General features: G+C 62.7%; 55 protein-coding genes, 1 tRNA gene and 1 pseudogene (2 of these 57 cut by a window edge). 39 read left to right on the forward strand and 18 right to left on the reverse strand.

All coding sequences use genetic code 11. The annotated features are described in order from the left end of the window. The 3 genes in view from HDG39_RS27030 to HDG39_RS27040 are tightly spaced (at most 16 nt apart) and all read right to left on the reverse strand, a layout consistent with a single transcriptional unit that may run on beyond the window. A protein-coding gene (locus tag HDG39_RS27030; protein WP_184010164.1) for a DUF3106 domain-containing protein crosses the window boundary here: on the reverse strand, nt 1-553 show its 5' portion. It extends 215 nt beyond the left edge of the window; the window shows 553 of its 768 coding nt (coding positions 1-553); it begins with the start codon at nt 551-553; the stop codon falls past the left edge of the window. Between the two features lie 16 nt (nt 554-569). Next, nucleotides 570-1,001 (reverse strand): DUF3619 family protein, encoded by a 432-nt coding sequence (locus HDG39_RS27035; protein ID WP_184010166.1) that lies wholly within the window; start codon nt 999-1,001, stop codon nt 570-572. Then, nucleotides 998-1,561 carry an RNA polymerase sigma factor gene (locus HDG39_RS27040; RefSeq protein ID WP_184010168.1) on the reverse strand — a complete coding sequence of 188 codons (564 nt, stop codon included), beginning with the start codon at nt 1,559-1,561 and terminating at the stop codon, nt 998-1,000. Before HDG39_RS27040 ends, HDG39_RS27035 begins: the two co-directional genes overlap by 4 nt. Nucleotides 1,562-1,916: 355 nt before the next feature. Here HDG39_RS27040 and HDG39_RS27045 point away from each other — a divergent pair, with 355 nt between their 5' ends. From HDG39_RS27045 to HDG39_RS27070, 6 genes are all read left to right on the forward strand, one after another. Further along, on the forward strand, nt 1,917-3,680 hold the full coding sequence (locus HDG39_RS27045; RefSeq protein WP_184010170.1) for an acetolactate synthase 3 catalytic subunit: 1,764 nt from the start codon (nt 1,917-1,919) through the stop codon (nt 3,678-3,680). Between the two features lie 126 nt (nt 3,681-3,806). Further along, the gene (gene ilvN / locus HDG39_RS27050) at nt 3,807-4,298 is read left to right on the forward strand and encodes an acetolactate synthase small subunit (protein WP_018420000.1); all 492 of its coding nucleotides are present in this window, start codon (nt 3,807-3,809) and stop codon (nt 4,296-4,298) included. 106 nt (nt 4,299-4,404) lie between these two features. After that, on the forward strand, nt 4,405-5,421 hold the full coding sequence (gene ilvC, locus HDG39_RS27055) for a ketol-acid reductoisomerase (RefSeq protein ID WP_008920617.1): 1,017 nt from the start codon (nt 4,405-4,407) through the stop codon (nt 5,419-5,421). A 132-nt stretch (nt 5,422-5,553) separates the two neighbouring features. Beyond that, on the forward strand, nt 5,554-6,192 hold the full coding sequence (locus HDG39_RS27060; RefSeq protein ID WP_018420001.1) for a phosphatidylserine decarboxylase: 639 nt from the start codon (nt 5,554-5,556) through the stop codon (nt 6,190-6,192). Nucleotides 6,193-6,216: 24 nt separating this feature from the next. Next, nucleotides 6,217-7,089 (forward strand): CDP-diacylglycerol--serine O-phosphatidyltransferase, encoded by an 873-nt coding sequence (pssA, locus tag HDG39_RS27065; protein WP_018420002.1) that lies wholly within the window; start codon nt 6,217-6,219, stop codon nt 7,087-7,089. Between the two features lie 367 nt (nt 7,090-7,456). Continuing rightward, nucleotides 7,457-9,004 (forward strand): 2-isopropylmalate synthase, encoded by a 1,548-nt coding sequence (locus HDG39_RS27070; protein ID WP_184010172.1) that lies wholly within the window; start codon nt 7,457-7,459, stop codon nt 9,002-9,004. A gap of 124 nt (nt 9,005-9,128) precedes the next feature. On the opposite strand, the gene HDG39_RS27075 is transcribed toward HDG39_RS27070, so the two are convergent. The 3 genes from HDG39_RS27075 to HDG39_RS27085 all read right to left on the reverse strand — a co-directional run bounded on the left by HDG39_RS27075 (nt 9,129) and on the right by HDG39_RS27085 (nt 12,148). Then, nucleotides 9,129-10,691 carry a SulP family inorganic anion transporter gene (locus HDG39_RS27075; protein ID WP_184010174.1) on the reverse strand — a complete coding sequence of 521 codons (1,563 nt, stop codon included), beginning with the start codon at nt 10,689-10,691 and terminating at the stop codon, nt 9,129-9,131. A 43-nt stretch (nt 10,692-10,734) separates the two neighbouring features. Next, complete coding sequence (locus HDG39_RS27080) at nt 10,735-11,370, reverse strand: carbonic anhydrase (RefSeq protein WP_184010176.1); 636 nt, start codon at nt 11,368-11,370, stop codon at nt 10,735-10,737. A gap of 226 nt (nt 11,371-11,596) precedes the next feature. Next, nucleotides 11,597-12,148, reverse strand: a complete 552-nt coding sequence (locus HDG39_RS27085; protein ID WP_184010178.1) for a hypothetical protein — start codon at nt 12,146-12,148, stop codon at nt 11,597-11,599. 187 nt (nt 12,149-12,335) lie between these two features. Here HDG39_RS27085 and HDG39_RS27090 point away from each other — a divergent pair, with 187 nt between their 5' ends. From HDG39_RS27090 to HDG39_RS27230, 30 genes and pseudogenes are all read left to right on the forward strand, one after another. Then, nucleotides 12,336-13,760 carry a branched-chain amino acid ABC transporter substrate-binding protein gene (locus tag HDG39_RS27090; RefSeq protein ID WP_184010180.1) on the forward strand — a complete coding sequence of 475 codons (1,425 nt, stop codon included), beginning with the start codon at nt 12,336-12,338 and terminating at the stop codon, nt 13,758-13,760. A gap of 205 nt (nt 13,761-13,965) precedes the next feature. Beyond that, complete coding sequence (gene rpsO, locus HDG39_RS27095; RefSeq protein ID WP_008920609.1) at nt 13,966-14,238, forward strand: 30S ribosomal protein S15; 273 nt, start codon at nt 13,966-13,968, stop codon at nt 14,236-14,238. 345 nt (nt 14,239-14,583) lie between these two features. Then, a complete protein-coding gene (gene pnp / locus HDG39_RS27100) occupies nt 14,584-16,719 on the forward strand; it encodes a polyribonucleotide nucleotidyltransferase (protein WP_184010182.1) in 2,136 nt (711 codons plus the stop codon). 150 nt (nt 16,720-16,869) lie between these two features. Then, nucleotides 16,870-17,886: an NAD(P)H-quinone oxidoreductase gene (locus HDG39_RS27105; protein WP_184010184.1), complete on the forward strand. Its 1,017-nt coding sequence runs from the start codon at nt 16,870-16,872 to the stop codon at nt 17,884-17,886. Nucleotides 17,887-18,053: 167 nt separating this feature from the next. Further along, a complete protein-coding gene (tpiA, locus tag HDG39_RS27110; RefSeq protein ID WP_184010186.1) occupies nt 18,054-18,830 on the forward strand; it encodes a triose-phosphate isomerase in 777 nt (258 codons plus the stop codon). Nucleotides 18,831-18,912: 82 nt separating this feature from the next. Then, nucleotides 18,913-19,299, forward strand: coding sequence for a preprotein translocase subunit SecG (gene secG, locus HDG39_RS27115; protein ID WP_184010188.1), 387 nt, complete (start codon nt 18,913-18,915; stop codon nt 19,297-19,299). A gap of 113 nt (nt 19,300-19,412) precedes the next feature. Continuing rightward, nucleotides 19,413-19,497, forward strand: a tRNA-Leu gene (locus HDG39_RS27120). 158 nt (nt 19,498-19,655) lie between these two features. Further along, complete coding sequence (locus HDG39_RS27125) at nt 19,656-20,015, forward strand: NADH-quinone oxidoreductase subunit A (RefSeq protein ID WP_018420012.1); 360 nt, start codon at nt 19,656-19,658, stop codon at nt 20,013-20,015. A gap of 62 nt (nt 20,016-20,077) precedes the next feature. Further along, nucleotides 20,078-20,557, forward strand: a complete 480-nt coding sequence (locus HDG39_RS27130) for a NuoB/complex I 20 kDa subunit family protein (protein WP_006052903.1) — start codon at nt 20,078-20,080, stop codon at nt 20,555-20,557. 20 nt (nt 20,558-20,577) lie between these two features. Beyond that, a complete protein-coding gene (locus tag HDG39_RS27135; protein WP_184010190.1) occupies nt 20,578-21,180 on the forward strand; it encodes an NADH-quinone oxidoreductase subunit C in 603 nt (200 codons plus the stop codon). Between the two features lie 9 nt (nt 21,181-21,189). Continuing rightward, nucleotides 21,190-22,443, forward strand: a complete 1,254-nt coding sequence (locus tag HDG39_RS27140) for an NADH-quinone oxidoreductase subunit D (RefSeq protein WP_184010193.1) — start codon at nt 21,190-21,192, stop codon at nt 22,441-22,443. Between the two features lie 132 nt (nt 22,444-22,575). Next, complete coding sequence (nuoE, locus tag HDG39_RS27145; protein ID WP_013088938.1) at nt 22,576-23,061, forward strand: NADH-quinone oxidoreductase subunit NuoE; 486 nt, start codon at nt 22,576-22,578, stop codon at nt 23,059-23,061. Next, nucleotides 23,058-24,383: an NADH-quinone oxidoreductase subunit NuoF gene (nuoF, locus tag HDG39_RS27150; RefSeq protein ID WP_184010196.1), complete on the forward strand. Its 1,326-nt coding sequence runs from the start codon at nt 23,058-23,060 to the stop codon at nt 24,381-24,383. Before nuoE ends, nuoF begins: the two co-directional genes overlap by 4 nt. 142 nt (nt 24,384-24,525) lie before the next feature. Further along, nucleotides 24,526-26,859: an NADH-quinone oxidoreductase subunit NuoG gene (gene nuoG, locus HDG39_RS27155; RefSeq protein ID WP_184010199.1), complete on the forward strand. Its 2,334-nt coding sequence runs from the start codon at nt 24,526-24,528 to the stop codon at nt 26,857-26,859. Continuing rightward, the gene (gene nuoH / locus HDG39_RS27160; protein ID WP_018420018.1) at nt 26,860-27,924 is read left to right on the forward strand and encodes an NADH-quinone oxidoreductase subunit NuoH; all 1,065 of its coding nucleotides are present in this window, start codon (nt 26,860-26,862) and stop codon (nt 27,922-27,924) included. Between the two features lie 15 nt (nt 27,925-27,939). Continuing rightward, entirely contained in the window at nt 27,940-28,428 is a 489-nt protein-coding gene (gene nuoI, locus HDG39_RS27165; protein ID WP_184010202.1) for an NADH-quinone oxidoreductase subunit NuoI, read from the forward strand. Nucleotides 28,429-28,618: 190 nt separating this feature from the next. Further along, entirely contained in the window at nt 28,619-29,311 is a 693-nt protein-coding gene (locus tag HDG39_RS27170; protein WP_184010205.1) for an NADH-quinone oxidoreductase subunit J, read from the forward strand. A 20-nt stretch (nt 29,312-29,331) separates the two neighbouring features. After that, complete coding sequence (nuoK, locus tag HDG39_RS27175; protein WP_006052894.1) at nt 29,332-29,637, forward strand: NADH-quinone oxidoreductase subunit NuoK; 306 nt, start codon at nt 29,332-29,334, stop codon at nt 29,635-29,637. A gap of 17 nt (nt 29,638-29,654) precedes the next feature. Beyond that, nucleotides 29,655-31,721 carry an NADH-quinone oxidoreductase subunit L gene (gene nuoL, locus HDG39_RS27180; protein WP_184010208.1) on the forward strand — a complete coding sequence of 689 codons (2,067 nt, stop codon included), beginning with the start codon at nt 29,655-29,657 and terminating at the stop codon, nt 31,719-31,721. Nucleotides 31,722-31,735: 14 nt separating this feature from the next. Beyond that, complete coding sequence (locus tag HDG39_RS27185; RefSeq protein WP_184010211.1) at nt 31,736-33,226, forward strand: NADH-quinone oxidoreductase subunit M; 1,491 nt, start codon at nt 31,736-31,738, stop codon at nt 33,224-33,226. Nucleotides 33,227-33,250: 24 nt separating this feature from the next. Then, nucleotides 33,251-34,723, forward strand: coding sequence for an NADH-quinone oxidoreductase subunit NuoN (gene nuoN, locus HDG39_RS27190; protein WP_184010214.1), 1,473 nt, complete (start codon nt 33,251-33,253; stop codon nt 34,721-34,723). After that, complete coding sequence (locus tag HDG39_RS27195) at nt 34,723-35,019, forward strand: DUF2818 family protein (protein WP_018420024.1); 297 nt, start codon at nt 34,723-34,725, stop codon at nt 35,017-35,019. The genes nuoN and HDG39_RS27195 overlap by 1 nt, the downstream gene beginning before the upstream one ends. Before the next feature lie 45 nt (nt 35,020-35,064). Further along, entirely contained in the window at nt 35,065-35,655 is a 591-nt protein-coding gene (locus HDG39_RS27200) for an NUDIX domain-containing protein (RefSeq protein WP_184010217.1), read from the forward strand. Between the two features lie 306 nt (nt 35,656-35,961). Then, a pseudogene (locus tag HDG39_RS35260) lies at nt 35,962-36,206 on the forward strand (hypothetical protein). Nucleotides 36,207-36,280: 74 nt separating this feature from the next. Next, the gene (locus HDG39_RS27205; protein ID WP_184010220.1) at nt 36,281-36,805 is read left to right on the forward strand and encodes a helix-turn-helix transcriptional regulator; all 525 of its coding nucleotides are present in this window, start codon (nt 36,281-36,283) and stop codon (nt 36,803-36,805) included. A 216-nt stretch (nt 36,806-37,021) separates the two neighbouring features. Further along, entirely contained in the window at nt 37,022-37,447 is a 426-nt protein-coding gene (locus tag HDG39_RS27210) for a DUF1178 family protein (RefSeq protein ID WP_184010223.1), read from the forward strand. 48 nt (nt 37,448-37,495) lie between these two features. After that, a complete protein-coding gene (locus HDG39_RS27215) occupies nt 37,496-38,692 on the forward strand; it encodes an acyl-CoA dehydrogenase family protein (protein ID WP_184010226.1) in 1,197 nt (398 codons plus the stop codon). A 10-nt stretch (nt 38,693-38,702) separates the two neighbouring features. Next, the gene (locus HDG39_RS27220) at nt 38,703-39,830 is read left to right on the forward strand and encodes an acyl-CoA dehydrogenase family protein (RefSeq protein ID WP_184010229.1); all 1,128 of its coding nucleotides are present in this window, start codon (nt 38,703-38,705) and stop codon (nt 39,828-39,830) included. A gap of 33 nt (nt 39,831-39,863) precedes the next feature. Then, complete coding sequence (locus tag HDG39_RS27225; RefSeq protein WP_184010232.1) at nt 39,864-40,322, forward strand: MaoC family dehydratase; 459 nt, start codon at nt 39,864-39,866, stop codon at nt 40,320-40,322. Beyond that, entirely contained in the window at nt 40,319-40,795 is a 477-nt protein-coding gene (locus HDG39_RS27230; RefSeq protein WP_184010235.1) for a MaoC family dehydratase, read from the forward strand. The genes HDG39_RS27225 and HDG39_RS27230 overlap by 4 nt, the downstream gene beginning before the upstream one ends. Nucleotides 40,796-40,893: 98 nt before the next feature. Here HDG39_RS27230 and HDG39_RS27235 read toward each other — a convergent pair whose 3' ends face one another. The 6 genes from HDG39_RS27235 to HDG39_RS27260 all read right to left on the reverse strand — a co-directional run bounded on the left by HDG39_RS27235 (nt 40,894) and on the right by HDG39_RS27260 (nt 47,248). Continuing rightward, nucleotides 40,894-41,595 carry a glutathione binding-like protein gene (locus HDG39_RS27235; RefSeq protein WP_184010238.1) on the reverse strand — a complete coding sequence of 234 codons (702 nt, stop codon included), beginning with the start codon at nt 41,593-41,595 and terminating at the stop codon, nt 40,894-40,896. 129 nt (nt 41,596-41,724) lie between these two features. Continuing rightward, nucleotides 41,725-42,984 carry an acyl-CoA dehydrogenase family protein gene (locus HDG39_RS27240; protein ID WP_184010241.1) on the reverse strand — a complete coding sequence of 420 codons (1,260 nt, stop codon included), beginning with the start codon at nt 42,982-42,984 and terminating at the stop codon, nt 41,725-41,727. Between the two features lie 57 nt (nt 42,985-43,041). Next, nucleotides 43,042-44,148: a phosphotransferase gene (locus tag HDG39_RS27245; RefSeq protein ID WP_184010244.1), complete on the reverse strand. Its 1,107-nt coding sequence runs from the start codon at nt 44,146-44,148 to the stop codon at nt 43,042-43,044. Between the two features lie 20 nt (nt 44,149-44,168). Further along, nucleotides 44,169-44,885, reverse strand: coding sequence for a histidine phosphatase family protein (locus HDG39_RS27250; protein WP_184010247.1), 717 nt, complete (start codon nt 44,883-44,885; stop codon nt 44,169-44,171). 21 nt (nt 44,886-44,906) lie between these two features. Next, complete coding sequence (locus HDG39_RS27255; protein ID WP_184010250.1) at nt 44,907-45,695, reverse strand: oxepin-CoA hydrolase, alternative type; 789 nt, start codon at nt 45,693-45,695, stop codon at nt 44,907-44,909. After that, complete coding sequence (locus tag HDG39_RS27260; protein ID WP_184010254.1) at nt 45,692-47,248, reverse strand: 3-hydroxyacyl-CoA dehydrogenase; 1,557 nt, start codon at nt 47,246-47,248, stop codon at nt 45,692-45,694. The genes HDG39_RS27255 and HDG39_RS27260 overlap by 4 nt, the downstream gene beginning before the upstream one ends. 127 nt (nt 47,249-47,375) lie before the next feature. Between HDG39_RS27260 and HDG39_RS27265 the strand changes: the two genes are divergently transcribed. Next, nucleotides 47,376-48,023: a glutathione S-transferase family protein gene (locus HDG39_RS27265; protein WP_184010257.1), complete on the forward strand. Its 648-nt coding sequence runs from the start codon at nt 47,376-47,378 to the stop codon at nt 48,021-48,023. Nucleotides 48,024-48,132: 109 nt separating this feature from the next. Here the strand turns inward: HDG39_RS27265 and HDG39_RS27270 are convergent, their stop codons facing one another. After that, a complete protein-coding gene (locus HDG39_RS27270; RefSeq protein ID WP_184010260.1) occupies nt 48,133-49,305 on the reverse strand; it encodes a pyridoxal phosphate-dependent aminotransferase in 1,173 nt (390 codons plus the stop codon). 186 nt (nt 49,306-49,491) lie between these two features. After that, entirely contained in the window at nt 49,492-49,998 is a 507-nt protein-coding gene (locus HDG39_RS27275) for a putative toxin-antitoxin system toxin component, PIN family (RefSeq protein WP_184010263.1), read from the reverse strand. Between the two features lie 57 nt (nt 49,999-50,055). On the opposite strand from HDG39_RS27275, the gene yaaA reads away from it, so the two are divergent. Further along, nucleotides 50,056-50,838 carry a peroxide stress protein YaaA gene (gene yaaA, locus HDG39_RS27280; RefSeq protein ID WP_184010266.1) on the forward strand — a complete coding sequence of 261 codons (783 nt, stop codon included), beginning with the start codon at nt 50,056-50,058 and terminating at the stop codon, nt 50,836-50,838. A 51-nt stretch (nt 50,839-50,889) separates the two neighbouring features. Beyond that, nucleotides 50,890-52,053 carry a M14 family metallopeptidase gene (locus HDG39_RS27285; RefSeq protein ID WP_184010269.1) on the forward strand — a complete coding sequence of 388 codons (1,164 nt, stop codon included), beginning with the start codon at nt 50,890-50,892 and terminating at the stop codon, nt 52,051-52,053. A 111-nt stretch (nt 52,054-52,164) separates the two neighbouring features. On the opposite strand, the gene HDG39_RS27290 is transcribed toward HDG39_RS27285, so the two are convergent. The 4 genes from HDG39_RS27290 to HDG39_RS27305 all read right to left on the reverse strand — a co-directional run. Next, nucleotides 52,165-52,782 (reverse strand): BspC domain-containing protein, encoded by a 618-nt coding sequence (locus HDG39_RS27290; RefSeq protein ID WP_184010272.1) that lies wholly within the window; start codon nt 52,780-52,782, stop codon nt 52,165-52,167. A 174-nt stretch (nt 52,783-52,956) separates the two neighbouring features. Then, nucleotides 52,957-53,631 carry an energy-coupling factor ABC transporter permease gene (locus HDG39_RS27295; protein ID WP_018420044.1) on the reverse strand — a complete coding sequence of 225 codons (675 nt, stop codon included), beginning with the start codon at nt 53,629-53,631 and terminating at the stop codon, nt 52,957-52,959. A 121-nt stretch (nt 53,632-53,752) separates the two neighbouring features. Next, nucleotides 53,753-54,634 carry a response regulator transcription factor gene (locus HDG39_RS27300; RefSeq protein ID WP_184010275.1) on the reverse strand — a complete coding sequence of 294 codons (882 nt, stop codon included), beginning with the start codon at nt 54,632-54,634 and terminating at the stop codon, nt 53,753-53,755. 213 nt (nt 54,635-54,847) lie between these two features. Further along, nucleotides 54,848-55,957: the 3' portion of a DUF2863 family protein gene (locus HDG39_RS27305; RefSeq protein WP_184010278.1), read on the reverse strand. Its footprint extends 105 nt past the window's final position; 1,110 of the gene's 1,215 nt are visible here — the last part of the coding sequence; the start codon falls outside the window, past its right edge — the gene reads right to left on this strand; it ends in the stop codon at nt 54,848-54,850.

Genomic DNA, 55,957 nt, shown 5'->3' on the forward strand with positions numbered 1-55,957 from the left:
CCGATGGCGGAGCGCTGACGACGCTGGGGCGACGCTTGCGTTCGCTCGCGGCGAGCCGCTCCTTCGTTTCTTCGGGCAGTTGTTGGTACGCTTTCCACGCGTTCTGGCGCGCTTCACGCGGCAACTCCTTCGAAACCTGGTAGTTTTCGCGCGCGACGCGGCGCTGATCGGGCGTCATGCGCGCCCATTCACTCATGCGCTCATGCAGACGCTTTTGCGCATCCGGCGACATCTTTGCGTATCGCGACGCAATCTTGATCCACTTTCGCTTGCGTTCGTCGCTAAACGAATCCCACTGCGATGCGAATGGGGCCAGCGCGGCGTGGTCGGCGGCGCTCAGGCGCGACCACGCGAGGGGGCTGTTGCTGCCCGGCAGGCCGGGCAATTCGACGGAAAGTGCGGGGGCGGGCGCGGGCGCGGCGACGTTGACGCCGGGCGACGGATTGCCCGCCGACGATGGGCTCGGGTGAAAGCGCGGATAGGTCGCGACAAACGACACCAGGGCCGCGATCGTGCATCCGAAAACAACGGCCAGGCCGCGCTTGTAACTCACCCGAGGAATCTCCCGCTCAGTGGGCGCGTGAAAGATACGCGTTGAAGCCGTGGTCGAGATAGGCATTGAGCGGCAGGTCGTCGCTTAGCATGGCGGCATCGATATCGGCAAGTTCGGCGGTGCGCTGGTGATCTTCCCAGTACGCGATGCCGATCAGGCTCACGACCAGCGCGGCCAGCGGCCACGCGAGCGCGAAGCGGCGCAGCGGCCAGCGGCGGCGCGGCTCGAAGCCTCCGTGCGGTAGCTCCGCCATCCCGGCCGGCATGCCGGCGAACGCAGGCACGAACACCGGCGCGCTGACGGCTTCGGGCTTTTTGCGCGCCAACGCGGCACGACGCGCGGCAGCGAGCCGGTCGACGGTGGCGGGAGGGAGGCTGGCGGTGCTTTCGTCGAGCGCGCGGCGCAGTTGACGCGCAAACTCGAGTTCTGTGTTTTCAAGGGAGCTCATAGCGTGATTCCTTTCGCCTTGAGCGCTTGCGCCAGCGTGTGAGTGGCCCGGGAGCAGTGCGTTTTCACGCTGCCTTCGGAGCAGCCCATTGCGGCGGCAGTCTCGGCGACATCCATATCCTCCCAATAACGCATGAGAAACGCCTCCCGTTGACGTGCCGGTAATTTCTGGATCTCGTCGTCGATCGACTGAAGGACCTGCTCTCGTTCGAGCTTCTGTTCGTTGCTCTCGGCGCCAGCCGAACCCGCCGCGGCCTCCAAGGTTTCCAGCGGATCGAACTCGTCGTCGTCGGCATTGCCGAGCGACGAGAATAGACTAACCCAGGTGTTGCGTACTTTGGCACGGCGGAAATAGTCGTGCGTCGCATTCTGCAGAATACGCTGAAACAGCAGTGGTAGCTCGGCCGCCGGGCGGTCGCCGTATTTCTCGGCGAGTTTGATCATCGCGTCTTGCACGATGTCGAGGGACGCATCGTCGTCCCGCACGGCGTAGACCGTCTGCTTGAATGCGCGCCTTTCGACGCCCGCCAGAAAATCGGCGAGTTCCTTGTCTGATGCCATCCGGTTGGGGTCGGCGCAGCAAGCGTGCGCGTAATCGTCGAAAAATGTCGTAAAACTCGCGGATGCTAACAAACTTTTGCTTCGATAGGGGTGAAACCTGCTCGAGCTTGCATTTGCATGACAACCGACATTCCGTCCGATCGCGCGCTCCTACGCGCGAGCCAATGGCAATATTTTCTTGACCGCGAGCGCGTCAGAAGCTATCTTCGCTGGTTCGCAACATAAGTGAGTTGTCTCAATTGAGGTGCGGCCCAAGAAGCCCGCCTGTCAACTGGACGTGCCGCTTGAACCCGAGCCACAAGCCCGGCAGAGAGCACCCGATCAATTTTTTGCCGAAAATTCGAAAGGTGAATCAATGAATATGCCCAGCGCGGAATTCTCCACGTCGGATACGACCCCCCATCACGAAGCAGACTCTATCGGCGCCACCGTGCTCATGAAGGCACTGGCCGACGAAGACGTCGAGTTCATCTGGGGCTATCCCGGCGGCTCGGTACTTTACATTTACGACGAGCTGTACAAACAGGACAAGTTCCAGCATGTGCTCGTGCGCCACGAGCAGGCCGCCGTGCATGCCGCGGACGCCTACGCGCGCTCCACCGGCAAGGTCGGCGTGTGTCTCGTGACCTCCGGCCCCGGCGTCACCAACGCGGTGACCGGCATCGCGACCGCCTATATGGATTCGATCCCGTTGGTCGTGATCAGCGGCCAGGTGCCGACTGCCGCGATCGGTCAGGATGCATTCCAGGAATGCGACACGGTCGGCATCACGCGTCCCTGCGTGAAACACAACTTCCTCGTGAAGGACGTGCGCGATCTCGCGGCCACGGTCAAGAAAGCTTTCTACATCGCCCGTACCGGCCGTCCCGGCCCGGTGCTGATCGACATTCCGAAAGACGTGTCGAAGACCCCGTGCCAATACGAGCCGATCAAGAGCGTTTCGCTGCGCTCATACAACCCGGTCACGAAGGGCCACTCCGGTCAGATCCGCAAGGCGGTGTCGCTGCTGCTGTCGGCGAAGCGTCCGTATATCTACACCGGCGGCGGCATCGTGCTCGCGGATGCGTCGCGTGAATTGAACCAGTTCGCCGATCTGCTCGGCTACCCGGTCACCAATACGCTAATGGGTCTGGGCGGCTACCGCTCGAGCGACAAGAAATTCCTCGGCATGCTCGGCATGCACGGCACGTACGAAGCCAATATGGCGATGCAGCACTGCGACGTGCTGATCGCAATCGGCGCGCGCTTCGACGACCGCGTGATCGGCGATCCGAACCACTTCGCGTCGCGGCCGCGCAAGATCATCCACATCGACATCGATCCCTCTTCCATTTCCAAGCGCGTCAAGGTCGACATTCCGATCGTCGGCGACGTGAAGGAAGTGCTGAAGGAACTGATCGAGCAGTTGCAGACGGCCGAGCATGGCCCCGACGCCGCGGCGCTCGCCGACTGGTGGAAGGACATCGAAGGCTGGCGCGCGAAAGATTGCCTGAAGTTCGACCGCAAGAGCGACATCATCAAGCCGCAGTACGTGGTCGAAAAGGCGTGGGAGCTGACCGACGGCAACGCGTTCGTGTGCTCCGACGTGGGCCAGCACCAGATGTGGGCCGCGCAGTTCTACAAGTTCAACAAGCCGCGTCGCTGGATCAACTCCGGCGGCCTCGGCACGATGGGCTTCGGCTTACCGGCCGCGATGGGCGTGAAGATGGCCCATCCGGACGACGACGTGCTGTGCATCACGGGCGAAGGCTCGATCCAGATGTGCATCCAGGAGCTGTCGACCTGCAAGCAGTACGACCTGCCGATCAAGATTATTTCGCTGAATAACCGCTATCTGGGCATGGTGCGCCAGTGGCAGCAGATCGAATACAGCAAACGCTATTCGCATTCGTACATGGATGCGCTGCCGGACTTCGTGAAGCTCGCCGAAGCGTACGGACACGTGGGCATGCGCATCGAGCGCACGGCCGATGTGGAACCGGCGCTGAAGGAAGCGCTGCGCCTGAAGGATCGCACGGTGTTTCTCGACTTCCAGACCGATCCGACCGAAAACGTCTGGCCGATGGTTCAGGCCGGCAAGGGCATCACCGAGATGCTCATGGGTTCGGAAGATCTTTAACGACGGGGCGTCTGGATAAATCCAGCGCCGGCTTCGTTATGCGCGCGCCTTCACAAAAGGCGAGGGCAGACGAAGCGGCGCCGCTCCGCTCGCAGACATCGACACAACATCTGGAAGAAGCGAAACATGAGACACATCATTTCCGTCCTGCTGGAAAACGAACCGGGCGCGCTGTCGCGCGTGGTGGGGCTGTTCTCAGCACGCGGCTACAACATTGAAACCTTGACGGTGGCTCCGACCGAAGACCGTTCGCTGTCGCGCATGACCATCGTCTCCGTTGGCTCGGACGACGTGATCGAACAGATCACGAAGCATCTGAACCGCCTGATCGAGGTGGTGAAAGTGGTCGACCTTACCGAGGGCGCCCACATCGAACGCGAGCTGATGCTGATCAAGGTGAGGGCGGTCGGCAAGGAACGTGAGGAGATGAAGCGGATGGCGGACATTTTCCGCGGCCGCATCATCGACGTCACCGAAAAGACCTACACGATCGAACTGACGGGGGCGAGCGACAAGCTCGACGCCTTCATCGAGGGGCTCGATTCCACGGCGATTCTCGAGACGGTCCGCACGGGCAGTTCGGGCATCGGTCGCGGCGAGCGCATTCTGAAGGTCTGACGTCGCGTTTCGCAAGGCCGGGCAACGCGGTATCGCCCAGCTGCCAACACCAACATTCGCAGTACCTGAATTTCTCTGAATCATCGAATCTAGCCAAGGAACCGACATGAAAGTTTTCTACGACAAGGACGCCGATCTCTCCCTCATCAAGGGCAAGCAGGTCACCATCATCGGCTATGGCTCGCAAGGCCATGCGCACGCGCTGAACCTGAAGGAAAGCGGCGTGAACATCACGGTCGGTCTGCGCAAGGGCGGCGCATCGTGGAGCAAGGCTGAAAACGCCGGCCTGCAAGTCAAGGAAGTCGCGGAAGCGGTGAAGGGCGCGGACGTCGTCATGATGCTGCTGCCGGACGAGCAGATCGCCGACGTGTACGCGAAGGAAGTCCACGCGAACATCAAGCAGGGCGCAGCGCTCGCGTTCGCGCACGGCTTCAACGTTCACTACGGCCAGGTGATCCCGCGTGCCGACCTCGACGTCATCATGATCGCGCCGAAGGCGCCGGGCCACACGGTTCGCGGCACCTACTCGCAAGGTGGCGGCGTGCCGCATCTGATCGCGGTTGCGCAGGACAAGTCGGGTGCGGCGCGCGACATCGCGCTGTCGTACGCAGCGGCTAACGGCGGCGGCCGTGCCGGCATCATCGAAACGAACTTCCGTGAAGAAACCGAAACCGACCTGTTCGGCGAGCAGGCTGTGCTGTGCGGCGGTACCGTCGACCTGATCAAGGCCGGCTTCGAAACGCTGGTCGAGGCGGGTTACGCGCCGGAAATGGCGTACTTCGAGTGCCTGCACGAACTGAAGCTGATCGTCGACCTGATCTACGAAGGCGGCATCGCGAACATGAACTACTCGATCTCGAACAACGCCGAGTACGGCGAGTACGTGACGGGTCCGCGCATCGTGACCGCTGAAACGAAGAAGGCGATGAAGGCCGTGCTGACCGACATCCAGACCGGCGAATACGCGAAGAGCTTCATCATCGAGAACAAGGCTGGCGCACCGACGCTGCAATCGCGTCGCCGTCTGACGGCCGAGCACCAGATCGAGCAGGTTGGCTCGAAGCTGCGCGCGATGATGCCGTGGATCGCGAAGAACAAGCTCGTCGACCAGTCGAAGAACTAGGCGTCTCGACGTAACGAGGTCCGGCGCGGCGCTTCGGCGCGGCGGCCGGACCAGTCAAAAAGCCGTCCAAGGGTGCTGAACCCTGGGCGGCTTTTGCTATCCTACGGTTTTACAAAAACACAGAAGCCATCCATGAATTACCCTCATCCGATCATCGCGCGAGAAGGCTGGCCGTTCATCGCCATCGCGGCCGTCGTTGCATTACTGGTTCACGCCTTCGCGGGGTTCGGCTTTGCGTGGCTCTTCTGGCTGATCCTGATCTTCATCGTGCAGTTCTTCCGCGACCCGGCGCGTCCGATTCCGACGCAGGCCAACGCGGTGCTGTGTCCTGCCGACGGTCGTATCGTCGCGGTAGAAACCGCGCATGATCCTTATGCGAATCGCGAAGCGCTGAAGATCAGCGTGTTCATGAACGTATTCAACGTGCACTCGCAGCGCTCGCCGGTCGACGGCGCAATCTCGAAGGTCGAGTACTTTCCAGGCGCGTATCTGAACGCGGCGGTCGATAAAGCCTCGCTCGAAAACGAGCGCAACGCGGTCGTGATCGAAATGGCCGGCGGCCAGACGGTCACGTCGGTGCAGATTGCCGGGCTGATCGCGCGGCGGATTCTTTGCTACGTCCGTGCAGGCGAGCCGCTGACTCGCGGCCAGCGTTACGGATTCATCCGCTTCGGTTCGCGCGTCGACGTGTATTTGCCGGTGGGCAGCCGTCCGCGCGTGTCGATCGGCGAGAAGGTGTCGGCGTCGTCCACGATCCTCGCCGAGCTGTAAAGCGGCATACAGGAGGTTGTCCGAATGGCCGCATTCAAACCGCGTCGACCCCGCAGCAGTGGACCGCTGCCGCGACCGTTTCGTCGCAACAAGCCGCCGGTGGTCACGGAGTCGCCGGTCGCCGACAGCCGGCGCGCGCAGCGTCAACAGTTCCTCAGAAAACGCGGCATCTACCTGCTGCCGAACGCGTTCACCACGGCCGCGCTGTTCTGCGGCTTCTTCGCCGTCGTGCAGGCGATGAACGTGCGCTTCGAGATCGCGGCGATCGCGATCTTCGTCGCGATGGTGCTCGATGGCATGGACGGCCGCGTCGCGCGCATGACGCATACGCAAAGCGCGTTCGGCGAGCAGTTCGATAGCCTGTCGGACATGGTGTCGTTCGGTGTTGCGCCCGCGCTCGTGATGTACGAGTGGATCCTGAAGGATCTCGGTCGTTGGGGCTGGCTCGCGGCGTTCGTCTATTGTTCCGGCGCGGCGCTACGGCTCGCGCGTTTCAACACGAATATCGGCGTGGTCGACAAGCGTTTCTTCCAGGGCATGCCGAGCCCGGCCGCGGCGGCACTGATCGCCGGTTTCGTGTGGCTCGCCACCGACAACCGCGTGCCGCTGAAGCTCGTCTGGCTGCCGTGGGTCGCCTTCGTGCTGACCATCTACGCGGGGGTAACGATGGTGTCGAACGCGCCGTTCTATAGCGGCAAGGCGCTCGACGTACGGCATCGCGTGCCGTTCGGCGTGATCCTGCTGGTGGTGGTCGCCTTCGTGCTCGTGTCGTCCGATCCGCCGCTGATGCTGTTCGGTCTGTTCGTGCTGTACGGTCTGTCCGGCTACGTGTTCTGGGCATATCAGGCGGTGCGCGGCCGGGCCAATCCGGCGCGTTCGATGTCGCACGACCGCTGAGGATTTGACGCGCGCTGCGTCGCAGCGATGTACGAAAAACGGCAGCCCACAGGCTGCCGTTTTTCGTAGGTTGGTGCCGTTACGAGGTCGCTTCGGCCTGCGCCGCAGGCCGCCCCGTGTGCATTGCGCGGTGGCTGGAATGTCGCTATAGTCGTCGGATCAGTGCGTGGGCGTGGCCGATTTTGCCGGGTCGGCGAGGCCGTTCGCTGCGCCGCGCCATCATCCTTCGTTCACGCCCTTATGCGTTTTTGCGTTCCGTCCGCACCGGCCGCGATCATCGTGATCGCCCTACCTTGCCAGCGGCGGCGCCCATCGTCCCATTCCAAAACCAAGTCCCACATCTGAACGACTCCCGAGGAGGCCCGACATGTCCGACAAACTGATCATTTTCGACACCACGCTGCGTGACGGCGAGCAATCGCCCGGCGCGTCGATGACGAAGGAAGAGAAGATCCGCATCGCCAGGCAACTCGAACGGATGAAAGTCGACGTGATCGAAGCGGGCTTCGCGGCCAGCTCGAACGGCGACTTCGACGCGATCCATACGATCGCCGGCCTCGTGAAGGACAGCACGATCTGCTCGCTTGCGCGTGCGAACGACAAGGACATACAGAAGGCCGCCGACGCACTGAAGCCGGCCGATCATTTCCGCATCCACACGTTCATCGCAACCTCGCCACTGCACATGGAGAAGAAGCTGCGGATGACGCCCGAACAGGTATTCGAGCAAGCCAAGCTTGCGGTGCGTTTTGCGCGCAAGTTCACCGATGACGTCGAATTCTCGCCGGAAGACGGCAGCCGCTCGGATTTGGACTTCCTGTGCCGCGTGCTGGAAGCGGTGATCGCCGAGGGCGCGACCACGATCAACATCGCGGACACCGTCGGCTATGGCGTGCCGGAACTCTATGGCCAACTCGTGAAGACGCTGCGCGAGCGCATTCCCAACTCGCACAAGGCGGTGTTCTCCGTGCATTGCCATAATGACCTCGGCATGGCGGTCGCGAATTCGCTCGCCGGCGTGCAGATTGGCGGCGCGCGCCAGGTCGAATGCACGATCAACGGTCTCGGCGAGCGCGCGGGCAATACGTCGCTCGAAGAAATCGTGATGGCGGTGAAGACCCGCAAGGATTACTTCGGACTCGACGTCGGCCTCGACACGACTCAGATCGTGCCGGCCTCGAAGCTCGTGTCGCAGATTACTGGCTTCGTCGTGCAGCCGAACAAGGCCGTGGTCGGCGCGAACGCTTTCGCGCACGCGTCGGGCATCCATCAGGATGGCGTGCTGAAGGCGCGCGATACCTACGAAATCATGCGCGCGGAAGACGTGGGTTGGGCCGCGAACAAGATCGTGCTCGGCAAGCTGTCGGGCCGCAATGCGTTCAAACAGCGTCTGCAGGAGCTTGGCATCGCGCTCGACAGCGAAGCCGAACTGAACACCGCATTCGCGCGCTTCAAGGAACTCGCCGATCGCAAGGCGGAGATCTTCGACGAAGACATCATCGCCATCGTCAACGAGGAATCGGCGGAAGCGCACGAGAAGGAGCACTACAAGTTTCTGTCGATGTCGCAGCATTCCGAAACCGGCGAGCAGCCGCACGCGAAGGTCGTGTTCTCGGTAGAGGGTAAAGAGATCACCGGCGAAGCGCGCGGCAACGGACCGGTCGACGCCACCCTCAACGCGATCGAAACGGAAGTGGGCAGCGGCTCCGAACTGCTGCTGTACTCGGTTAACGCGATCACGACCGGCACGCAGGCGCAGGGCGAAGTGACCGTGCGGTTGTCGAAGAGCGGGCGCATCGTCAACGGCACGGGCACTGATCCGGATATCGTCGCGGCATCCGCGAAGGCATATTTTTCGGCGCTCAACAAGCTGTATTCGAATGCGGACAAGGTGAATCCGCAGCGCTCGGAGTAACGCGAGCATGGCGCGCCGGTAGCGCGCAATCGCTTGTGGATCGGAGGAGAAGCCCCGTGGTGCTCGGCACACGGGGCTTTTTTCTGCCGTCATCGCGCAGTTGCGGCGGCGCGATATGACGAAACTACTCCGCCGTCGTGCGCCGCAGCGACCAGCCGCGCGTTGCGCGGGCCTGCTCGCGGACCTGAAATCTGACGTCGACGGTAATCCCGCGGCGAGGCGCATCGGCGACGAACGCGTCCAGCAGTTCGCGCACGTCGTGATCGACGAAATCGGCGCGTGTCGCATCGACGATGACGGTGGCGCCATCCGGAATCTGCTGCAGATAGTGCTTGAGCGGCACCTTGCCGAGAAACGACACGTCCTTGCGAAACGACAGCAGGTAGTGATCGCCATGCTGCGCGAGCACGATCGGGCCGCGCAGGTTTGCGTACAGCGCGAACAGCATGCTGCACAGGATGCCGAGCACGATACCGATCAGCAGATCGGTGACGAGCACACCGACGACTGTCACGATAAATGGTGCGAACGGCGCGAATCCCTGCCGCGCGAGCCCGGCGAACAACGACGGCTTGGCGAGTTTGAACCCGGTGAAGATCAGGATCGCGGCAAGGCAGGCGAGCGGGATCAGGTTGATCACGCTCGTGAGTGCGAACACGCTAACGAGAAGCAACACGCCGTGAACGATCGCCGAGAGTCGGCTTTTTGCGCCGGCATGGACGTTCGCGGAGCTACGCACGATCACCGCGGTGATCGGCAGGCCGCCGATCGCACCCGCGATCAGATTACCCACGCCCTGCGCCTTCAGCTCGCGATCGGGAGGCGCGCGGCGGCGCTCCGGATCGATTTGTTCGACCGCTTCGAGGCTCAGTAGCGTTTCGAGACTTGCGAGGATGGCGATCGTGATCGCAACGCGCCATATGTCGGGATTGATGAGCTGAGCGAACCGTGGGCCGAAGTCGGCCGACGCGAGCACGGCCTGCAGTGCCGCGAACGATTCCAGCGACGGCAACGCGACCCGCCGTTCGGCGGACGGTGCCAATGATGGCGCGACGAGATTGAGGGCGAGCGTCGCGCCGATGCCGAGCAGCACCACCGCGAGCGGCGCGGGCATGATGCGCACGACAGCGAAGCGGCGCAGCGCGCGCGTTTCCCAGCCGGCGAGGATCGCGAGCGACAGCAGTGTGATCAGCACGGCGGTCAGTGAGATTGGGCCGAGCGGCGTTGCGACCGCCGCCGCCGACTGGATGGAGTCGGCGGTGCCGGATAGCCCCAGCGCAACGGGCAACTGCTTGAGGATCAACAGCACGCCGATGGCGGCGAGCATCCCCTTGATCACCGGCGACGGCACGTAGGCGGCGAACCGGCCGGCCTTGAGCATGCCGAAGGCGAACTGGATGACGCCCGACAGCAGTACGGCCAGGAGGAAAGCGGAAAAGCCGCCAAGCCGTGCGATGCCGTCGACGACGATCACGACGAGGCCCGCGGCCGGCCCGCTCACGCTCAGACGCGAGCCGCTCAGCGCGGCAACCACGAGCCCGCCAATGATGCCGGACACCAGTCCGGCAAACGGGTCGACGCCCGATGCGTGAGCAATGCCGAGGCATAGCGGCAGGGCCACCAGAAAAACGGCCGTTCCGGCGAGCACGTCGCTCTGGAGCGCGGAAAAAGAGGTTTGATTATCCATGGTGTCGAAGAGCGAGAGGTGGGACGACGGGCGACGTGCTTCGCTAGGCCGCGCTGTGCGCGGCGGTCGTACAGGTCATCGCGTCGTCGGCGGTATAGCCGGAGGTGAGAACCTTGATGCGCCCGTCGTCGAGCGCAAAGATCCAGCCGTGCACGAGCGGAGCCGGCTCAGCCTCGTGCACGATCGGGCTCGCCCGAAGCTGCCGCACCTGTTCGAGCACGTTCAGCTCGGCGAGGCGATTGACGCGATCCGGCACAGTCGCCGCGCCGTCCAGCTCCGAGTGATGCGTTTTGGCGAGTGCGCAGAGCGGCGCGATACGGCGGTTCACATGGGGAAGCGCGGGGTCCGGCGGCAGCAGCGCGGCGCGCACGCCGCCGCAGCCATAGTGGCCGCAGACGATCACATGGCCGACCTTGAGCACCCGCACTGCGTATTCAAGGACGCTCGCGACGTTGTCGTCGCCGGGATGAAACAGGTTGGCGATGTTGCGATGGACGAAGAGATCGCCGGGCTCGCAATGCGTGATCGTTTCGGCGGGCACGCGGCTGTCCGCGCAGCCGATCCACAGAATGTGCGGATTCTGTCCGCGCATCAGGTCGCGAAAAAATGCCGGATTACGCGTCGCGGTTTCATGGGCCCACGCGACGTTGGCGACCAGCAGGTGTTTGGGTCGGTTCATCGTAGCAACTCCGTATGAGAGGCAATTGAGCTGGCACCGAACCGAAACCGCGTCTGCACGTGATTGCGAGCCGGTGCCCGAACGGCGTTTACAATAACCTTTCCTTCGCAAAATTATTGACGTAAACAGGATAAAATTCTGCTTTATGCTTAAGCAATAAAAAAGCCGCCTATCGAAGGCGGCTTTTTTGAGATTTGGTGCTTCTTCCGAAGAGGGCGCTCAGTGCTTAGAACAGATTGCGGCGGTCGGGGTCGTGCAGCGGGTCGGGGGTCTTCTGCGTGAGGCGCAAGATGCCCTGGTCATCGAAGTAGAAGTTGTACAACATGTACCAGACGTTGTCTTCGAGATAGCGATAGGTCCAGACTTCGCGCCTCATCATCGGGAAGTACGACGTTTCGACCGGGCGGCCGAAGTTCACCAGCACGTCGCCACGCGTCCATTTGCCGATCTCGGCGCGGTAGAACTCGTTGGGCTGCAGCACCTGGCGCATGTTGATGATCTTGCCGGCCGCGTCGATGTCGGCGGCGGTGGTGGTTTCGCCCATTGGTTGGGTCGGCCACATCAGACGCTTGCCGCCGTCGGGCAGATCATAGGTTTCGCGCGGCGGGCCGAGGCGCGCGATGACCGTCGATGCGTCCGCTCCCGGTTGATACTGCTGCCACGGCTGGGCGCAGCCGGCGAGCGCGAGCACGCTCAGGCACACGAGCGCGGCGCGGCGCAGACTGGCGCCGGCCGGGGCTGTGATAGCAGCCGCCGTGGGGTGGTGGCGGTTCGGCATGTATTCCTCCGATGGCGTTTGAATAGCGGTTCTTATCATCGAAACGCACTATTTTGACACGCGCTGTGGCGAAAGAACGGCATTGCCTGAACGTGCGTCGCCACCAAACGGTAACGGATGCGCCGGCTTGCCTATTCCGTGCGCGTCATCCTATGATCCGCGCTTCGAAGATTCAGGCGGGACAACCATGACGGCGATGTGGCGAGGGGCGGCGGCGGTTGCGCTGACGGCGATTTCGATGGCGGCGGCGGGAGTTGGCGTGGCTGAGGCGGCGAATCCGGCGTCGACGGGCGCGAGTCAGGCGTCCGCGCAGGGGACCGTTCCGGCCACCGGCAAGCCGGGGAGCCGCGCGGCCACGCTGGCGGCAAGCCCGGCCGGTAATCACGCAAGCAAGTCCGCGAGCCTGCCGGCCGGCAAACTCACCGGCAAGCCAATCCAGCTCGCGCTGATCGAAGGCATGTCCGGCCCGTTCGCGAACGCGGGCGCGGCGGTCGAGCGCAATCTGCGTTTCGGTATCGAGCAGGTCAACGCGCACGGCGGCGTGGAGCTCGCGGACGGCGCGCATCCGTTCGAACTCGTCGTGCTCGACAGCAAGGGCAGCACGGAGGAAGCGCTGACGCAATTGCGCGCGGCCGCGGATCGCCATATCGGCTACATCCTGCAGGGCAATAGCTCGGCGGTCGCCGCGGCGCTGATCGGCGCGATCGAGAAGCAGAACAGCCGCGAGCCGGACAACCGCGAACTGTTCCTCAACTACTCCGCCGACGACCCCGCGCTCACCAACGCGGACTGCAGCTTCTGGCACTTCCGCTTCGACGCGCACGCCGGCATGCGGATGGCCGCGCTCGCCGAGGTGATCGAGCGCGACAAGGCGATGAAAAAGGTGTACCTGCTGAACCAGGATTACAGCTTCGGACACGACGTGAGCAGCCTCGCGCGTTCGACGCTCGCGGCGAAGCGTCCCGACATCGCGGTGGTCGGCGACGAATTTCACCCGATCGGCCGCGTGAAGGATTTCGCGCCGTACATCGCGAAGATCCGCGCGAGCGGCGCGGACGCCGTGATCACCGGCAACTGGGGCAACGACCTGACGCTGCTCGTGAAGGCGGCGCGCGAGCAGGGCCTCGACACGAAGTTCTACACGTTCTACGGCAACAGCCTCGGCGCGCCGGCCGCGCTTGGCGAAGCAGGCGTGGGTCGCGTGATCGCGGTGGCCGAGTGGCATCCGAATGTCGGTGGCGCGGCCTCCGACGCGTGGTACGCGGCGTTCCGCGCGCGCTTTCCGGCCGCCCAGGACGACTATCCGGTGCTGCGCATGCCACTGATGATCGAAACGCTCGCCGCCGCGATGAGCCGCGCCGGCGGCGCCGATCCGACGGCGGTCGCGAAAGCGCTCGAGGGCATCCGCTTCGACAACGGTATTCACGCATCGTGGATGCGCGCCGATGACCATCAGCTGATCCAGCCCCTCTACGTGATGCAGATGGACAAAGCCGGCACACCCGGCGTGCATTTCGATAACGAAGGGTCGGGCTATGGCTTTCGCACGGTGCTGGCGCTACCAGCCGAGCGCACACTATTGCCGACGGTCTGCCGGATGCGGCGCCCCTGAGCGCCCGCGAGCGACACTCGATCCAGCCTTGCTGGCCCGGGGTTCGCGGCCGGAATCGGCTGTGCTACAATACGCGTCCCGTTGTTGGGCTGGGTTCTGATTCAGTTAATTCAGCCACGAACGGGACTCAGTAAATTGTGAAACGGGTATCCCACGGCACGGCCTTTCTTCCGTGACCGCCTGTCCAGTTATCAAGGAAATTGACATGTCCGCAGTTGAAGCAAGCAAGAAGTCCGAAGTCGTCGCGCAATTCGCACGCGCAGCCAACGACACCGGCTCCCCCGAAGTTCAGGTCGCGCTGCTCACGACCCGTATCAACGAACTGACCTCCCACTTCAAGGAGCACACGAAGGATCACCACAGCCGCCGCGGTCTGCTGCGCATGGTGAGCCGCCGTCGCAAGCTGCTCGACTACCTGAAGGGTAAGGACGCGGATCGTTACCGCAGCCTGATCGAGAAGCTGGGTCTGCGTAAGTAATCGGCCAGTCGTTCAGCAAGATGCCTGTGTCAGTTTCGCTGATACAGGCATTTTGTTTTTGCGCGGCGCGCTTCGTGTAACGCGCACCGCCTGTGATCCTCGGCGTATGCCGGTTCGCGCGGCGTCTACGGGCAAGCGCAGTAGGAGTAGCAGAACAGCAGTAGAAGAAGCAGTAACAGGAAACAAGGCCGGGCTTCAGGGCGGAGTTTTGTGTCATTCCAGCGGTTCGCGCGCAGTCGCAGCACGTGACTCTCTGGAATGGCATAGCACGACTCTTCCCATGCGGCGCCGGCTTGGCGTTGCCGCGCCGCTCCGGTCCGCGCGGCATTACGATGAGGAAAAGCAATGACTATGTTCAATAAGATCGTCAAAGAGTTTAAGTGGGGGCAGCACAACGTTCGCCTCGAAACCGGTGAAATCGCTCGCCAGGCGGGCGGCGCGGTGATCGTCGACGTCGAAGATACCGTGGTGCTCGCCACCGTGGTCGGCGCGAAGACCGCGAAGCCGGGCCAGGACTTCTTCCCGCTCACCGTCGATTACATCGAAAAGACCTACGCCGCCGGCAAGATCCCGGGCGGCTTCTTCCGCCGCGAAGGCCGTCCGTCGGAAGGCGAGACGCTGATCTCGCGCCTGATCGACCGTCCGCTGCGTCCGCTCTTCCCGGAAGGCTTCTACAACGAAGTGCAGGTCGTGATTCACGTGCTGTCGCTGAATCCGGAAATCCCCGCCGACATCCCTGCGCTGATCGGCGCCTCGGCGGCGCTCGCGGTGTCCGGTCTGCCGTTCAACGGCCCGGTCGGCGCGGCGCGCGTGGCCTACATCAACAACGAATACGTGCTGAACCCGACGCGTCCGCAGATGAAGGAATCGGCGCTCGACCTCGTCGTCGCCGGCACGGAACGCGCGGTGCTGATGGTCGAATCGGAAGCGCAGCAATTGAGCGAAGAAGTGATGCTCGGTGCCGTCGTGTTCGGTCATGAACAGATGCAGACCGCGATCGACGCGATCCACGAACTAGTCCGCGAAGGCGGCAAGCCCGAGTGGGACTGGCAGCCGGCCGCGAAGAACGAAGCGCTGATTGCGCGCGTGACCGAATTTGCGCAAGCCGAACTGCTCGCCGCGTACCAGATCCGCGACAAGCAGGCTCGCTCGACCAAGCTGAAGGAAGTCTACGCGGCGACCTCGGCAAAGCTCGAGGAAGAAGCGGCGGCAGCGGGCACCGTGGCGGCCGACAAGGCATCGGTCGGCAACGTGCTGTTCGACATCGAAGCGAAGATCGTCCGTACGCAGATCCTGAACGGCGAGCCGCGTATCGACGGGCGCGACACGCGCACCGTGCGTCCGATCGAAATCCGCACCGGCGTGCTGCCGCGTACCCACGGCTCGGCGCTGTTCACGCGCGGCGAGACGCAGGCGATGGTGGTCGCGACGCTCGGCACGAAGGGCGACGAGCAAAACATCGACGCGCTCGAAGGCGAGTATCGCGAACGCTTCATGCTCCACTACAACATGCCTCCGTTCGCGACCGGCGAAACAGGTCGCGTCGGTTCGCCGAAGCGCCGTGAAATCGGTCACGGCCGTCTCGCCAAGCGCGCGCTCGTCGCGTGCCTGCCGAGCGCCGACGAATTCGGCTACTCGATCCGCGTCGTGTCGGAAATCACCGAGTCGAACGGTTCGTCGTCGATGGCTTCGGTGTGCGGCGGCTGCCTCGCGCTGATGGACGCCGGCGTGCCGATGAAGGCGCACGTCGCCGGTATCGCGATGGGCCTGATCCTCGAAGGTAATCGCTTCGCGGTGTTGACCGACATCCTCGGCGACGAAGATCACCTGGGCGACATGGACTTCAAGGTCGCGGGTACGGAACAAGGCGTGACCGCGCTGCAGATGGACATCAAGATTCAGGGCATCACGAAGGAAATCATGCAGGTCGCGCTCGCGCAGGCGAAGGAAGGCCGCATGCACATCCTCGGCAAGATGACCTCGGCCGTGGCCGGCGCGAACACCCAACTGTCGGAGTTCGCACCGCGCATGATCACGATCAAGATCAACCCGGAAAAGATTCGCGACGTGATCGGCAAGGGCGGCTCGGTGATCCGCGCGCTCACCGAAGAAACCGGCACGACGATCGACATTTCTGATGACGGCGTCGTCACGATCGCGAGCACGAACAGCGAAGGCATGGCCGAAGCGAAGCGTCGTATCGAAGCGATCACGATGGAAGTCGAAGTGGGCCAGGTGTACGAAGGCACCGTGCTCAAGCTGCTCGACTTCGGCGCGATCGTGAACATCCTGCCGGGTAAGGATGGTCTGCTGCATATCTCCGAGATCGCGAACGAGCGCATCAAGGACATCAACGACTATCTGAAGGATGGCCAGCAGGTGAAGGTCAAGGTCATCCAGACGGACGAGAAGGGTCGTGTGCGTCTGTCGGCGAAGGCATTGCTGAACGACGCGGAGCAAGGCGAGCCGACGCCGCAGTAAGGCGGTAGCGGACAAACGGCCGGCCGTGTCATGCGCGCCGGCCGTTTTTCATGCAGGATGGATTGCGTTGCGCATTCGAATCGCAGCGCGGCGCTACGGCAGACGGCAGCAACGGGTAGGTAACGCAATCCAATCTTGGAGTTGACGCAGATGAAAGCGATCGAAATCACTGAATTCGGTGCGCCGGAAGTCCTCAAGCTGGCGGAGCGTCCGACGCCGCAGCTCAAGGCTGGCGAGGTGCTGATCAAGGTGGCGGCATCCGGCATCAATCGTCCGGACGTGTTTCAGCGCAAGGGCAGCTATGCGCCGCCGCCGGGAGCGTCGGATCTGCCGGGGCTGGAGGTGGCGGGCGAGATCGTCGGCGGCACGATCGACGCGAAGAACAACCCGTTCGGTCTGAAGATCGGCGATCGCGTGTGTGCGCTGCTCGCGGGCGGCGGCTACGCGGAATTTGCGGCCGCGCCACTGCTGCAATGCCTGCCGGTGCCGGCGGGGTTGTCGGATATCGAAGCGGCTTCGCTGCCTGAGACTTTTTTCACGGTGTGGAGCAACGTCTTCAATCGCGCGCAGCTCGGCCAGGGCGAGGGCGGTGCGAATGAAACGCTGCTCGTGCAAGGTGGTTCGAGCGGCATCGGCGTGACGGCGATCCAGATTGCGCACGCGCTCGGCTTCCGTGTGTTCGCGACCGCGGGCTCGGACGAAAAGTGCCGCGCGTGCGAAGCGCTCGGCGCCGAACGCGCGATCAACTACAAGACTGAAGATTTCGTCGAAGTCATCAAGTCGCTGACCAACGATCGCGGCATGGACGTGATCCTCGACATGGTGGCAGGCAGCTACGTGCCGCGCGAATTGTCGGCTCTCGCCGACGGTGGCCGTATCGTACTAATTGCGCTGCTCGGCGGCGCGAAGGCGGAGCTGAACCTGAACGAAGTGTTGCGGCGCCGTCTGACGGTTACCGGTTCGACACTGCGACCACGGCCGATCGAGTTCAAGGCGCAGATCGCCGCGCAACTGAAGGAGCGCGTGTGGCCGCATCTCGAAGCTGGGCGCATCAAGCCGGTCGTACATCGCGTGTTTCCGGCCGCCCAGGCTGCTGACGCGCATGCGCTGATGGAAAGCGGCACGCACGTCGGCAAGATCGTGTTGACGTGGGGTCAGGAGGCTTGACATCATCGGTTTGACCCGATCCACCCCACGCAGTAAAATTGCGCGTTTTGCGCGCGCCGGATCAATCCGACGGGCGGGCCGCGAGCGCAGGAACAAACTGCAGCGAGGCGCGAGCGAAGTCCGCCGGCAGAGTAGGCCGGACTGGCAAGACAGGACAATACGAGACGATGTCGAATCAACAACGAGCCAAACTGGTAGTCGGTAACTGGAAGATGCATGGGCGGCTCGCCGCGAACGCCGCGTTGTTGCAGGCAGTGGCACAGGGCGCCAGTGAACTGCCGGCCGACGTGCGCGTCGGTGTATGCGTGCCGAGCCTCTATCTCGGGCAGACTCAGTCGCTGCTCGAAGGCAGCCCGGTCGTGTGGGGCGTGCAGGACGTGTCCGCGTTCACGCATGGCGCCTATACCGGCGAAGTGGCTGCGCCGATGGTGACGGACTTCGGCGCCACGTTTGCGATCGTCGGGCACTCGGAGCGCCGCGCGTATCACCGCGAAAGCGCCGAACTGGTCGCGGTGAAAACGCAGCGTGTGCTCGAGGCGGGTTTGACGCCGATCGTGTGCGTCGGCGAAACGCTCGAAGAACGCGAAGCTGGTTGGACCGAGCAGGTCGTCGGCGGTCAGCTCGACGAGGTGCTCGCGAAGCTGTCGGCTCAGGAACCGGCTCGCCTCGTCGTCGCGTATGAGCCGGTGTGGGCAATTGGCACCGGCAAGAGCGCATCGGCGGCACAGGCGCAGGCCGTGCATGGATTCCTGCGCGCACGTCTCACGGCCAAGGGTGCGGCGGATGTGCCGTTGCTATACGGTGGCAGCGTTAAGCCGGACAACGCGGAAGAACTGTTCCGTCAGCTCGATATCGACGGCGGCCTGATCGGCGGCGCGTCGTTGAAAGATCAGGATTTCCTTGCGATCTGCAAGGCGGCCGCCGCGACCAGTGTGGCTGGTTAGGCTGGGCGTCGCGGCGAGGATGGCTCCATTTCGCGCAACACACAGTGTGCGGCGCGGTTAAATAAAGACTCAGGTGAGTGTGATGCTGTATTTGAAAACATTGATTATCGTCGTTCAGTTGTTGTCGGCGTTCGGGGTCATCGGACTTGTGTTGCTGCAGCACGGCAAAGGTGCCGATATGGGCGCGGCTTTCGGCAGTGGCGCGTCGGGTAGCCTGTTCGGTGCGACAGGTTCGGCGAACTTCCTGTCGCGTACCACGGCAGTGCTCGCAGCGCTGTTCTTTGCCACGACACTGGCACTCACTTACCTTGGTGCGTATCACGTGAAGCCGTCGGCAGGCGTGCTGGGCGCGGCAGCTACTGCGCCGGTCGCGGCTTCTGCGCCGGCTGCGGGCTCGGCCCCGGTGGCGGCATCGCCTGCAGCGCCGGCATCGCCTGCGTCGGTTCCGGCGACGGGCGTGCCGAAATAAATTTTCGGCGGACGTGGTCTTGTGCGTTGAACAATCTGCTTAAACAAGTTACAATTCAAATCTTGAAGCGATTCGCGGGTTTTACAAGTTGTTTTCCCGGATTGCATATAAGTGCCGACGTGGTGAAATTGGTAGACACGCTATCTTGAGGGGGTAGTGGCGAAAGCTGTGCGAGTTCGAGTCTCGCCGTCGGCACCAAATGTTATCTAAATGCCAGCCGTTTGCTTCGCTTCGGCTGGCATTTTCGCTTCTGGCGAATGGCCGTACGGCTTACGTCATGCGCGTTGAGGAAGTGATTTCGCGTCAGGGATGCTATGCTCCTGACGGCACTCAGAACCAACCGATTGAGGATTGTCTTGAACCTCGCAGCCTATTTCCCCGTTTTGCTGTTCCTTATTGTGGGCACCGGTTTAGGCGTAGCACTGGTCAGTATTGGCAAGCTCCTCGGTCCCAACAAGCCCGACACCGAGAAAAACGCACCGTACGAGTGCGGCTTCGAAGCATTCGAAGATGCGCGCATGAAATTCGACGTGCGCTACTACCTCGTCGCCATTCTCTTCATCATTTTCGACCTTGAGACCGCGTTCCTGTTCCCGTGGGGCGTTGCGTTGCGTGACATCGGCTGGGCTGGGTTCACGGCAATGATGATTTTCCTGCTCGAATTCCTGCTTGGCTTTGCCTACATCTGGAAGAAGGGCGGCCTCGACTGGGAATGATGGATTAATCGCCGGTTTGCGTGGGTGGCCAGGCTTGCCGCCCCGTCTGGAGTGGAAAGCAAATGAGTATCGAAGGGGTCTTGAAAGAAGGGTTTGTCACCACTACGGCGGACAAACTGATCAACTGGACGCGCACCGGCTCGCTGTGGCCGATGACGTTCGGTCTTGCGTGCTGCGCGGTCGAGATGATGCATGCGGGCGCTGCCCGTTATGATCTCGACCGTTTCGGCGTGGTGTTTCGTCCGAGTCCGCGTCAGTCGGACGTGATGATCGTAGCCGGCACGCTGTGCAACAAGATGGCGCCCGCTCTGCGCAAGGTTTACGACCAGATGGCGGAGCCGCGGTGGGTGATCTCGATGGGCTCATGCGCGAACGGCGGTGGCTATTATCACTACTCGTACTCGGTGGTGCGCGGCTGCGACCGGATCGTCCCGGTCGACGTGTACGTGCCGGGTTGTCCGCCCACCGCGGAAGCGCTGGTATACGGCGTGATCCAGCTGCAAGCCAAGATTCGCCGCACCAACACCATCGCCCGTCAATAAGGCCAACGCCTCCCCACAATATGGCAAGCAAACTCGAGACCCTGAAAGCGAACCTCGAGGCGGCCTTTGGCGGCCTCCTGTTGAGCGCGACCGAGTCGGTCGGTGAATTGACGATCGTCGTCAAGGCCGGCGACTACCTCAACGTGGCAAAGCGTCTGCGCGACGATCGCTCGCTCGGTTTCGAGCAGTGTGTCGACCTGTGCGGCGTCGATTACCAGACCTATGCCGAAGGCGCTTACGACGGCCCGCGTTTTGCGGCAGTGCTGCATCTGCTGTCGGTACAAAACAACTGGCGTCTGCGTCTGCGCGTGTTCGCGCCGGACGACGACATGCCGATCCTGCCGTCCGTCGTCGATATCTGGAATTCGGTCAACTGGTACGAGCGCGAAGCGTTCGACCTGTACGGCATCGTCTTCGAAGGTCACCCGGACCTGCGCCGCATTCTGACCGACTACGGTTTCATCGGTCATCCGTTCCGCAAGGATTTCCCGGTCTCCGGCTACGTCGAGATGCGTTACGACCCGGAAGAAAAGCGCGTCGTTTATCAGCCGGTGACGATCGAGCCGCGGGAAATCACGCCGCGCGTGATCCGCGAGGATCACTATGGCGGTCTGAAACACTAAGAGAACGTCATGGCAGAGATCAAGAACTACACGCTCAACTTTGGTCCGCAGCACCCGGCAGCGCACGGTGTGTTGCGTCTCGTGCTCGAACTCGACGGCGAAGTGATCCAACGCGCCGATCCGCACATCGGTCTGCTGCATCGCGCGACTGAAAAGCTCGCCGAAAGCAAGACGTTCATCCAGTCGGTGCCATACATGGACCGTCTCGACTACGTGTCGATGATGGCCAACGAGCACGGCTACGTGCTCGCCATTGAAAAGCTGCTCGGCATCGACGTGCCGCTGCGCGCGCAATACATTCGTGTGCTATTCGACGAAGTCACGCGCGTGTTGAATCACCTGATGTGGATTGGCTCGCACGCGCTCGACGTCGGTGCGATGGCGGTGTTCCTGTATGCGTTCCGCGAGCGCGAAGACCTGATGGACGTGTACGAGGCGGTGTCGGGCGCGCGCATGCACGCGGCCTACTATCGTCCGGGCGGCGTCTATCGCGATCTGCCTGACGCAATGCCGCAATACAAGGCGTCGAAGATTCGCAATGCGAAGGCGTTGTCGAAGATGAACGAAAACCGTCAGGGTTCGCTGCTCGACTTCATCGACGACTTCTTTACGCGCTTCCCGAAGTGCGTCGACGAATACGAAACGCTGCTCACCGACAACCGGATCTGGAAGCAGCGTCTGGTTGGTATCGGCGTGGTCAGCCCGGAGCGCGCGCTGCAGCTCGGCATGACCGGCGCGATGCTGCGTGGCTCGGGCATCGAGTGGGATCTGCGCAAGAAGCAGCCGTATGAGGTTTATGACAAGCTCGACTTCGACATTCCGGTCGGCGTGAATGGTGACTGCTATGACCGCTATCTGGTGCGCGTCGAAGAAATGCGTCAGTCCACGCGTATCGCGAAACAGTGCATTGAGTGGTTGCGCAAAAATCCCGGCCCGGTGATGACGGACAATCACAAGGTTGCGCCGCCGTCGCGCGTCGGCATGAAGTCGAACATGGAAGATCTGATCCATCACTTCAAGCTGTTCACCGAAGGCTTCCACGTACCGGAAGGCGAGGCGTACGCCGCAGTCGAACATCCGAAGGGCGAGTTCGGCATCTATCTGATCTCGGACGGCGCCAACAAGCCGTATCGCCTGAAGATTCGCGCACCGGGCTATGCGCACTTGTCTACGCTCGATGAAATGGCGCGCGGTCACATGATCGCCGACGCAGTAACGATCATCGGCACGCAGGACATCGTGTTCGGCGAAATAGATCGCTAGGACGTATTCATCGACGCGTGTCTGCGGTCATCGCACCGCCAGCGCGTCAAGTAAAGGAACGCCGGGTCTGTCGCAGTATGACGTCAGCGACGGGTTTTCGTTCGGTAGGAATTGAAAGAGTCGTGTCTGAAAATGATCTCAGCTGAAGGCCTGAAAGAAATCGATCGTGCGGTCGCAAAGTACCCCGCCGATCAGAAACAGTCCGCCGTGATGTCGGCGTTGGCCACTGCTCAAACGGAGCATGGCTGGCTGTCGCCCGAACTCATGCAGTTCGTCGCGGATTATCTCGGCATGCCGGCAATCGCCGTGCAGGAGGTAGCGACCTTCTACACGATGTATGAGACCTCGCCCGTCGGCAAGTTCAAGATCACGCTCTGTACGAACCTGCCGTGCCAGCTCGGCCCGGACGGCGGTTCCGAAAGCGCCGCTGAATACCTGAAGCAGAAGCTCGGCATCGACTTCGGCGAAACCACGCCCGATGGCAAATTCACGCTGAAAGAAGGTGAATGCATGGGTTCGTGCGGCGACGCGCCGGTGATGCTGGTGAACAACCAACGCATGTGCAGCTTCATGAGCCGCGAGAAGATCGACCAGCTGCTCGAGGAACTTTCGAAATGACGTCTTTACACGATCGTCACATCAAACCGCTGATTCTCGCCGGATTGAACGGCGACAACTGGCATCTCGAAGACTATTTGGCTCGCGGCGGTTACGCCCAGCTGCGCCGCATCCTGGAAGAAAAGATCGCGCCCGAGCAGGTGATCGCCGACGTCAAGGCGTCGGGCCTGCGCGGCCGCGGCGGCGCGGGCTTCCCGACTGGTCTGAAGTGGAGCTTCATGCCGCGTCAGTTCCCGGGCCAGAAGTACCTCGTCTGTAATTCGGACGAGGGCGAGCCGGGTACGTTCAAGGACCGCGACATTCTGCGCTTCAATCCGCATTCGCTGATCGAAGGTATGGTGATCGGCGCGTACGCGATGGGCATCACGGTCGGCTACAACTATGTTCACGGCGAAATCTGGGAAGTCTATAAGCGCTTCGAAGAAGCGTTGGAAGAAGCTCGCCGCGCCGGGTTCCTCGGCGACAACATCATGGGCTCTGGCTTCTCGTTTCAGCTACATGCGCATCACGGTTACGGCGCGTACATCTGTGGCGAAGAAACCGCGCTGCTCGAATCGATCGAGGGCAAGAAGGGTCAGCCGCGCTTCAAGCCGCCATTCCCGGCGAGCTTTGGCGTGTACGGCAAGCCGACCACGATCAACAACACCGAAACGTTCGCGGCGGTGCCGTTCCTGCTCGCCATCGGCCCGCAGAATTACCTTGAAATCGGCAAGCCGAACAACGGCGGCACGAAGATTTTCTCGGTGTCGGGCGACGTCGAGCGTCCGGGCAATTACGAAATTCCGCTCGGCACGCCGTTCGCGACGCTGATGGAACTCGCCGGCGGCATGCGCGGCGGCAAGAAGATCAAGGCTGTGATTCCCGGTGGTTCGTCGGCGCCGGTGATTCCGGGCGAGATGATGATGCATACCGACATGGACTACGACTCTATCGCGAAGGCCGGCTCGATGCTCGGCTCGGGCGCGGTAATCGTGATGGACGAGACGCGCTGCATGGTGCGCTCGCTGCTGCGCCTGTCCTACTTCTATTACGAAGAGTCGTGCGGTCAATGCACGCCTTGCCGTGAAGGCACGGGCTGGCTGTATCGCGTCGTGCATCGTATCGAGCATGGTCTCGGTCGCCAGGAAGATCTGGATCTGCTGAACTCCGTCGCGGAAAACATCATGGGCCGCACGATCTGCGCGCTAGGCGATGCGGCCGCTATGCCGGTTCGGGGCATGCTCAAGCACTACTGGGACGAATTCGAATATCACGTCGCCCACAAGCATTGCCTTGTCGGCGCTCATGCCGGCACGGCGGCGCCCGAAACAGTGGCTGCGTGACGGTGGCTGCCTGAGCCGGCCCGACAGGTTCGGCTGACGGATAACTACCAGACGAACACCTCAACCGCAGGATTCATCGCCCGAAGCGGGCGATGAACAGGCGAACGATTGAGCGGTAACAGGTTAAGGAAGATTGACCATCATGGTTGAACTGGAAATAGACGGCAAGAAAGTCGAGGTGCCTGAAGGCAGCATGGTGATTCAGGCTGCGCATAAGGTCGACACCTACATTCCTCACTTCTGCTATCACAAGAAGCTGTCGATTGCGGCCAACTGCCGGATGTGTCTGGTCGATGTCGAGAAGATGCCGAAGGCCGTGCCCGCATGCGCGACCCCGGTGTCGGCCGGCATGATCGTGCGCACCAAGTCGGACAAGGCGGTGAAGGGCCAGCAAGCCGTGATGGAATTCCTGCTGATCAACCATCCGCTTGACTGCCCGATCTGCGACCAGGGCGGCGAATGCCAGTTGCAGGATCTGGCCGTTGGTTACGGCAAGTCGTCGTCGCGCTATAGCGAAGAAAAGCGCGTGGTGTTCCACAAGAACGTGGGTCCGCTGATCTCGATGGAAGAGATGTCGCGCTGCATTCACTGCACGCGTTGCGTTCGCTTCGGCCAGGAAATCGCCGGCGTGATGGAACTCGGCATGCTGGGCCGCGGCGAGCATGCGGAAATCACGTCGTTCGTCGGCAAGACGGTCGACTCCGAGCTGTCGGGCAATATGATCGACCTGTGCCCGGTCGGCGCGCTTACGAGCAAGCCGTTCCGCTACAGCGCCCGTACATGGGAGCTGTCGCGTCGCAAGTCGGTGAGCCCGCACGATTCCGTCGGTGCGAACCTCATCGTGCAGGTGAAGAACAATCGCGTGATGCGCGTTCTGCCGTTCGAAAACGAAGCGATCAACGAGTGCTGGATCTCGGACAAGGACCGCTTCTCGTACGAAGGCCTGAACAGCCCCGAGCGTCTTACCAAACCGATGCTCAAGCAAGGCGGCCAGTGGGTCGAAACCGACTGGCAGACCGCGCTCGAATACGTGGTCAAGGGTCTGAAGGGCATCAAGAGTGACCACGGTGCGAACGCGCTTGCCGCCCTGTCGAGCGCGCACAGCACCGTCGAAGAACTGTTCCTGTTGAAGCAGATCGCGCAAGCGGTCGGCACGCCGAACGTCGACTTCCGTCTGCGTCAGTCGGATTTCTCGGCGCCCATTACTGGCGCGCCGTGGCTCGGCGGCACGATCGCCGATCTGTCGAACGTTGATGCGGCGCTCGTGATCGGCTCGGATCTGCGCCGTGACCATCCGCTGTTCGCCGCGCGTTTGCGCCTGGTCGCACGAGGCGGTTCGGCACTTACGCTGCTCCAGGCCACCAACGACGACGCGATGATCCCTCAGGCGCAACGCGTGGTCGCGGCGCCGTCGGCATGGCTCGAGGTGTTGGCAGGCATCGCCGGCGCGGTGGGCGAAACGAAGGGCGTTGCGCTGCCGGAAGCATTCGCGGGCACGCAGCCGACGGACGCGCACCAGCAGATAGCGAAATCGCTGACTACCGGCGAGCGCCGCGTCGTGCTGCTTGGTAACGAAGCGGTTTGTCATCCGGACTTCGCGGCGATCCACGCCGCGGCGCAATGGATTGCCGAGGCAACCGGTGCAACGCTCGGTTTCCTGACCGAAGCGGCCAATACGGTCGGCGCGCACCTTGTGAACGCGCTGCCGGGCGAAGGCGGTCTGAACGCGCGCGAAGTGTTCGAGCAGCCGCGCAAGGGCTATCTGCTGTTGAATCTCGAGCCGGAATTCGACACGGCCAATCCGGCGCAGGCGCTTGCCGCGCTGAAGCAGGCCGAGATGGTCGTCGTGATGTCGCCGTTCCAGGCCGGCGCCGACTATGCCGACGTGCTGCTGCCGATCGCGCCGTTCACGGAAACGGGCGGCGCGTTCGTCAACGCCGAAGGTACGGTGCAGGCGTTTAACGGCGTCGTGCGTCCGCTCGGCGACACGCGTCCCGCGTGGAAGGTGTTGCGCGTGCTGGGCAGCCTGCTCGGTGCGTCGGGCCTCGAATACGACACGGTCGAAGAAGTGCGCGCGGCCGCGCTCGGCGACGGCGAACTGAGTTCGCGTCTGTCGAACCGGACCGGCGTCGCGGTGACGCGTGGCCAGGCCGCGAAGGCGGCGGAAGGCAAGTTCGAGCGTCTCGCGAACGTGCCGATCTATCATGCCGATGCGCTCGTGCGTCGCGCGGAGTCGCTGCATCTGACCGTGGCGGCCCGTACGGCGAATTCGGTCGGCCTGCCGGCTGCGTTGTTCGACAAACTGGGTTTGAAAGAGGGCGACGCGGTGCGCGTTCGTCAGGGCGAGCAAGCGGTGCAGTTGCCGGCCGTGCGCGACGCGAATCTTGCGGAGACGGTCGTCCGCGTATCGGCGGCTACGCCTGCCGGTGCAGCGCTGGGCAGCCTGTTCGGTGAACTGGTGGTGGAGAAGGCGTAAATGAGCTTGTTCGATACGATCAACTCGGGCGGCGCCCAACTTCTCGGTGTGGCATGGCCTACGGTGTGGGCGCTCGTGCGCATCCTGGTGGTGGCCGTCGCGATCCTGCTGTGCGTCGCTTACCTGATCCTGTGGGAGCGCAAGCTGATCGGCTGGATGCATGTGCGTCTCGGTCCGAACCGCGTCGGTCCCGCCGGGCTCTTGCAGCCGATCGCCGACGTGCTGAAACTGTTGCTGAAGGAAGTGATCCAGCCCGCCCAGGCAAGCCGCTGGATCTACGTGATCGCGCCGATCATGGTGGTGGTGCCGGCCTTCGCGGTCTGGGCGGTGATTCCTTTCCAGGCGGGCGCGGTGCTCGGTGACATCAACGCGGGTCTGCTATACGCGATGGCGATCTCGTCGATCGGCGTGTATGGCGTGATTCTGGCCGGCTGGGCGTCGAACTCGAAGTACGCGTTCCTCGGCGCGATGCGCGCCGCCGCGCAGATGGTCTCGTACGAAATCTCGATGGGCTTCGCGCTGGTGGTCGTGCTGATGACGGCCGGCACGCTGAACCTGTCTGGCATCGTCGGCTCGCAGGAGCAGGGCTTCTTCGCCTCGCACGGCCTGAACTTCCTCTCCTGGAACTGGCTGCCACTGCTGCCGATGTTCGTCGTGTACTTCATCTCGGGCATCGCCGAAACGAACCGCCACCCGTTCGACGTGGTGGAGGGCGAATCGGAAATCGTCGCGGGCCACATGATCGATTACTCGGGTATGGCGTTCGCGCTGTTCTTCCTCGCCGAGTACATCAACATGATCGTGATCTCGGCATTGGCTGCAACACTGTTCCTCGGCGGCTGGAGCGCCCCGTTCGGGTTCCTGTCGTTCATCCCGGGCATCGTCTGGCTCGTCGCCAAGGTTTTCTTCCTGTTGTCGGTGTTCATCTGGGCGCGCGCCACGTTCCCGCGCTATCGCTATGACCAGATCATGCGTCTGGGCTGGAAGGTTTTCATTCCGGTCTGCGTGGTGTGGCTCGTGGTGGTCGGCTTCTGGATCATGTCGCCGTTGAACATCTGGAAATAAAGGGCGGACGAACCTATGACCGCAATCCAAAACTTCTTCAAGACTTTCTTCCTCACGGAACTGCTGAAAGGCCTCGCGCTGACCGGACGCTACGCGTTCCAGCGCAAGGTCACCGTGCAGTTCCCTGAAGAGAAGACCCCGATCTCGCCGCGTTTCCGCGGTCTGCATGCGCTGCGCCGCTATGAAAACGGCGAAGAGCGCTGCATCGCGTGCAAGCTGTGCGAAGCAGTGTGTCCGGCGCTCGCGATCACAATCGAATCGGAAACGCGCGCGGACAACACGCGCCGCACGACGCGCTACGACATCGACCTGACCAAGTGCATCTTCTGCGGTTTCTGCGAAGAAAGCTGCCCGGTCGACTCGATCGTCGAGACGCACATTCTCGAGTATCACGGCGAGAAGCGCGGTGACCTTTACTTCACGAAGGACATGCTGCTGGCCGTTGGCGACCGCTACGAAGTAGAAATCGCCGCCAACAAGGCAGCCGACGCACCGTATCGTTGAAGCGCTTTCCCGCTTGCAACAATTGCGGCAGTAAAAGCAGTAACACGGCCTGCTGTCGGGCCGACCGCCGCGGCCTGAACGCCGCGGCACGGTGCACCTGTGTGGCGGTTCTGGCGGTTTCGTCCGCTTTTGCCAGCCACGGGTGCCAAAGAACAATGCCTGACGATGGCCTAACGATGAACCGGTAATCATGGAATTCACGACCGTACTGTTCTACATCTTCGCGCTGCTCCTGGTGGTTTCAGGGCTGAAGGTGATCACCTCGCGCAACCCGGTATCGTCCGCACTGTTTCTGGTGCTGGCGTTCTTCAACGCAGCCGCGATCTGGATGCTGCTGGAGGCCGAGTTCCTCGCGATTCTGCTGGTGCTGGTCTACGTCGGCGCGGTGATGGTGCTGTTCCTGTTCGTCGTGATGATGCTGGACGTCAATCTCGACGTGCTGCGCAAGGACTTCAAACGCTTCGTGCCGATGGCCTCGGCGGTGGGCGCGATCATCGTGATCGAAACCGCGCTGATCCTGTGGCACGGCTACGGCGCGACCACCACGGCGCTGCACGACACGGCCGCGGCCGCCGCTGGCATGGGCGACTGGTCGAACACGCGCCTGATCGGCAAGGTCATCTATACCGACTACATCTTCGCGTTCGAAATTGCCGGTCTGATCCTGCTGGTTGCCATCATCGCGGCGATCGCGCTGACCACGAGCCACAAGAAGGACAGCAAGCGTCAGAACGTCAGCGCACAGGTCAAGGTGCGCGCACAGGACCGCGTGCGCGTTGTGAAGATGCCGTCAGAGAAAACCGCGGCGACTCTCGCGGCGGAACAAGCGGCTGCCGCGGCAGCTGCAGCAGCAGCCGACTCGGCGCCGGCCAAGAACAGCTGAGCGGACAGGAGATAGAAATCATGTTGACCCTTGCCCATTACCTTGTCCTCGGCGCGATCCTGTTTGCGATCAGCATCGTCGGCATTTTCCTGAACCGCCGCAACGTCATCATCATCCTGATGGCGATCGAACTGATGCTGCTCGCGGTGAACACCAATTTCGTCGCGTTCTCGCACTACCTGGGCGACGTGCATGGCCAGATTTTCGTCTTCTTCGTGCTGACCGTTGCGGCAGCCGAAGCGGCGATCGGTCTCGCAATTCTGGTGACCCTGTTCCGTAGTCTCGACACGATCAATGTCGAGGATCTCGATCAGCTCAAAGGTTAATTTCAGGAAAAGCGGTTATGTCCACGATACTCAATGAAAACCTGCTGTTGGCAATTCCGCTGGCACCGCTCGCCGGTTCCCTGATTGCGGGGCTGTTCGGCAAGGCGATAGGGCGGGCGGGTGCGCATTCGGTCACGATCCTCGGCGTCGCGGTTTCGTTCATCCTGTCGGTCATCGTCTTTTTGCAGGTGATGGATGGCGCGAGCTTCAACGCGACCGTTTATCAATGGATGTCGATCGGCAAGACGCAGCTCGAAGTCGGTTTCCTGGTCGACTCGCTGACCGCGATGATGATCTGTGTGGTGAACTTCGTCTCGCTGATGGTGCACATCTACACGATCGGCTACATGGCCGACGACGACGGCTATCAGCGCTTCTTTTCGTACATCTCGCTGTTCACGTTCTCGATGCTGATGCTCGTGATGAGCAACAACTTCCTGCAGCTGTTCTTCGGCTGGGAAGCGGTGGGTCTCGTTTCGTACTTGCTGATCGGTTTCTACTTCAAGCGTGAGAGCGCGATCTACGCGAACATGAAGGCGTTCATCGTGAACCGCGTCGGCGACTTCGGTTTCCTGCTCGGCATCGGTTTGCTGTTCGCGTTCGCCGGTTCGATGAACTACGGCGAAGTTTTCGCGAAGCGTACCGAACTCGCGGCGCTGAACTTCCCGGGTACCGACTGGGGCCTGCTGACGGTGGCTTGCATCTGCCTGTTCATCGGCGCGATGGGTAAGTCGGCTCAGTTCCCGCTGCACGTGTGGCTGCCGGACTCGATGGAAGGCCCGACGCCGATCTCCGCGCTGATTCACGCGGCGACCATGGTGACGGCCGGGATCTTCATGGTCACACGCATGTCGCCGCTCTTCGAACTGTCGGATACGGCGCTGTCGTTCGTCATGGTCATCGGTGCGATTACCGCGCTGTTCATGGGTTTCCTCGGGATCGTCCAGAACGACATCAAGCGTGTGGTCGCATATTCCACGCTGTCGCAGCTCGGTTACATGACGGTCGCGCTCGGCGCGTCGGCATATTCGGTCGCCGTGTTTCACCTGATGACGCATGCGTTCTTCAAGGCGCTGCTGTTCCTCGGCGCGGGTTCGGTGATCATCGGCATGCATCACGATCAGGACATGCGCAACATGGGCGGCCTGCGCAAGTACATGCCGATTACGTGGATCACATCGCTGATCGGTTCGCTCGCGCTGATCGGCACGCCGTTCTTCTCGGGCTTCTACTCGAAAGACTCGATCATCGACGCTGTGAAGCTGTCGCATCTGCCGGGCTCGGGTTTCGCGTACTTCGCGGTGGTCGCAAGCGTGTTCGTGACCGCGTTGTATTCGTTCCGTATGTATTTCATGGTGTTCCACGGTGAGGAGCGCTTCCGCAATCCGAAGCACCCGGAATCGCCGATGGGCGCAGAAGCAGAGTCGCATGGGCATGACGCGCACGGCCACGACGACCATGGTCATGGTCACGACGACCACGCTCACGAGCCGCACGAAACGCCGTGGGTCGTGTGGGTGCCGCTCGTGCTGCTGGCGATTCCGTCGATCGTGATCGGCGCGATCGGCGTCGGTCCAATGCTGTTCGGCGACTTCTTCCAGCACGGCGTCGCGTTCGACAAGGTGATCTACATCAGCGAGAACCATCCGGCGCTGCATGAGATGACCGAAGAATTCCAGGGCTGGGCATCGATGGGTCTGCACTCGGTGTCGGGCCTGCCTGTATGGCTCGCGCTCGCAGGCGTGGTGGTCGCATGGTTCCTGTATCTGGTCCGTCCGGATCTGCCCGCTGTCATCAAGCGCGCATTCGGCCCGATCTACACGTTGCTCGATAACAAGTACTACATGGACAAGATCAACGAAGTCGTGTTTGCGCGGGGCGCGGTGGCCATTGGCCGGGGTCTGTGGAAGGAAGGCGACGTGGTCGTGATCGACGGCATCGTCAACGGCAGCGCACGCTTTATCGGCTGGTTCGCGAGCGTGATCCGCTTCCTCCAATCCGGCTACATCTACCATTACGCGTTCGCCATGATCATCGGCATGCTGGGGCTCCTGACCCTGTTCGTAACGCTCGGCGGCAAATAAGGCGAGGGACACTCATGCACGCTTATCCGATTCTGAGCATCGCGATCTGGTTGCCGATCTTCTTCGGTCTGCTGGTCCTCGCGATCGGCAACGACGAGAACCCCGCCCCCGCGCGCTGGATTTCGCTGATCGGCTCGGTTCTGAGCTTCCTCGTCACGCTGCCACTGATCACCAGTTTCGATTCGAGCACCGCCGAGCTGCAGTTCGTCGAGCAGGCGAACTGGATCGAGCGCTTCCACATCACGTATCACCTCGGCGTGGACGGCATTTCGATGTGGTTCGTCGCGTTGACCGCGTTGATCACGGTGATCGTCGTGATCGCAGCGTGGGAAGTGATCACGAAGAACGTCGGCCAGTACCTCGCGGCCTTCCTGATCCTGTCGGGCATCATGGTCGGCGTGTTCAGCGCGGCCGACGGCCTGTTGTTCTACGTGTTCTTCGAAGCGACGCTGATCCCGATGTACATCATCATCGGCGTGTGGGGCGGGGCGAACCGCGTGTACGCGGCATTCAAGTTCTTCCTGTACACGCTGGCGGGCTCGCTGCTGATGCTGGTTGCGCTGATCTATCTGTACAACGAGACCGGCTCGTTCGACATCGCCACGTGGCAGCACGCGCAGATCGCGATGACGCCGCAGGTGCTACTGTTTATCGCGTTCTTCCTGGCCTTCGCGGTGAAGGTGCCGATGTGGCCGGTGCACACGTGGTTGCCGGACGCGCACGTGGAAGCGCCGACCGGCGGCTCGGTCGTGCTGGCCGCGATCATGCTGAAGCTCGGTGCGTACGGTTTCCTGCGCTTCTCGCTGCCGATCACGCCTGATGCGAGCCATTTGCTCGCACCGGTCGTCATCACGCTGTCGCTGATCGCGGTGATCTACATCGGCCTCGTCGCGATGGTGCAGGCCGACATGAAGAAACTGGTCGCGTATTCGTCGATCGCGCACATGGGTTTTGTCACGCTCGGCTTCTTTATCTTCAATCAGCTCGGCGCGGAAGGCGCGATCGTGCAGATGATCTCGCACGGTTTCGTGTCGGGCGCGATGTTCCTGTGTATCGGCGTACTGTACGACCGCATGCACTCGCGTCAGATCGCCGATTACGGCGGCGTCGTCAACGTGATGCCGAAGTTCGCGGCGTTCGTCATGCTGTTCGCGATGGCGAATTGCGGCTTGCCGGGCACTTCCGGTTTCGTCGGCGAATTCATGGTGATTCTGGCCTCCGTCCAGTACAACTTCTGGATCGCGAGTGGCGCGGCAGTCACGCTGATTCTCGGCGCGGCCTACACGCTGTGGATGTACAAGCGCGTGTACTTCGGCGCGGTCGCGAACGACCACGTGAAGAACCTGCTCGACATCGACCGTCGCGAATTTTTCATGCTGGCAGTGCTCGCCGCGCTGACGCTGTTCATGGGCCTCTACCCGAAGCCCTTTACCGATGTGATGCACGTATCCGTGGAAAACCTCCTCTCCCACGTTGCCCAATCGAAGCTGCCGTTGCCTCAGTAACGACGAGCGGAGGAATTTAAGACCATGCAAAACGCCCCTATGACTGCTCTGTTGCCCGACGCACTGGTGATGTTCGCCATTGTCATCGCGTGGCTCAACGACACGTTCGTCGGCCAGGAGGGTCGCCGTACCACGTATTTCATCGCGTTCTTCTCGACGCTCGTCGCCGGGATCTGGTTCGCGATCAATGCGTTCGACCCGCAAGTGCATTACTTCTTCGATCACATGTACGTGGTCGATCCGTTCGCCAATGTGATGAAGGCAGTGGTGTCGCTTGGCTATGCGGTGACGATCGTTTATTCGCGTCGCTACCTCGAAGACCGTAGCCTGTTCCGCGGCGACTTCTTCCTGCTCGGCATGTTCTCGCTGCTCGGCCAGATCGTGATGATCTCGGGCAATAACTTCCTGACGCTGTATCTCGGTCTGGAACTGATGTCGCTGTCGCTGTACGCGGTGATCGCGCTGCGTCGCGAAGTGGCGTCGTCGAACGAAGCGGCGATGAAGTACTACGTGCTCGGCGCGCTGGCTTCCGGCTTCCTGCTGTACGGTGTTTCAATGCTGTATGGCGCGACCGGCTCGCTCGACCTGAACGAAGTGTTCAAGGCAATCAGCACGAGCCACTACGATCCGACCGTGCTGCTGTTCGGCGTCATCTTCATCGTGGCGGGCGTGGCGTTCAAGATGGGTGCGGTGCCGTTCCATATGTGGGTGCCTGACGTGTACCAGGGCGCACCGACGGCGATGACGCTCATCGTCGGCGGCGGCCCGAAGGTCGCGGCGTTCGCGTGGGGTCTGCGTTTCCTCGTGATGGGCCTGCTGCCGCTGGCGGTCGAATGGCAGCAGATGCTGGTGATTCTCGCGGCGCTGTCGCTGATCGTCGGCAACATCACCGGGATCGTGCAGCGCAACGTCAAGCGGATGCTCGCGTATTCGGCGATCTCGAACATGGGCTTCGTGCTGCTCGGCCTGCTCGCCGGCGTGGTCGACCAGAAGACCACGGGCGCCGCGAGCGCGTACGGCTCGGCGATGTTCTACAGCATCGTCTACCTGATCACGACGCTCGGCACCTTCGGCGTCATCATGCTGCTCGCGCGCCGCGACTTCGAAGCGGACACGCTGGAGGACTTCAAGGGCCTCAATCAGCGCAGCGCGGTATTCGCGTTCGTGATGATGATCATGATGTTCTCGCTCGCGGGTATTCCGCCGGCAGTCGGCTTCTATGCGAAGCTCGCCGTGCTGCAAGCGACGATGAACGCCGGCCTGACCTGGCTCACCGTGCTCGCCGTGATCACGTCGCTGTTCGGCGCGTTCTACTACCTGCGTATCGTCAAGCTGATGTACTTCGACGAGCCGCAAGACAAGTCGCCGATCGTGGCGGACACGAGCACGCGCGCGTTGCTCGCGTTGAACGGCGTCGCCGTGCTGGTGCTCGGTATCGTGCCGGATCCGCTGTTGCGCGCCTGCCTGCAGGCGATCCAGCACACGCTGCTGCTCTGATGTCCGCTGCGGGCTGGTTTATCGTGCTGTTGGCGCTGGTCGGCGCCAACCTGCCGTTCCTGAATCAGCGCCTCTTCGCCGCGGTGCCGTTGAAAGCGGCGAAGAAAAGCGCCTGGCTCCGGATTGCCGAATTGATCGTGCTGTATTTCGTGGTCGGCGCGCTGGGCTTTTTGCTCGAAGCGCGGGCGGGAAATCGCTTCGAGCAGGGCTGGCAGTTCTACGCGATCACGTTCGCGCTGTTCGTCGTGTTCGCTTTCCCCGGCTTTACCTTCCAATATCTCGTCAAACGTCGCTGACGGCGTCCCGCCGTCGCGCGCGCCTGGCTATTCCGAGGTCCGCACATGGCTGAACTTCCCAATCACGACGCCGCGCTAACCGAGACTTGTATCGACAGCAAGACGGTCCATCAAGGACCGTTCATGACGGTCAAGTACGATACGGTTCGACTGCCCGACGGCAAACAGGCGACGCGCGAATACGTTCAGCATCCGGGCGCCGTCATGGTGATCCCCTTGTTCGACGACGGTCGCGTGCTGCTCGAAAGTCAGTATCGCTATCCGATGGGCAAGGTGATGGTCGAATATCCGGCCGGCAAGCTCGACCCGAACGAGGGCGCGCTGGCCTGCGCGGTTCGGGAACTGCGCGAGGAAACCGGCTATACCGCGCGCGAGTACGTGTACCTGACCCGGATTCACCCGATCATTTCTTACTCGACCGAATTCATTGATATCTATCTCGCGCGGGGCTTGACCGCGGGTGAGCGCAAGCTCGACGAAGGCGAGTTTCTTGAACTTTTCACCGCGACCATGGAGCAGGTATCAGAGTGGGTGCGCACGGGCAAGATCACCGATGTGAAGACGATCATCGGTACCTTCTGGCTCGAGAAAGTGCTGTCGGGCACGTGGCCGACCGAGGCGCCCGAAACGGTATAAGTTCGCGTCTGCCCGATAGCTGATCCGCGTTGCAGGTGAACGGAGCCCCTGTTGGTCGATGACCGGCAGGGGCTTTTTCATTGGCTTCGCGGTTTCTTTCTGGCTCGAAAAATAAGCCGTCTCCTATGCCATCTGGCTGGCTCGTTGTGGCGCCGGCGGCCGGCTAATATGAACCTCTCGATCACCGAATTCGTCGTCGATCTTGTTTTGGATGACTGACGTTAAAGATCGGAGTGATCTCATTTCAGCTCCAGCACAGGTTGTCAATTGACAACCTGTGCTGGAGCGACTAAATTGGAGGTCTCGATGGTTCGAGCAAGGCACATGAAGAAAGAGATCGAGGCCGCATTGGCATACGCGGAGCAGCACGGCTGACGCGTTCAGGACGGCGGAAGAGGTCATGCGTGGGGAAAATCCATTGCCCGGACAAAGACGCCGAATGTCGTTGCGGGGAGTTCTGTATATCGAGCGTCTGGAGTACGCCGAAGAATGCCGGCAATCACTCCAGGCACTTGCGGCGCATCGTCGGCAACTGTGCGGCACGGCGCTAGTGGGTTCGTAGGTATCACACAGGTATCAAGCAGGAATCGCAACAACCTGGGCTCAACGAAGACAGGAGTAACGTATGGAATATGTGTTCACGTTGAAATACCGCCTCGCCGCGGAAGATTGCGATGCAGACGCAATCGTCGAGCGGTTGGGCGAAGTGGGGTGCGACGACGCCACGATTGGCGTCGGGCAACCCGGCCGCCTCGGGCTGCTTTTCACCCGCGAAGGCGCGAGCGCACTCGCGGCTGTCACCAGCGCGCTCAAGGACGTGAAAGGTGCGGTGCCGTCCGCCCAGCTGGTCGAGGCGGGACCTGACTTCGTAGGGCTGACCGACGTGGCCGAGGTGGCCGGCGTGTCGCGGCAAAACATGCGCAAGCTGATGCTGAACAACGCAATCGACTTCCCGTTGCCGGTCCACGAAGGCAGTGCGTCGGTGTGGCATCTGGCGGACGTGCTCGAATGGCTGACCGCGCGCGGCGGGTACGAGATTAAGATCGGTGTGGCGGATGTCGCAAGACTGGCGAAGCAGATCAATCTGACGAAGGAGGCTCGTCAGATTGAACCGTGTGTGAGCCGTCAACTGAGCAATCTCGTGGCGTAGCAGTGCGCCGCAAGCGGGCCGTAGAACGGAGCAAATGTGGCACCGCTTACTAGCCGGGCCGGCTTCGGCAGCACGTGCCGTAAAGCGGTAAAATCGCCCACCCGCGCCATATTCCCTTGCGGCTGCTGGCGGTCGCGCGTCGGCCATAAAGTTTTGCGAACGACCGTTCACAAATTTCCATTTTGCGCTAAACTGGCACGCAAGCCCTGATTCCACATGAAGGTCCTCGATTTACAGTGTCCGCATGGCCATCGGTTTGAAGGCTGGTTCGCTTCGGCTGATGACTTCGAGTCGCAGCAGTCCCGCAAGCTCGTCGAATGTCCGATCTGCGGTGCGAATGAGGTGAGCCGTTTGCCTTCGGCACCGCGTCTGAATCTGTCGGGCGCGACCGACTCCAAGGCGCCGGTGGGCGTGGACCAAATGCAGGCGCACATGATGCGCGCGCTGCGCGAGGTACTGGAGAAGACGGAGAACGTGGGCGACCGCTTCGCCGAGGAAGCACGGCGCATTCACTACAACGAAGCGCCTGTGCGCAGTATTCGCGGTGTCACGACACCGGAGGATGCGCGTGCCTTGGTCGAGGAAGGCATCGAAGTGATGCCGCTGCCGGTCCCAGCTGCGCTGAAGGAACCACTGCAATAGCGCGGTGGCTCCAGGCGGCCGGGTGGTGGCGGCCAGGAGACACTACGCATGAATCTGGACTATTCCCCCGCTGAAGACGCGTTCCGCGCTGACATCCGCGCCTGGCTCGAAGCGAATCTGCCTCGCGAGCTGAGCGACAAGGTTCTCAATCACAAACGGCTTTCCCGCGAAGACTTCGCAAGCTGGCACAGGCTGCTCGGCGCGCGAGGCTGGTCGGCGGTCGCGTGGCCGCGCGAATACGGCGGCCCCGGCTGGGACGCGACGCAACGACATATCTGGGAAGAAGAGTGCGCGCGTATCGGCGCACCTTCCGTGCTGCCTTTCGGTGTGTCGATGGTTGCGCCGGTGCTGATGAAGTACGGTAACGAGGCGCAGAAGCGCCACTATTTGCCGCGTATTCTCGACGGCACGGACTGGTGGTGTCAGGGCTACTCGGAACCGGGATCGGGTTCCGACCTTGCGTCGCTGCGCACCCGCGCGGAGCGCGTCGGTGATCATTACGTGGTCAACGGCCAGAAGACCTGGACCACGCTCGGCCAGCACGCCGACATGATGTTCTGCCTCGTGCGCACCGACAGCGGCGCCAAAAAGCAGGAGGGCATCTCGTTCCTGCTGATCGATATGAAAACCCCGGGCATCACGGTGCGGCCCATCATCACGCTCGACGAAGATCACGAAGTCAACGAGGTGTTCTTCGAGGACGTCAAAGTGCCGGTCGACAATCTCGTCGGCGAAGAAAATCGCGGCTGGACGTATGCGAAATATCTGCTCGGCCACGAGCGTACCGGCATTGCGCGAGTCGGAGCGTCGAAGCGTGAGCTGGCGTTTCTGAAGCGTGTCGCGCTGAATCAGAAAAAAAACGGCAAGCCGCTGCTGTACGATCCGGTGTTTGCGGCGAAGGTAGCGAGTCTCGAAATCGAGTTGATGGCCCTCGAAGTCACCGTGCAACGGGTGGTAGCCAACGAGGCGGGCGGTCGCGGCCCGGGCCCGGAAGCGTCGATGTTGAAGATCAAGGGCACTGAAGTGCAACAGGGGCTCACCGAGCTGATGCTCGAAGCAATCGGCCCGCTGGCCGCGCCGTTCGACGTGCCGTTCCTCGAAGGCGAACGCGAGCACAGTCTTGCCGGCGACGACGATGCCGCGCCGCTTGCCGCGTACTACTTCAACTTCCGCAAGACGTCGATTTACGGCGGCTCGAACGAAATTCAAAAGAACATCATCGCGCAGATGATTCTCGGACTTTGAGGAGCGGCGCATGGACTTCACTTTCAACGACGAACAACAGCAATTTGCCGATGCGCTGCGCCGCTATCTCGACAAGAGCTACGGCTTCGAAGCGCGCCAGCAGATCGTGCGCTCGGAGGCGGGCGTATCGGCTGTGCACTGGGCCGCGTTCACCGAACTGGGGCTGACCGCGTTGCCGGTGCCCGAAACTCAGGGCGGCTTCAACGGTGGTCCGATCGACATGCTCGTGGTCATGCAGGAACTCGGCCGCGCGCTCGTCGTCGAGCCGTTTTGGGCGACCGCGGTCGGCATCGAAGCGTTGCGCCTTGCCGGTACCGGCGACGGCGAAGATGCCGCGCTGCTCGAACGGGCGGCCCAGGGCGAAGCCAGGCTGGCCGTGGCGTTTCACGAGCCGCATGCGCGCTACGATCTGTTCGACGTCGCGACGACCGCGAGCGGGCAGGGTGCGCAGCACACGCTGAGCGGCACCAAATCGGTCGTGCTGCACGGCGCGCAGGCGGACCACTGGATCGTGCCGGCGCGCCTCGATGGCGAAATCGCGCTCTTTGTCGTCGCGCGTGACGCGGCCGGCGTCACGCTCACCGAGTACCGCACGATCGACGGTCAACGCGCCGCGACGCTCGAATTCAATGGCACGCCCGCGCGCCGGCTCGCCGGCAAACACGCGGGGGCGGCAACCCTCGAGCAGATCGCCGACTACGGCACGCTGCTGCTGTGCGCGGAAGCGATCGGCGCGCTCGACGCGCTCAATCACGCTACCGTCGAGTACACCAAAACACGCCAGCAGTTCGGCCAGCCGATCGCGCGTTTCCAGGCGTTGCAGCATCGCATGGTCGAGATGCTGATCCACGCGGAGCAGGCGCGTTCGATCACGTATCTGGCCGCGATGCGCTACGCGAGTGAAGACGCGAACGAGCGCCGTCAAGCGATCTCCGCGGCAAAAGCTCGGGTCGGCCAGGCCGCGCGTTTCGTTGGTCAACAGGCGGTGCAGTTGCACGGCGGCATGGGTGTCACGAACGAAGTGGCGGCCGCACATCTGTTCAAGCGCCTCGCGATCATCGAGACCACGCTCGGCGACGTCGATCATCATCTCGCGCGGTTTGCCACGCTGCCCGGATTTGCCGTCGCCGAAGACTGATCGGGCCGTTCCACCGGACAAAGGAGATGCACGATGAAAATCAGTTTCGAAGACATGGAAGTGGGCTCGAGCCGCGAAATCGGCAAGCACGTGTTCACGCGCGAGGAGATTGTCGAGTTCGCGCGGAAGTTCGATCCGCAGCCGTTTCATCTCGACGAAACCGCCGCGGCCGAATCGCCGTTCCGCGGCCTCGTCGCGAGTGGCTGGCACACCTGCTCGGTCATGATGGGTATGCTCGTGCGCAAGGTACTGGCGGATTCGACATCGATGGGTTCGCCCGGGATCGACGAGATCCGCTGGCTCAAGCCGGTACGAGTCGGCGACACGATCACGATGATGAACGTCATCGTCGACAAGCGCGTGTCGCAGAGCAAGCCGGATCGCGGCATCGTGTCGACACGCTGGGAGGGCATCAATCAGCACGGCGAAATGGTGATCACGGTGCGCTCGAACGGCATGTTCGGCCTGCGCAATCCGGGAGCGGCGGCATGACGGCGAGCGCGGCGACGCTAGTCGCTTTCGACAATGCGGGTGCTTTGCGCGCGCTCATCGGCGCCGAGCCGCTCGTCAGCGAATGGCTGAGCGTCGACCAGGAGAGGGTCGACCGTTTCGCCGAGGCAACCGGCGATCGTCAGTGGATTCACATCGATCCCGAGCGGGCCAAACGCGAATCGCCGTTTGGCGGCCCGGTCGCGCATGGGTTTTTGACGCTGTCGCTGATTCCGGCTTTGCTCGGCAAAACGGTGAAGATCGAGCAGCGCATGGGTATCAACTATGGCTTGAACCGCGTGCGTTTCATGTCGCCGGTACTCGTGGGGTCGTCGCTGCGCGGGAAGTTCGCCGTCGAGGCGGTGACCGACGTCGACAACAGCGGCGTGCAACTCGCGTGGAACGTGACGCTGGAGCGTCAGGGCAGCGAACGACCGGTGTGCGTCGCGGAGTTCATCACACGGCATTATTTCTAGCGTTTTCCCTTCGCAGACGAAATGAAAAAGCGCGAGCCGGCAGGCATGCCGCTCGCGCTTTCTGTTTGTGTCGAGCCGCGTCAGCGAGACGACCGAAACTAGTGTTTCGCGTACTGCGTCGCGCCAAACAGGATCTCTTTCGCCATGTCGTCCATCAGCGGCGCGCGCGCCGACGCCAGCACGTCGACGCCGCGCACCACCGCCGGCCGCGCAGCGATCTCTTCATGCCAGCGCTTCACGTTCGGCAACGTATCGAGCTCGATCCCCTGATTTTTCCACGAACGTGTCCACGGAAACGCGGCGATGTCCGCGATCGTATAGTCGTTGCCGGCCAGGTAACGCGTCTTGCCGAGTTGCGTCTCCATCACGCCGTACAGACGTCGCGCCTCATTGGTGTAGCGATTGACCGCGTATTCGATCTGCTCGGGTGCATACACGCGGAAGTGATGCGTTTGCCCCAGCATCGGACCGAGGCCGCCCATCTGGAACATCAGCCATTGCAGTGCCGCGTAGCGCGCGGCCGGATCGCTCGGTAGAAATTTGCCGGTTTTCTCGGCGAGATAAATCAGGATCGCGCCCGATTCGAATAGCGCGAAAGGCCGGCCGTCGGCGCCTTTCGGACCTTCGGAATCGACGATCGCGGGAATCTTGTTGTTGGGACTGATGGCGAGAAATTCCGGCTTGAACTGATCGCCGGCACCAATGTTCACGGCATGCACGTTGTAGGGTAGGCCCGTTTCCTCGAGCATGATATGAATCTTATGGCCGTTCGGGGTCGCCCAGCTATAGACGTCGATCATCCTGGCTCCTTTGTTCGTCGAAGCGGCGCCGCAAAGAGGGCGCCGCCGTTGCCGAAAATTAGAGCATAGATCGCGCGACGCTGCTTGCCGCCGGCTCAGGCTCCACGATCACACACCGAGCCGAAGCACTCAAACGCGTGTGACCGGCATCTCAACGCGAGCCGTCGCGCCCGCATCCATATGACGCGCAAGTTCGAGCTTGGCGATCGCGTTGCGATGCACTTCGTCGGGGCCGTCGGCGAAACGCAGCGTGCGCGCCGAGGCATAGGCATACGCGAGCGGAAAATCGTCGCTGACGCCGCCGCCGCCATGCGCCTGAATCGCCCAATCGATCACCTGACACGCCATGTTCGGCGCGACCACCTTGATCATCGCGATCTCGCCGCGCGCGCCCTTGTTGCCGACGGTGTCCATCATGTACGCGGTCTTCAGCGTGAGCAGACGCGCCTGCTCGATCATGCAGCGCGCCTCGGCAAGACGCTCCTGCGTGACCCCGTGCGACGCAACTGGCTTGCCGAACGCAACACGTTGCAGCGAGCGCTTCGCCATCAATTCGAGCGCGCGTTCGGCGAGACCGATCAGGCGCATGCAGTGGTGGATGCGTCCCGGGCCGAGACGGCCTTGCGCGATCTCGAACCCGCGGCCTTCGCCGAGCAGCATGTTGGTGGCGGGTACGCGCACGTTGTCGAGTGTGATCTCCATGTGACCGTGCGGCGCGTCGTCGTAACCGAATACCGTGAGCGGGCGATGCACGGTGATGCCGGTGGCGTCGGCGGGCACGAGGATCATCGACTGCTGCTGATGGCGCGGTGCGTCGGGATCGGTCTTGCCCATCACGATATAGACCTTGCAGCGCGGATCGCCCGCGCCTGACGACCACCACTTGTGGCCGTTGATCACGTAATGGTCGCCATCGCGCACGATGCTGGTCTGGATGTTCGTCGCATCCGACGACGCGACCTCCGGCTCCGTCATCAGAAACGCCGAACGGATCTGCCCTTGCAGCAGCGGTTCGAGCCACTCGCGCTTGTTCTCTTCGCTGCCGTAGCGCTCGATCGTCTCCATGTTGCCGGTGTCCGGCGCGTTGCAGTTGAACACTTCCGGCGCCCACGGCACGCGGCCCATGATCTCGCACAGCGGCGCGTATTCGAGATTCGTCAGGCCCGCGCCGCGCTCCGATTGCGGCAGGAACAGATTCCACAGACCGGCGTCGCGCGCCTTCTGCTTGAGTTGCTCGACCAGTTCGGTCGGCACCCATGCGTTGCCGTTCTGGCGGTTGCGCGCGATCTCCGCATAGAACGCCTGTTCGTTCGGGTAAATGTGCTCGTTGAAAAAGGCGAGCAGTTTTTCGCGCAACGCCTGGACCTTCGGGGTGTAATCGAAATTCATCTTGGACCTCGCGGGTAACGGACTGCGAATGATGGGGAGCAGGGCGCGCCCTTGTGTCTAGAGAACCTTCTGCGCATAGTGCCAGGCGAGTTCGGCCATCGGCTTCGCGCGCCGGCCGGCGTCGAGCGCCTGCGCGCTCGATGCGGTACCGTCGACGACGCGCTTCATGATCCCTTGCAGGATCGCTGCGATGCGGAACATGTTGTAGGCCAGATAGAAATTCCAGTCGCCACGAATCTCGAAACCGGTGCGTTGGCAATAGCGCTCGACGTACCGCGCTTCATCGGGAATGCCGAGCGCGGCCCAATCGAGTCCCGCGATGCCGCGGAACTGCGCGGGGTCGACATGCCACGCCATGCAGTGGTAAGCAAAGTCGGCGAGCGGATCGCCGAGCGTCGACAGTTCCCAGTCGAGCACCGCAAGCACGCGCGGCTCGTTGCGATCGAAAATCAGGTTGTCGAGCCGGTAGTCGCCGTGCACGACCGACACGCGCTCGTTCGTTTCGGCGGGCATATGCTGTGGCAGCCATTCGATCAGCCGGTGCATCGCGTCGATCGGCTCGGTCTCGGACGCCAGATACTGCTTGCTCCAGCGGCCGATCTGGCGCGCGAAGTAATTGCCTGGCTTACCGTAGTCGGCGAGGCCGGCGGCGGCGACGTCGACACTGTGCAACGCCGCGATCACGCGATTCATTTCGTCGTAGATCGCCGCACGCTCGGTGGGCGTCATGCCGGGCAGCGATTGATCCCACAGCACGCGACCTTCCACGAACTCCATCACGTAGAACGCGCGACCGATCACGCTTTCGTCTTCGCACAGCGCGAGCATGTGTGCGACCGGCACGTCGGTTTCGGCGAGCGCGTGCATCACGCGATATTCGCGTTCGATCGCATGGGCGGACGGCAGCAGCTTCGCCGCGGGTCCGGGCTTCGCGCGCATCACGTACGCGCGCGACGGCGTGATCAGCTTGAACGTGGGATTGGATTGTCCGCCCGCGAATTGCTCGAGCGTCAGCGGACCCTCGAATCCGTCGACATGTCCGGCCAGCCACGCGGCGAGCGCGTCGTTGTCGAAGCGTTGCCGCTCGTTGACCGGGCGGGTGCCCTCGAAAGCCGAGTAGTCCTGTCTGCGTGCGGGTTCGCCGGTCTGCGTGGCTTGCGCCATGTGTCTCCTCCAGTTCGGTGTCAGCTACGCTGGTATCGGATGAATTGTGCGTAGAGTATTTCCATCGTGGTGTTGCGGACGTCGCGATGCAACGGCGACGGCGGTGAATAGTTGAGCATGCGCAGCACCCAGTCGCGCGGCGCGGCGCCGACATCGAGCGCGTTGATGCAGCCGGTCGCCTGCGACAGATGACCGAAGAACGTGCGGCCGCCGGCCGTCAGCGCGTGCGACAGGATCGCGCGATTGACGCCGCCGTGCAGCACCAGCAACGCGGTGTCCCACGACGTGTCTTCGCGCAGCGCCGTGACGGCCGGCAGCACGCGATCGAACAGCTCGCCGATGGTTTCGCCGTCGAGAAAGCGCATGCTCTCCGGCACGATGCCGTCGAACACGCCGAGAAACGCCGCCTCGATATCGCTCGGCGGAATGCCGCCGAGCCGTCCGCCGCGAATTTCTCGCCACGCGGGCTCGATTTCGGGCTCGATCTGCTGACCCGTTTCGGCAAGCACGCACCGCGCGGTTTCTATCGTGCGCGGCAAGCCGCTGACGATCACGCGGTCAAAGCGCACCTGCTGCCCCGCGAACACGCGGCCCGCCGCGCTCGCCTGCTCGCGGCCGTTCGCGTTCAGCGGCACGGTTTCAGGATCGATCGCGCGGCCGGAGTCGTCGAAATAGGTGACGTCGCCGTGACGCATCAGGAAGATGCGGCGCCGTTTTGGCAGTTGGTAGTCGGGCATGTCGGGCGGCTCTCCCGTCGTTTATTTGTAGATGGGTGCGCGTTTTTCGAGGAACGCGGTGATGCCTTCGAGACCGTCGCGATGATGCAGCGACGCGACGAAGTTATCTCGCTCGGCGACCAGATGATCCGCGAGCGGCTGCGTACCGGCCGCGGCGATCAGCCCCTTGATGCGCGCGACCGAATTGGGCGAAATCGCGCCGAGCTCGTCGGCCCACGCGAGCGCGTTATCGAGCGCGGTGCCGGCTTTGGCGAGCCGGTTGACGACGCCGAGTTCGTGCAGACGCGCGGCGCCGATCGGCTTGGCTTCGATCAGTACCTCGGTGGCCAGCTGGCGCGGCAGCGCCTCGGCGAGAAACCACGAGCCGCCGCCGTCGGGCGTCAGGCCGACGCGTGCGTACGACATCGCGAATTTGGCGTTGTCCGCGGCGACGATCAGATCGCAGGCGAGCGCGAGCGAAAATCCGGCGCCGGCCGCCGCGCCTTCGACCGCGGCAATGACCGGCTTCGACGATAGCCGCAGTGCCGAAATCCATTGAGCGAGCATGTCGATGCTATCGGCTTGCACGGAGGGATCTTTCGCGCGATTTTCGAGCAGGCGGTTCAGATTGCCGCCCGCGCAAAAGAAGTTGTCGGCACCGGTGATCACGACGGCGCGAATCGACGGATCGCGCTCGACGGTATCGAATGCTTCGATGCCCGCGGCGTACATGTCCGGATGCAGCGCGTTGCGCGCACCGGGGTTCGACAGCGTGAGGACAAGCGTGGATTCGCTGCTGGCCGGGCGTGAAGCGAGCAGGGCGGCGCTCATGATTGGGTCTCCGTTGGGATGTCGGCGGCGTCGCGTTGCGTGAGCGGGAGGCCGAGTTGCGCGCGTCTTGCGAGCCACGGCGACGGACGGTAGCGCGGCTCGCCGAGCACGCTGTGCATGTTGCGCAGGATCGCGAGAATGGTGTTGGCGCCGAGCGCGTCGCCGAGCGCGAGCGGTCCGCGCGGATAGCCGAGGCCGAGCGTGACGGCGAGGTCGATGTCCTCCGGCGTCGCGATCTGCTTTTGCGCGATGTCGCAGCCGATGTTGACGATCGTCGCGACCACCCGCTGCGCGACGAAGCCGGTCGAATCGCGGATCACGGTGACGGGGATGCCGTCGGCGGCGAACAGCGCATGCGCGCTATCGCGCGCGGCGCGTTTCGTGGCCGGCGTGGTCATCAGCGTGCGGCGTTGCGCGCCGAGGAGCGGGAACAGGGCATCGACCGCGACGACGCGGCTCGCGTCGAGCGCTTCGTCTACCGCAGCCGTACTCGCGTCGTGGCCGAACGGCGTGACGACGATCAGCGAACCAGTGTCGGGCGTCGCGCCTTCGTCGAGCTTCGCGCCGGCTTTGCGGACCAGTTGCACGACGGCCTCATACGCGTCGCGGTAGCGTTGGCTGACCCACACGCTTTGCGGCAGCGTGGTCGGCGCGGGCGCTTCGGCGGGCACCTGCTGTTTGCCATCCACGTAGCGATAAAAACCTTCGCCGCTCTTGCGGCCGAGCAGTCCGCCCGATAGCCGCGTGGCCGTGATCGGCGACGGTGTGTAACGCGGTTCTTCGTAGAACTGGTGATAGATCGACTCCATCACAGGATGCGACACGTCGAGCGCGGTCAGGTCCAGCAGCTCGAACGGCCCGAGGCGAAAGCCGGCCTGCTCGCGCATGATTCGGTCGATGTCCGCAAAACTCGCGACGCCTTCGCCGGCCACGCGCAAGCCCTCGGTATTCATGCCGCGGCCCGCGTGATTGACGATGAAGCCCGGCATGTCCTTCGCGCGCACCGGCGTGTGGCCCATGCGGCGCGCGAGATCCATCAGCGCGTCGCCGGCTTCGGGGTCGCTGCGCAGGCCGTCGATCACTTCGACGACCTTCATCAGTGGCACCGGATTGAAGAAGTGATAGCCGACCACGCGCGACGGATCGGTGCAGCCCGCGGCAATCGCGGTGATCGACAGCGACGACGTATTCGACGCGAGGATGCAGCGGCCGCTGACCACGGTTTCGAGCTCGCGAAACAGCGCCTGCTTCACCTCGAGCTTTTCGACGATCGCCTCGATGACGAGATCGCAGCCGACCAGTTCGCTGATCGCCTGTACGCCGCTCACGTTGGCAAGCGCGGCGAGCGAGCGCGACTGCTCCAGCTTGCCTTTGGCCGTCAATTTGGCGAAAGTCTCCGCGAGATAGTCGCGCGCGGCGCCGACTGCGGCCGCGTTGGTGTCGTAGAGCCGAACGCGCAGGCCAGCGAGCGCCGCGATTTGCGCGATACCGCGGCCCATCGCGCCGGTGCCGACGATGCCGATGGTCTCGATGCTGAAATTGCGAGAGTTCATTGTGATGCCCGACTCCATGGTTATTTTAGAATAGCACGATCGTGCAATTTCTTGGATGATTCGATGGAAAGCCGCTGCTTCAACCTCGACGCGCGGTCTCACACACCATGACACAAGGAGACACCCGATGATCAAGCTGAGCGGTTTTGCGCTGTCCAACTACTACAACAAGGTCAAGTTTGTGCTGCTCGAACATGGTATCGAGTTCGAGGAGCAGTTCGTGAAGCCGGGTCAGGAAGAGGCGCTGCTCGAGCATTCGCCGCTCGGCAAGGTGCCATATCTGCAAACCGAGCACGGCGACCTCTGCGAGTCGCAGTGCATCGTCGAATATCTGGCTGCGCGTTTTCCCGACAAGCGGATCTTCTCCGCCGATCCGTGGCAAGCCGCCAAGGAACGCGAAATGATCTTTTTCGTCGATGTACATCTCGAACTGACGGTGCGCAATCTGTACAAGGAAGCGTTTTTCGGCGGCACGGTCAGCGACGCGACGAAAGGGCGCGTCGAGAAGCTGCTCACGCATCACATCGCCGGTTTCAAACGGATCGCGAAGTTCTCGCCATATCTGTGCGGCGAGCAATTCAGCGTGGCGGATACCGCCGGCTACGTGAGCCTGCCGCTCGTCGGTATGGCGACACAGACCATTTACGGCCGCGATTTTCTGCTCGAAGCAGGGATCGACTGGAAGCGCTACGTGAAGACGATCGACCCGCGGCCGGCTGCGCGGCGCGTGACGGAGGATCGCAAGGCCTGTGTCGCGGCGTCGCGTGCGTCCTGAGGGAATGAGCGCAGTGCCATGAAGCGCGCATGGGTGCGAAGCGCACACCCGTGCCGCGCAGCGCGATGGCAAGGAACGTGGGTTCGTTCGTGGCATCGCGCAAGGCATCCTAGAGCCGCGCGAGCCGTTCGAGCGCGGTAGCGAGCGTGCCTTCCTGCTTGGCGAAGCAAAAGCGCACCACGCCCGACTCGTGCGCCTCGTGATAGAACGCCGAGACCGGAATCGCCGCGACGCCGATTTCGCCGGTCAGCCATTGCGCGAATTCGGCTTCGGGCAGGTCGCTGATCGCCGAATAGTCGACGCACTGAAAATACGTGCCCGTGCACGGCAGCAGCCTGAAGCGCGAATTCGCGAGGCCCGCGTGGAAGAAATCGCGCTTGCGCTGATAGAACGCCGGTAGCTCCACGTACGGCGCCGGGTCCTTCATGTAATCGGCGAGGCCGATCTGCATCGGTGTGTTGACGGTGAACACGTTGAACTGGTGCACCTTGCGAAACTCGGCGGTCAGCGCGGCGGGCGCGGCCACATAGCCGACTTTCCAGCCCGTCACGTGGTAGGTCTTGCCGAAGCTCGACACGACGAAGCTGCGCTGCGCGAGTTCCGGATAACGCGCGACGCTCTCATGCGGCGCGCCGTCGTAGACCATGTGCTCGTACACCTCGTCGGACAGGATCAGCACGTTGGTGCCGCGCACGATCTCCTCGAGCTTGCGCATGTCCTGTTCGCGCCACACGGTGCCGGTCGGATTGTGCGGCGTGTTGATCATGATGAGCCGCGTCTTCGGCGTGATCGCGGCGGCGAGCTTGTCGAATCGGATCGCGTAGTCGGGTGCGTCGAGCGTGACGAAGACCGGCTTGCCGCCCGCGAGTTCGATCGACGGCAGATAGCTGTCGTAGGTCGGTTCGATCACGATCACTTCGTCGCCGGGATGGACGGTGCAAAGAATCGCGGTCAGCAACGCCTGTGTGGCCCCCGCGGTCACGGTGATTTCGCTATGGGCGTCGTAGTGGCGGCCGTACAGACTCGCGATCTTGTCCGAAATTGCCTGACGCAGCGGCAGCACACCGGCCATCGGCGGATACTGGTTGTGACCGTCGTGCATCGCGTTCGCGACCGCGTCGACGATGCGCGGATCGCAGGCGAAGTCGGGAAAGCCCTGGCCCAGATTCACCGCGCCTTTTTCCGCGGCGAGTGCGCTCATCACGGTGAAAATCGTCGTGCCGACGTTCGGCAGGCGAGACGGAAACGTGGGGCTCGTGGGCGTGTCGTGCGGTGCGTTCATGGCGTCGTGGGTAGCAGGGCGATAAGGTGGGCCGATTCTCGAACTGTCGTTGCGAAGGGCGAAGCCTGATTGTAGGGAATCGCGACACGCTGTGCGCGCCGCGGGTTTCACGTTGATCGTCAGAAGCCGCCTGACGATCAACCGTCAATGTGCGCTCGGCTCAACGCACCGCGCGGACGGTCGGATTCACGCGTTGACGGGCTCGCCCCCAGCATTCTGCGCGATGCCGATTTCCGCGACGAACGGCGCCGGTTGCGCGATCCTGAAGCCGAAATCGCGCGCGATCCGTTTCGCGAGCCTCAGCACCGCACGGTCTTTCGACACGAGCCAGTCGGCCCGCGCCGCATGCGCAAGCTCGAGAAACTTCTGATCGTCGCGGTCCTTGCATTGGGGCAGCGGCCGCGCGTCGGCGGCGGACTCGGTCGGCTCACACGGCTCGACCAGTTGCGCCAGCCGCGCGACGACCGCGAGCGCAGCGGCTTTGTCGACATTGCGGTGCGCGAACTGCGGATAGCCGAGCACGTAGGTGAGCTCGGCGAGGCAGCGCGCGTCGATCAGCGCGGCGAGCGCGCCGCTTTCGAGCGCGGCGGCGATCGGCCGCGTGTGCGGGTCGTCGAATACGAGTATGTCGATCCAGACATTGGAATCGAGTACGACGCGCAACGCGCCGCTTGAGGCGAGGGAACCGGGCATTCGTTACAATCGGGCTTTCGTCTATGACCGCCAGGCACGGCGTGCCTGCAAGCCTCTATGATAATCGTTCTGTCGCCGGCGAAATCGCTCGACTACGACACCCCGCCGCACGTCAAAAAGCACACGATCCCCGATTTCGTCGATGACGCCGCCGAACTGATCAGCGGCCTGCGCCGTTTGTCGCCGCAACAGATCGCTTCGCTGATGAGCATTTCCGATCAGCTCGCGCACCTCAATTTTCAGCGTTACGCGGATTGGTCGCCGCAATTCGGCACGCACAACGCCAAGCAGGCGGTGCTCGCTTTCAACGGCGACGTGTACGAAGGTTTCGATGCGAAGACGTTGTCGTCGGTCGATCTGGACTATGCGCAGAATCACGTGCGGGTGCTGTCGGGCCTCTACGGCCTGCTGCGTCCGCTCGATCTGCTGCAGCCGTACCGGCTCGAAATGGGCACGCGTTTCGCCAACCCGCGCGGCAAGGACCTGTACGCGTTCTGGGGCGAGCGGATCACGCACGCGTTGAACGCGCAGTTGAAGAAGAATGCGGCCACCTCGCGCGTGCTGGTCAATTGCGCATCGGGCGAATACTTCAAGTCGGTCAAGCCGAAGCTGCTCGACGCGCCGGTCGTCACGCCGGTGTTCGAGGACTGGAAGGGCGGCCGCTACAAGATCATCAGCTTCCATGCAAAACGCGCGCGCGGCTTGATGGCGCGCTTCGCGGTGGAAAATCGCCTCGATCGTCCCGAGCAGTTGAAGGACTTCGAGACCGAAGGCTACGCGTTCAGTGCCGAAGCCTCGAACGACTCCACTTTCGTATTTCGCCGCCGCGTTGCGGAATAAGCGTGCCGCTGCGCTAAAGAGGCAGCGTGAATTCAGGCAGGGAAGACTCCGATGACGTTATCGATTACGAGCAATTTCGATGCAGGCGCAGTTGATGTGTTGTCCTGCGAGGACGCCGGCAATATTCGCCTGCGCGTACGGCCCGACAGCCACGCCGAGTTCGCGCAGTGGTTCTATTTCCGCCTGTCGGGCGCGGCGGGCGAGCGCTGCGTGATGACCTTCGAGAACGCCGCCGCGTGCGCGTTCGCGGAGGGCTGGCGCGACTATCGGGCGGTCGCGAGCTACGACCGCGTGAACTGGTTTCGCGTGCCGACGTCGTACGACGGCCGCGTGCTGACGATCGACCATACGCCCGATTTCGACAGCATCTACTACGCGTACTTCGAACCGTACAGCGAGGAGCGTCATGCCGAGTTTCTCGGCGCCGTGCAGCAGATGCCGCACGCGTCGCTAACCGAGCTCGGCAAGACAGTCGAAGGCCGGCCGATTTCGCTGCTCACGCTCGGCACGCCGCCAGCCAACGATGCCAACGCTGCGCCCAAAAAGAACATCTGGCTGATTGCCCGGCAGCATCCGGGCGAGACGATGGCCGAATGGTTCATCGAGGGGTTCGTGAAGCGCCTCGTCGGTTGGGGCGATTGGGCGGGCGACCCGGTCGCGCGTAAGCTGTACGATCATGCGGTGTTTCACATCGTGCCGAACATGAATCCGGACGGCAGCGTGCGCGGCAATCTGCGCACCAACGCGGCCGGCGCGAACCTGAATCGCGAATGGATGGAGCCGGACGCCGCGCGCAGTCCCGAGGTGCTGGTGGTGCGCGACGCGATTCATGCGATTGGCTGCGACCTGTTCTTCGATATTCATGGCGACGAGGCATTGCCGTATGTGTTCGTCGCGGGCTCCGAAATGTTGCCGGGCTTCACCGAGCGGCAGGGGCGCGAGCAGAAGGCGTTCATCGAGGCGTTCACGCACGCGAGTCCGGATTTTCAGGACAAGTATGGCTATGCGGCGAGCAAGTATCGCGAGGATGCGTTGAAGCTCGCGTCGAAGTACATCGGCAATGAATTCGGCTGTCTGTCGTTGACGTTGGAAATGCCGTTCAAGGACAACGCAAATCTGCCCGACGAGCGGGTCGGCTGGAACGGCGAGCGCAGCGCATCGCTTGGCGCCGCGATGTTGCAAGCGATCCTGCGACACTTGGAGACGTTCGCCTGAAGAAGCGGACGGATGGGCATAAAAAACGAGGCCCGCACGGCAAAAGTGCGCGCCTCGTTTTTTATTGGGGCGACTGATCGGAAGGTGGCGCGGCTCGATCAGCGCCAGATGTCATTGGCTCTTCTTCTTCGAGCCTTTGTTCGCCGATTTGCTCGACGTCGTGCGCGACGATTGGCCGGAGCCTGTCTTCGACGACTTCTTCGACGTCTTGCCGCCGACTGCGTGCTTGCCTTTGCCGCCTTTGTGCTTGCCCGATCCCGCGCTATGCGCGCGGTTTGGCGGTACTGGATCGTTCCAGCTGAACGCGAGCATCTGCGAGCCGACGTAGCCGCAGCGAAATTTCAGGTCGGCCGGCTCGCCCGAATTGTCCTGGCGCACGCCGACGCCCTCGACGGTGACGATGCTGTCCACCTTGACGCGCTGCTTGCCTTCGTCGAACGAGTCGTTCCATGGCGTGACCGACGAGTGCGCACTGTCGAACGAACTGGACGGGAATTCGACGTGGTCGAAAGCGGTCGAGGTGCTCGCGACGAAGTCGCCATGCGCGGCGCAGTCCGCGACGAGCGGATCCGCGTGCATTTCGGTGATAAATCTTTTGACGAGGTCGTTGTGCTGTTCGAGCTGATCAGCGAATGCCGGAGCCGCGCAGATGAGCGAGAGACTCGCTGCGCAGGCTGCCAACCGGCCGATCACCCGCAGCAACCGGCTCGGTACATTGGTGCGATCCATCTAGTTCTTTAGACGCAAATGGGAGATGAGGCAAATAAGATGCCCCGCGCACGGGTTGAGTTCAATGTTGCAGCAAATATTCTGCCCTGTCCTGATGGGGGCGCCCGGAAAGTCCCCGGTGACGAGGCGCTGATTATCACAGATGCGCCGCACGCGACGTCAAAGCGCGCATTCTCAGATGCGCGGGCCGCCCAGACGATAGCGCCGCACGTCGTAGGTGGTCACCCATGCGGGACGGTAGACCGCGATCAGCGCGGTCGCCATGCCAGTGAACCATGCTTCGCCGGTGGCGAGCAGCAGCACGCTGAGCGGGTAGCCGATCGGCACCACGGCCATCGAACCGCCGGACACCATGACATGGATGCCGAGCGCTGCCGCGGCCGTCAACGACACGGCAATGGCGGGCGAAACGAAGCCCTGGCCGAAGATGAACATGAAAAGATTGCGCGGTAGCCACGCGGTGCAGATGCGCTGGAGCAAGGTCGAGATGGCGACGGGCAGGGCTCCGTACACGAGGAACGTCAGCGCGATGCCCTGCCACGGCGCATCGAAGACGACGGCGGCCAGCCCCGCGACCACCGCCATCGCGATCAGGGCGAGCCCCCAGTCGAACAGCGTGACCACGAGCGTGGCGCCGAGCAGGTGCATCACGGTGCCGTCGTCGAGCCAGGCGTTGCTCGCCCACAGCACCGACACCGCGACGATTATCGCGAGCCAGACATGCTGGAGCGTGCCGTCCTGAAGTCTTTTGAAAGGTTTTTTCCACAGCGCGAGCGCGATCACCATCGCAGTGGCAATCCAGCCACCGACAGCGACCCAAAACGGAAGCGGTGTGTAGAGGAAACCCATGTGTCTCATATTACTCGTTGGACGACAAAAGGTGTGAGCGGATTCCATGCCAGCCCACCCTCGACGCTGCGCGGATGCGGACGTTCCAACCCATGCGCGCGGCGTGCCCCCGCGCCCCGCGTCATGTGGAACCCGGCCCGACCGACTTCCGCGCGGGCCGGCCGTCTGGGGCCTCACCGTACGACGTGGCGGGCTCCGCGGCCATCGGTAGCGCGCTGCTGATGTCGCTGCCCGGCAACGGATACTGGAAGTGCGCACGTGTGCGGCGCCGGAGCGGAACCGGGCCAGGCTGCCCGCGTATGACCGGCCGCGCGCTGTGCTCGCCGTTGTTGCGCAGCACTTGCAAATGATTCGTGAGCCATCCGTTGTAAAGCGCGACCGCGGCGGCGCGATTGGGCGCACCCAGTTGCTGGAATATGCTCGTCAGGTGGATCTTGACCGTACCTTCGCTAATGCCGAGCGTGCGCGCGATCATCTTGTTGGTGCTGCCCATGTGCACGCAGCGCATGATCTGCTCCTGCCGCGGTGACAGCCCGCCCGAGAGTTTGTTGCGGCGGGGCGGCGGACTTTCTTCGTCGAACGTACGGATCGCGGTGTCGGTCGGCAGCGGCGGATCGATCGCCAGCGCGCCGGGCGGCACGTAGTGACCGCCGAGCAGCACCATTTCCAATGCGCGCACGATCAGGCGGGGATCGGTGTCGCGTGGAACAACGCCGAGCACACCTTCGTCCATCAGCGCGCGCACGAGCGCGGGCAAAGTCCCGTCGGTGAGCACGCTGATGCGCAGGTCGGGAAAGTGGCTGAGCAACGCGCGCACCTGCGCAACCGACATCCAGTCCTCCCAGTCGATCACGACGAGATCAGGCCGATAACGCTTGAACGGACGTTCGAGCAGACGCCATTCATCGGCTTCTGTGAAGCGCGCCAGCCGGTCGATCTGCCGCAGCAAGGCTTTGAGTCCATCACGTCGTTCTGCGTTTGAATTGAGAATCGCGAAGCGCATGCATGTCTCCAGATGTATCGGGCGAAATGGCGCGACGCATCTGTGGGACTCGTGGAGCTGACTCGATCACGGCGATGCGTCACCGTGCCTATGATGACAAATTCCGTTCGTTTTGACGGCTGTCCAAAAGGCATAAGAAATGCGGACAATCAACAAAAAAGCCCCGTACATACGGGGCTTTTTTGCGATAAGGCCGGGATTTCGACTTCGGTGTCAATGGAAATGGGGTTGCGCGGGCTCGGCGTCTTCGGGCATTTCCGCGTGGACGATTTCGCCGAGCGGGTCCGCATACAGCGGCACGCCGCAGTCGTCGCAATATTCCGGCTCGAAGCGGCCCGCGTGGCGGCGCACATCCGTGATGCCGGTTTCCTTGAGCAGCGCGACGATTTCCTCGATCGGTTCGTCCGAGCCGGTGATTTCCTCCGGCTCCTCGTCGATGCCCGCCTCGCCGTTTTCGCGGCCGTAGAGTGGCCACACGACACCGTAGATCACATCGTTGCTGCCCTTGCGCGTGAAGCCGACGCGGTACTCGTCGATGCGCCGTTCGCCGAAGCCGGCGACCACCGCGCGCAGATCCTGCGGCGCCGCGCCAATAGTGTCGAAAAGATAACGCACGGCGGTACGCACGGTGTGCGGACGCACACTTTCATCGGCGTCGCGGCACGCCGAGTAGTACGCATCCGGCAGCAGACATTCAAATTCGCAGCCCGGCAGCACGACCGACAGATTCGCGCCGCCTTGCGTGGCCCATTGCTCGAGACATTGGCCGCGCTCGATGCGAGTGCCGTGCTCTTCTTCCTGCCAGTGGAACGTCGCGTCGCCGACGGGTGCGGCGACTACGGCGAGCAGAAAGCGCGGGTCCGCCAGAATCGGCGAGGTCTCCGGCAGTTCACCGAAATTGAGCTTCGCGTTGCCGCCGCTGACCGCGGCTTGCGCAAGTTGCTGGGCGATGCGCCACGTTTCGACGTGATGGCGCGGCAACTGGTCGATGCTGTACAGGAACGGAGCCATTGCCACGCGCGTGTTGGCGGCGAGCACGTGCGCTTGCAAGTGTGCGCGCAGGGCGTCGGCGGCGTCGGACTTGAGCGGACCGGACGGAATCACGTAGCGGGTCCAGGCGAGCACGGGCGCGGCGATCAGCAGCGCTTCATAAGACACGCCTTCATGTTCGATCACGAACGATTCGCTGTGCGTTTCCGCCATGTCGGCCAGCGCGCCGTAGGCATCCGGATGGTTTTGCTGCAGATGGTCGAGCGCGGCGTCCAGCGTAGTCTGGTTGGCGTTGCGCACGACCTTGGCCAGCAGCGCGTCGAGCTTCGCTTC

Origin of the sequence: Paraburkholderia lebeckiae, from assembly GCF_014201005.1 — a bacterium.
GTDB classification, from domain to species: Bacteria; Pseudomonadota; Gammaproteobacteria; order Burkholderiales; family Burkholderiaceae; genus Paraburkholderia; species Paraburkholderia tuberum.

What these genes read in the sequence shown, in the direction of transcription:
- HDG39_RS27045 (WP_184010170.1), top strand. Translation starts at nt 1,917, where the DNA reads ATGAATATGCCCAGCGCGGAATTCTCCACGTCGGATACGACCCCCCAT.
- HDG39_RS27210 (WP_184010223.1), top strand. Translation starts at nt 37,022, where the DNA reads ATGAAGGTCCTCGATTTACAGTGTCCGCATGGCCATCGGTTTGAAGGC.
- HDG39_RS27140 (WP_184010193.1), top strand. Translation starts at nt 21,190, where the DNA reads ATGGCAGAGATCAAGAACTACACGCTCAACTTTGGTCCGCAGCACCCG.
- HDG39_RS27130 (WP_006052903.1), top strand. Translation starts at nt 20,078, where the DNA reads ATGAGTATCGAAGGGGTCTTGAAAGAAGGGTTTGTCACCACTACGGCG.
- ilvC (WP_008920617.1), top strand. Translation starts at nt 4,405, where the DNA reads ATGAAAGTTTTCTACGACAAGGACGCCGATCTCTCCCTCATCAAGGGC.
- HDG39_RS27295 (WP_018420044.1), bottom strand. Translation starts at nt 53,631, where the DNA reads ATGGGTTTCCTCTACACACCGCTTCCGTTTTGGGTCGCTGTCGGTGGC.
- HDG39_RS27185 (WP_184010211.1), top strand. Translation starts at nt 31,736, where the DNA reads ATGCACGCTTATCCGATTCTGAGCATCGCGATCTGGTTGCCGATCTTC.
- nuoI (WP_184010202.1), top strand. Translation starts at nt 27,940, where the DNA reads ATGACCGCAATCCAAAACTTCTTCAAGACTTTCTTCCTCACGGAACTG.
- nuoG (WP_184010199.1), top strand. Translation starts at nt 24,526, where the DNA reads ATGGTTGAACTGGAAATAGACGGCAAGAAAGTCGAGGTGCCTGAAGGC.
- HDG39_RS27255 (WP_184010250.1), bottom strand. Translation starts at nt 45,695, where the DNA reads ATGAGCGCCGCCCTGCTCGCTTCACGCCCGGCCAGCAGCGAATCCACG.
- HDG39_RS27300 (WP_184010275.1), bottom strand. Translation starts at nt 54,634, where the DNA reads ATGCGCTTCGCGATTCTCAATTCAAACGCAGAACGACGTGATGGACTC.
- HDG39_RS27270 (WP_184010260.1), bottom strand. Translation starts at nt 49,305, where the DNA reads ATGAACGCACCGCACGACACGCCCACGAGCCCCACGTTTCCGTCTCGC.
- HDG39_RS27235 (WP_184010238.1), bottom strand. Translation starts at nt 41,595, where the DNA reads ATGATCGACGTCTATAGCTGGGCGACCCCGAACGGCCATAAGATTCAT.
- nuoF (WP_184010196.1), top strand. Translation starts at nt 23,058, where the DNA reads ATGACGTCTTTACACGATCGTCACATCAAACCGCTGATTCTCGCCGGA.
- HDG39_RS27290 (WP_184010272.1), bottom strand. Translation starts at nt 52,782, where the DNA reads ATGGATCGCACCAATGTACCGAGCCGGTTGCTGCGGGTGATCGGCCGG.
- rpsO (WP_008920609.1), top strand. Translation starts at nt 13,966, where the DNA reads ATGTCCGCAGTTGAAGCAAGCAAGAAGTCCGAAGTCGTCGCGCAATTC.
- HDG39_RS27090 (WP_184010180.1), top strand. Translation starts at nt 12,336, where the DNA reads ATGACGGCGATGTGGCGAGGGGCGGCGGCGGTTGCGCTGACGGCGATT.
- HDG39_RS27245 (WP_184010244.1), bottom strand. Translation starts at nt 44,148, where the DNA reads ATGGCGCAAGCCACGCAGACCGGCGAACCCGCACGCAGACAGGACTAC.
- ilvN (WP_018420000.1), top strand. Translation starts at nt 3,807, where the DNA reads ATGAGACACATCATTTCCGTCCTGCTGGAAAACGAACCGGGCGCGCTG.
- nuoH (WP_018420018.1), top strand. Translation starts at nt 26,860, where the DNA reads ATGAGCTTGTTCGATACGATCAACTCGGGCGGCGCCCAACTTCTCGGT.
- pnp (WP_184010182.1), top strand. Translation starts at nt 14,584, where the DNA reads ATGACTATGTTCAATAAGATCGTCAAAGAGTTTAAGTGGGGGCAGCAC.
- HDG39_RS27230 (WP_184010235.1), top strand. Translation starts at nt 40,319, where the DNA reads ATGACGGCGAGCGCGGCGACGCTAGTCGCTTTCGACAATGCGGGTGCT.
- HDG39_RS27070 (WP_184010172.1), top strand. Translation starts at nt 7,457, where the DNA reads ATGTCCGACAAACTGATCATTTTCGACACCACGCTGCGTGACGGCGAG.
- nuoN (WP_184010214.1), top strand. Translation starts at nt 33,251, where the DNA reads ATGCAAAACGCCCCTATGACTGCTCTGTTGCCCGACGCACTGGTGATG.
- HDG39_RS27195 (WP_018420024.1), top strand. Translation starts at nt 34,723, where the DNA reads ATGTCCGCTGCGGGCTGGTTTATCGTGCTGTTGGCGCTGGTCGGCGCC.
- HDG39_RS27285 (WP_184010269.1), top strand. Translation starts at nt 50,890, where the DNA reads ATGACGTTATCGATTACGAGCAATTTCGATGCAGGCGCAGTTGATGTG.
- HDG39_RS27040 (WP_184010168.1), bottom strand. Translation starts at nt 1,561, where the DNA reads ATGGCATCAGACAAGGAACTCGCCGATTTTCTGGCGGGCGTCGAAAGG.
- HDG39_RS27035 (WP_184010166.1), bottom strand. Translation starts at nt 1,001, where the DNA reads ATGAGCTCCCTTGAAAACACAGAACTCGAGTTTGCGCGTCAACTGCGC.
- secG (WP_184010188.1), top strand. Translation starts at nt 18,913, where the DNA reads ATGCTGTATTTGAAAACATTGATTATCGTCGTTCAGTTGTTGTCGGCG.
- HDG39_RS27275 (WP_184010263.1), bottom strand. Translation starts at nt 49,998, where the DNA reads ATGCCCGGTTCCCTCGCCTCAAGCGGCGCGTTGCGCGTCGTACTCGAT.
- tpiA (WP_184010186.1), top strand. Translation starts at nt 18,054, where the DNA reads ATGTCGAATCAACAACGAGCCAAACTGGTAGTCGGTAACTGGAAGATG.
- HDG39_RS27105 (WP_184010184.1), top strand. Translation starts at nt 16,870, where the DNA reads ATGAAAGCGATCGAAATCACTGAATTCGGTGCGCCGGAAGTCCTCAAG.
- HDG39_RS27215 (WP_184010226.1), top strand. Translation starts at nt 37,496, where the DNA reads ATGAATCTGGACTATTCCCCCGCTGAAGACGCGTTCCGCGCTGACATC.
- HDG39_RS27085 (WP_184010178.1), bottom strand. Translation starts at nt 12,148, where the DNA reads ATGCCGAACCGCCACCACCCCACGGCGGCTGCTATCACAGCCCCGGCC.
- nuoK (WP_006052894.1), top strand. Translation starts at nt 29,332, where the DNA reads ATGTTGACCCTTGCCCATTACCTTGTCCTCGGCGCGATCCTGTTTGCG.
- HDG39_RS27080 (WP_184010176.1), bottom strand. Translation starts at nt 11,370, where the DNA reads ATGAACCGACCCAAACACCTGCTGGTCGCCAACGTCGCGTGGGCCCAT.
- yaaA (WP_184010266.1), top strand. Translation starts at nt 50,056, where the DNA reads ATGATAATCGTTCTGTCGCCGGCGAAATCGCTCGACTACGACACCCCG.
- nuoE (WP_013088938.1), top strand. Translation starts at nt 22,576, where the DNA reads ATGATCTCAGCTGAAGGCCTGAAAGAAATCGATCGTGCGGTCGCAAAG.
- nuoL (WP_184010208.1), top strand. Translation starts at nt 29,655, where the DNA reads ATGTCCACGATACTCAATGAAAACCTGCTGTTGGCAATTCCGCTGGCA.
- HDG39_RS27200 (WP_184010217.1), top strand. Translation starts at nt 35,065, where the DNA reads ATGGCTGAACTTCCCAATCACGACGCCGCGCTAACCGAGACTTGTATC.
- HDG39_RS27205 (WP_184010220.1), top strand. Translation starts at nt 36,281, where the DNA reads ATGGAATATGTGTTCACGTTGAAATACCGCCTCGCCGCGGAAGATTGC.
- HDG39_RS27260 (WP_184010254.1), bottom strand. Translation starts at nt 47,248, where the DNA reads ATGAACTCTCGCAATTTCAGCATCGAGACCATCGGCATCGTCGGCACC.
- HDG39_RS27240 (WP_184010241.1), bottom strand. Translation starts at nt 42,984, where the DNA reads ATGAATTTCGATTACACCCCGAAGGTCCAGGCGTTGCGCGAAAAACTG.
- HDG39_RS27060 (WP_018420001.1), top strand. Translation starts at nt 5,554, where the DNA reads ATGAATTACCCTCATCCGATCATCGCGCGAGAAGGCTGGCCGTTCATC.
- HDG39_RS27135 (WP_184010190.1), top strand. Translation starts at nt 20,578, where the DNA reads ATGGCAAGCAAACTCGAGACCCTGAAAGCGAACCTCGAGGCGGCCTTT.
- HDG39_RS27220 (WP_184010229.1), top strand. Translation starts at nt 38,703, where the DNA reads ATGGACTTCACTTTCAACGACGAACAACAGCAATTTGCCGATGCGCTG.
- HDG39_RS27225 (WP_184010232.1), top strand. Translation starts at nt 39,864, where the DNA reads ATGAAAATCAGTTTCGAAGACATGGAAGTGGGCTCGAGCCGCGAAATC.
- HDG39_RS27075 (WP_184010174.1), bottom strand. Translation starts at nt 10,691, where the DNA reads ATGGATAATCAAACCTCTTTTTCCGCGCTCCAGAGCGACGTGCTCGCC.
- pssA (WP_018420002.1), top strand. Translation starts at nt 6,217, where the DNA reads ATGGCCGCATTCAAACCGCGTCGACCCCGCAGCAGTGGACCGCTGCCG.
- HDG39_RS27170 (WP_184010205.1), top strand. Translation starts at nt 28,619, where the DNA reads ATGGAATTCACGACCGTACTGTTCTACATCTTCGCGCTGCTCCTGGTG.
- HDG39_RS27250 (WP_184010247.1), bottom strand. Translation starts at nt 44,885, where the DNA reads ATGCCCGACTACCAACTGCCAAAACGGCGCCGCATCTTCCTGATGCGT.
- HDG39_RS27265 (WP_184010257.1), top strand. Translation starts at nt 47,376, where the DNA reads ATGATCAAGCTGAGCGGTTTTGCGCTGTCCAACTACTACAACAAGGTC.